Origin of the sequence: Vagococcus martis (assembly GCF_002026305.1) — a bacterium.
GTDB classification, from domain to species: Bacteria; Bacillota; Bacilli; order Lactobacillales; family Vagococcaceae; genus Vagococcus; species Vagococcus martis.
Map to the genome: position 1 here is coordinate 115343 of NZ_MVAB01000001.1, position 57671 is coordinate 173013.

Sequence of the window (57671 nt, forward strand, 5' to 3'; positions counted from 1 at the left end):
TTTCATAAATATCAATATCTTTTTTTTCAATACTTACTATGTATCTAGAATCAAAAGAATATTTATCAATTTTGTCAGAAAATTCAATAATTGAAATTACTTTCATAAATTATCCTCCAATTTATCAAATTTTTCAGGATTTAAAAAATAATAAATAGGAAAAGATTCCCAAAAATTTATTAGACGTTTTTCATCTAACTTAAATAATCCTCGATAAATATATCGTTTTCCGTATCCATTAATCAAACTCATTTCATTTGTTGAAATTTTTATTTGCCTAACATCCTTCAAAGTAAAAACTAATCCCCAACTCAAATCTTTATGATTACTATTATTATTCCAAAAATTTTTATTCAACAGTTCAGCTTCTTCTCTCTCAAATTTATTGGATATTTTTGCCATGTAAACAAAGCCCATTCCATTTTTGGTAAAAAATATCAAATCGTCAGTCTTCATTTCACTCCACACACTTCTCATTCCTTCTGTTGTTCCCCAAAATGATACTTCAGAAACTGATGAAACTTTATACTTATTTATTAATTTTTCTTCATTGTCCTTAAAATAATCTTTTGCTTTTTCAAAAGTTTCATTACTATATTTAATATTAACAGTATCTGTTATCATTTCATTATCTCCCATTGGGCAGAAAAAAACAGATGGATATGTATCGGTAATCATTTTTTCCTCAACTCCTAATTCTTTTTCCCCTTACTCTTCTCAACAGTATACTTCTCACCATTCTTCTTAATTTTATTCCTAATAATAGCCTCAACACTTAATCCTAAGTCATCTGCTAGCATCAATGAATAAATCATCACATCGGCTATTTCATCTTTTATATTTTCTAAATCATCCGCAATTGCTTCTTCGCTTGTTTTCCATTGAAAGTTCTCAAGTAGTTCTGATGCTTCTAAAGAAACTGATAAAGCTAAATCTTTAGCGTTATGGAATTGTCTCCAGTCTCTTTCATCTCTAAACTCATTAATTTCTTTTATTAAATCGTCCATCCTAAATTCCTCCTACAAACCTACTCGTTCTTTGAATAGTTTCTCTACACTTTTATCTTCAAAGTAAACGGCACATCCATCAATTCCTCTTGAGAGTAATACATAATAAATATTTAATATGTACTCTGTTAACTCTGATAGGCTAAATTCCTCTTTCAGCGGAGTTCCACCAATATCTTTATAATTTTCAGGTACAGCTACAATCTGTCCATTCTCTACGGTAATATCGCTACCTATGATAACGCCAGAATAATTTAAATCATAACCTTGAATAGCATGAATCGAGCCTATTTCTTTTTCTGAATTTGGTTTCTTTACCCAATCTTCATAAGTCGAGTTCCATCTCTTTTGAATACCATCTTCATTCCAATCAAATGGTAATTCTTCTGCTTTCTTACCTTTGTTCTCTTTCTTTCCAGTATTGGATGCCCATTCCCTACAATAACCAGCAATCACTCTATTTGTTGTTTTAGGATAAGCATGTGAGTGGTCATCCACATAATCAATTACTTCTTTAAAAGTATCTACGATTTTAAAATAATCATCTTCAAAGACTTTTGAATTGAAATTTTTATCATCACTTAATTGGAAGCCGTATAAAATTCCTTTTAAAAAATCCTCTCCTGAAAAATCTCCATTTCCGCCAATTCTAAATTGTTGCATTAACAATAATTTTTTATAATCTTTTGTAAGTTTTCTGATTTCTGAAGGTCTAATGTTTTGAGGTTTAATTCCTTGATATGGGTCATACAGTAAAACCAAACCATCTGTTAATTCTTCAAGGAGTGTAATTTCTTCATCTCCTTCATTGAGATGCCTTCTTGCATTCGGATGTCCTTTACGATAATGTTGTTTCAATTTATGAGCTTCATCTACAATGATTACATCAAATCTCTTATCATTGTTCCTTGCGTCTACTATAAGTTGTGAACCTGTTTTAACAGTTAATCTACCATTCAATCCGATTGATTTAAATATCAAGTTAAACTGTCTTGTTAGGTTACCAGTAGTTATTAAGCCTATTCTTAAATCAGGGTTTTTCTCAGCTAAAGAAAATGCTAAGTTTGTAAACAGCACAGATTTACCTGAGCCTGCTGGAGCCTCTATTAAATATTTTTTGGCTACATCTTTTTCAATTTCATCACAAATTAGTTTTTGTTTAGGTGATAACTGTTTAAATGGTGAATACTTAAATAGTAAACTCTCTCTTAATTCCTCAATATTAGGATTATGAATTAATCCTAATTGATGTAATTCATTACCCCATAGTTTATAAAATACTTCAGTTAAGATTTCTTCTTTGTTTTTATAGACCAATTCAGTTTGACCATTGTTTCCATTAGCAAATATAAATTTTGTTACATCTGATTCAGCAATCATATAGTTTAATAACAATGACTCCAAATCAAGAATCGATGACTTATCAAATAGATTGGAATAAATAACTAAGCAGTTTGTATACTCTTTGTAATCTACTTTAGGATTTAATTCTCCTAAATGCTCATTATGTCTTCTAGTAAAACCATTTGTTTCACCAACGTATATTTTTTTCTTCTTAAGGTTATAGTAAACATAAGTAACTGGGTTATTCTCCAAAACATTTGTTTGAAGTTTTTCAAATTTATCTACTATTTCTCCATTTTTTAGTGTTAAATTGATAACTCTGTAACTCGACATTTTCTTCACTCCATCTATTAATTTAAAAACTCCATTACTTTTTCTTTTGTTTCATTATCTTTAAACCAAATATAAATTCCTTTTCTTGCTCGTGTCATTAATACTCGATACGTATTTAAAATGAGTTCTTTTACTTCTTCTGGATTTCCAAATTTAGCAATAAAAGTATTTAATTTATATTCTCTACCATTTCGATTAACCACCCAATACTTATTATTTTTATCAAAATATTTCAATTGACCTCCATATTTTTGAACTATTTCTCTAATAAAAATGATATCCTGACTTTTATTCAAATTAACAATCCAATCATTTTTTTCTAACGACCAAGATAAATCTTCCCAAAAAATATACCCAACATAGTCAAAATCCAGTCCTTGGGCTGTGTAGATACAACCAATCCTATCTTTATGGTGTTTCCCTATCTCAGAATACCATTCAAATTGTTCGTTCTTTGGGTTCCAAGGTTTAGTAAAATTTTCTTCTAGAATTTGTACATCATTATTTCTTATATTCCTTGTCCATTCCCAACAAAATGGAGCAAACCATTGAGCCTTTTCGTTATTATTTACATGATTATCTAATAATAAATCAATATCATTTAGTTTATTTATCACTTGTATATCGTAACCATCTATTTTGGTATATTCTTTCATAACTGGACTCAAGGAGAATAAATCATTAATTCTATCTACATAACTACTTTCATACATAGACCTTTTTTGAATGGATAAGTATTCTTGATGTAACTCGATATTTAATGGACTTTTTTCAACATAATCATAAAAATTTTGTCTAAGCCCTTCCTCATTAATTCTAACTCTCTGTCTGTCGTCCTGAAGCACAATGACAAATTTCACTTTATTTTCGTTATAAAGTTTATCTAAAACCTTATTCAATTCTGGAAGTCTATGCGCTTCATCAATAATAACTAAATCAAACTGTCCTCTTAATCCATTAACATAAGGAATATCGTTTTCTGTATGTCCGTTAATAATGGCATTGAGTATTTTACTTGTAACAGTAAAAACTACTTGTTTAGATTTCGTTATATCAATAAAAAGTTTGAGTAAGTATAAACCTAAATAAGTTTTACCTGTTCCACAATCCCCACTAATAATAATTAATTGTTTGTCTTTACTTTCCCTAAATAGTTTTGAAACTCTAACAGAAACATCTCTCTGTTCATCTAATAAAGGACTGATTTCCTGTGAATTTAGAGCTTTAGCTAAGTTTTCGTATCCTTGTTTCTCCATAGAATATTGACCAGTAACAATTAAATTTGTAATTTCACCTGGTTCTCTATTATCAAAAGTAGTACGTAATAACTCGATTAATCTATTTTCTTCTCCTAACACAAAACAATTTTCTCGTTTCGAGTTATAGATATCATATTGATTACTAAATAATTCCTCTTTATTTTTATAATTATGTAAGTATTGAATCTCTAAGATATCTACTTGATTATCACCTAAATTGGAATGGTTACATTTCAAATGGCTTCTATACGTATGTGTTTGTGCTATAGGATGACTGCGATTACTTGATTCTTCCTCAACATTATCTAGCTTTACAAACGTATTAGATTCAGTAAATTCTGTGTTTATTGACTGCCATTGTTTTAGTTCTATAATCATAGCTGTTGGTCTATTAGTGACTTTGTTATAACCAACTAATAACGCATCAATTCTTGAGTTTAAAGGTGTTTCGTACTCCATAATTAAATCCAAATCTGTTAAACCAGATTGATTAATCAACTTAATCAAAATAGGTAAAGAGTTTTTCCAAGATAGAACTTCATTATCATTAAACTCTATCTCGCTATCTTCATCAAATGACTGAAATTTATCTAACATTTTCTCTACTAATTCATCACTAGACATACTAGTTAAATTAGAAACTCTGTCGTAAAAAAACAACACCATAATCACCACTTTTTTATAATTATAATAACAATTGTATCATATTAATATTCAAATATTGGGATAATTTTTAAACGAAAAAATATTGAAAATATCGGATGTTTTATTTTGTTTTTATCTTTAATTTTCTATAAATTATCTTAGACTTTGATATAATAGATAAAAAAGGGGAATGGAGAAAAGAAATTGAGCAATTCGAATACTAAATTAACCAGAAGTTTAAAAAACGATAGGACTAATAAAGATTTACTTCGTACAGAAATAAATAATGCCACTGACCCAAATGTCAGACTGGAATTAACTAAAATGTTGTTAGAAATTGAAAAAGAAGAAAAGAAGAAAAAATTCATTAAATGGCTAAGTATTATTAGTATTTTAGTAATTATTCTTCTAACTCTTTTATATTTAGGGAATAAATCTTCTAAAGAACCAACTATTGAAAAGATAACTGAATCAACATCAACTACAAGTCAGCAAGCCAGTAATAGTGATACATCAACTTCTATTGTAAAAGAAACGAATTTGTCAGAGGAAGAATTAAAAAGATGGGTTATGGCTATCTTAGACTTAACAACTCCACCACCAACTAAATATATTCTAACTGTAAAGATTGATGAAACAGATAATTTAGCTTATATCCATGTTGGAGTAGACCAACTTGATGGTGCTGGAACATTTAGAGTAAATGCAAAAGGACAGTTAGAATATATGCCTTACATGGGTCAGTTCACTGGGGTTGAAGAATGGATTTTAATGTCAGAAAAATTTATGGACACCACAATTGCTGAAGAATACTATAAAGAACAAGCAAAAAAACAAGCTAAAACAAATGATGATTTGAATAAAATAAAGAATCATCTTATTGGAAATAAATATTTTATCAAGCCTATTCTATATGATGGAATGGATTCTGAACAAGCAATGGATGAGAACAAAGCTCCACAAAATTTAATACATGACGGAAGTCTAGCAGTTTCTTTTATAGATGACACTAAAGTTCATATAGAATTAGCGGGAACATATAGACCTGATTATGATGAAACTTACTCATTGTCCCCAGATACTATTAATTTTAAAGACTACTATATCCCTTATAAATATAACGATGGAAATTTGTCATTTGATACATGGACAACTGATATAGATGGACATACTATAACTTGGACTATAACACCACAATAACGCAAAAAAACTCAGTTGACTTAGAAAAATTCTACTGAGTTTTATTTTTTTAAAATCTATTTACTCAAAATTATCTCTCCACTTTGAGCAGTAATTATTATATCTCCATCTTCTCTATCAAAAATACTTACAGGCTTACCACCTGTTAAATTACTTGTTTCAATGGCTTTATTTAGAAATTGTTGATAGTAATCTTCGTTTCCTTGACCAGATATATAAATCTGTAAATTTTGAACTGTCGCAGCCATTAGCGGTATTAGATTAACTGTACTTCCATCATCTACAATATAACATCCTAAGTATTGAGAGTTTGCTTGAATTGGGTCATTAATGTCTAAATCTTGATAATAGATTGTTCCTAAGTTAACCATATCATTTTGTACTGTTGTACTTTCGGATTCTGACTCTAATCTAGACGAACTTGTATCTGTTACAACTGATTCTGTGCTTGAATAATTTATATCAGAACTTGTAATTTCGAATGTACTTGAAGTAATTTGAGTTTCCTTTGATTCCTCTACTCTCTTTTTTGAGTTGCTACTGCATGCTGATAAATTAACAAATAACAAGAAAAATAAGCAAACCTTTATTTTTGCTTTCATAAATCCTCCTTAATCAACTGGCGAATTACGTCATTACCAAGTACCCTAGTTGTTTTTAAATTACCATTTCCATTATTAATATCCACACCTATTTCTTTTGCTATTTCTCTAAGAACAGGTTTAACAATTGGAACTTCATTCCCTTCATGAATAGCTCTAATTGTTCCGCTTTCTAATTTTTGAACTGTATAATTCTTATACTCTGTTTCTTGCATAACAATTGACCTTGTTTCTATTATAGAATTTTTAAGCACTTTACTCTGAGATATAGATTTGTCTCTACCATTTTTAGTATCAACCATTAATTTTTTCGCTTCATTAATAAGTCCATCATAGATAATTTGAACTTCCAAATCTTCAACATTCACATAAACTAATACTATTCTGTCAACTTTTGTTAGAGTTTTACTATTAAATCTAAATTGATGACTTCAACTTTTTCTAGTTGTAGCTTTAACACTAATACGTTCCCCAGACTCAGAAACAACATCATAACCTTCTTGATTTGTTTCCGTAGCCATTTGACCATTCGTCATAATTGCTGTGTATAGCTCTCCAATACGACCAGTAATAAATCTTAACTCCCCAGCATTAGTTCCCCCATTACTTTCTTGTTCTAACCAATCTAATAATTTTGATAGTGAATGAATCATATCTTTTTGTGTTATTGACATTCTATCACTCCTATTTTTTCTAATTTTATAAATTAGTATTTCAATTGTACCATTCTTTAAGCTGGCAAATGATAATAAAAAAACTCTCACAAAAATTAATTGTAAGAGCAATTTGTTATTTACGTAGATTCTGTCTGTATTTAGCAAATACTTGTGGTTAATAATATACTATTTCAACATTTCTATCTGATACATTATTCAAAAAACTTATTTTATTCGAATAGTCCTCTCCACTGTAAACAAATAGTTTAATCTTTTCTAAATTATCTAGTTCATTGATAATATCTACAATCAATTCTTCATCTGCCTCTAAGCTATGACCTAATATAATCAACTCTTTAACATTAGTAAAATCAATATTCATACAAATTGGTGCTGGGAGGAAATTGTTTATTTCACCATAATCATTTATAATTTTTGATATTTGTTGAAGTCTTTCATTCCTTAATTGTTCATCCAACAAGCATGGATATATAATGGGGTCTGCTTTTCTAAATCTATTAAATGTAGACCAGCTTTTTTCTTCATACCATTTAGTATTATAATTTATAAATTCTTCATTTAGTGATGGTGAATAATCAAATAGATATCCTCCTCTACCGCTAAACATACAACTTACATGAGAATTAAATTCAGCAATCTCAGTTTCTATAGCTTTTTCACTTAATCCAATACCAATAAGATATCTCCTAAAATTCAATTGCTCTCTCAGTTTCTTTTTATCAAAAACTGTAGCTTCTGCTAAAATACCTGTGGGATTAGCTTCTCGTTGCTTATATCCTAACACGATATGTTTTTCATCTAAAGAACCATGAATATAATAAACATTATCACTATAATTTTGAGCAAATTTTGTATAATTGAATGATATAACAAAATCTGAAGGTTGGATTGCATTTTTAATATTTTCATTTTCAATAATGCTTAATTCATCTATATTATCCAAATAATTATATAAACAGCTTGTCATTTCTAAGAAAAGTAAATTTATCTTCTGAATCTGTTTATTTAGTATTTCCTCTTTCTTTTTATCATTTTCCACAGAATCAATAAAATATTTAAAATACCACTCTAATGACAGCTTATCAATTAGCTCTTCAAATGAATACCAATTATCTGTATCTATTTTAAAGTTGCATAATAACTCTTCCCAAGATGATTTTACTTCAATAGGTATCTGTTCATAAAAATCTTTATAGCTTGTTTTTAACCCATGAGCTAAATCAAATCCATTCCCTGTTATAATCAATCTTTCAGTCATAAATTTACCCTTTCTTTTTCTATAAAATCAGAATTTTATTCATCTAATTTAATTTCAAAAAACGATGAATAATTACTATCATTATCTACATCATTTTTTTCATTTTCTTCTTTTTCTCTTCCGATATATAAAAATTCCATTATTGAATTAAATTCAAGAACTTCTTCTTCTGCCCCACTGACAAATCCTCTCTCTATGTATAAAGATTTCGCATCTTCAAATGTTGTATATCGTTTTCCTGAATTTTCAATCTGCATGTGTACCTCTTCAATTTTACGACTACACATTTCATAGACACTGATATTAGAATCAATCATATTTTGAGTAATTTCTTCTCCAAACTTGTGAAGATAAACTGGTATTGTATCATCACACATATAAGGAATTTTCATTAAATATTCTTTATTTTTTTCTAACCAAGAAATTGATTCTTCTTTTCCTTTTGTTTTTAATATTGATAGAACTAATTTGTCTATAATATATACGGATTCTTTCGACTCTTTATATAAATTTTCTAAAACAGTCATTCTAATCTCAGGAGGCAATATAGAAAATTTTCCCATTATTTCAATGTTTGAACCAAATCTAAATTTTTTAAAATATGCGAATAATAAATATGAATACATATTATATAATACAGTTTGAGCCTTCTGTAAATGTTCATAATCCATAACCTTATCTTCTTCTGTATGTGAGGCTTGATTACCTAAATCTTTAATATCTTCCAACGAATCCATTAATAAACTATTGTTTGAGCTAATATCTTTTAGCCTTTTTTTAATCTTTGAATTTCCTAACATAACTTTTCCATTTTCATTTAATATCTTTCTTACAATAATTTCGGCCAGTCTCCTTATACTTGCAATTCTAGCATCATTAGGAATTTCATCAATGTAAAAAGCAGTTTTTAAAATATTTTCTATCACTGGCTCTTTTTTATTATAATCAAAATTATTCTCAGTCATCTTTATTGGCTCCTTACTATTTTAGTGTTTATATTTTCTTAAAATTTCTCCATATTCATTATATAATCTGCAATGCTGTCAGCATCTCCAAACATACTTGCTTGATTAATCCCAATTCTATCAAGCTCATCTAAAATATCATTTTTTGATTCACCATCAATAATTATTTTATCTTTGTGATTAGCTTGGCACTTCATTAATTGACGAGGTAATTGATGACTCAACTCCATCGTTTCTCCATCAAAAATATTTAGTTCATGCTTATCAAATAATGTTTGAAAGAAAAAGAAACTTTGCTGACTCAAACCTCTTTTAAAAGTCAAAATAGGTTTATATAAAAAATTTGGTAGAAAGTCCATTGTCAAATCGTTTAGTCGAATCATACTAGCTAAATTTCCAATAGGACTTTTATCATTGATAAATGCAACTAAACATTCTAAGGAAATTAAATACTCTCTGACTTCTACATCAAATGACTTATATTGTTCATTATAATACTCATATCTATCATTTTGATATGGATGTATAAAATCAATACTTGGTGTATTTTCTGTGAAATTAGTTGGTAACAGACTTTTTTGCATATCTTTATTATTTGAACAAATTTGAATTAACTGATTCCTTATATCTGCCAATAGTTTTTTTAACTTATTGTATTTTTCAAGAAATAAACTATCCTCATCTGAAACACCTCTACCAATCGAATGTTTTGAATATCCACCTTGTAAAAAATTATTTCTATACTTCTCAATAGATTCTCCTAATAAATCAAGTTTATCGTTTGGAAAAGAAGTAATTTTATTTTCAAAGATTTGTTTTTTTACCCTTTCAAGATGCAATAATAATTCAGTTTCAATATCAAATTTAGGATATTTTTCAAGAATATCTGTAATATCTGCATAATCATCAAAAATATAAATATATCCATCTTCATTATCATGCGTTTGTTGACATGCAAAATAAAGTGCTACTAGTGGATTTGAAGTTACATCTAACAACTTAGTTGCTAAACCACTATGCTGTGCAAATGGTAGCATTAGCTCTGGTTTATCAAATAGGGCTTGTTCGCGTATACTTCTGTCAAATTGTTCCACTCTGTTTGAATACATATCGTAATTATAGCTATCTCTAATAGCAGTGGCCACGCAAGCCGTGTCTTTATAATTTTTATTTTCACCACGATAAAAGTATGTATTTGGATGCTCTTTAATGAGTTTTAAAAAATCAGATAATTGCTTTATGCTCTCCATTACTTTCCTCCAAAATATTTAGTATTTTTTTATATAATTGGGTACACCTTTCCAGTAAAAAAATCACTTATTCTAAAGCTCTTAATATCTTGTAACTTCATCTCTTTTAATACTTGAGATTGATATTTTTCAGTTATAATAATATCTACATATGGTACAACTGCATTTATTGCAATGTCATTAATATCTGAAATACGTAAATCTCTTCGCAAATTTTTATATCTATGAAAAAATGATTGATACATAATTTTAATAGATTGAAAATCGTTTGATTTATGCAACCTATTAGCATTTATTTCTCTCAATAAAACACTATCTAGTCTATCAATTTTCATTTTTTTATAGAACTCTTTTCTTACTCTAATTTCTGAAAGTTCTCTTCTTGAATTAAAATATTCTATAGTATTTCGAAATAGATTTTGTTCATACATTAATGAGCTTTTAGCTAATTCCAAAACCTCTTCTATCCATTTTTTAAAGTGATAACTCTCATCTTTACCGAGTATACTGAAATGGTTAAATATTGGATAAATGTTACTGGTTTTATTATTAAACATTTCTATTTCATCAAAAGTAATACTCCAAAATGGTTTAAGAATAGCACAAGGATACAAACTAAATATCTCTAAAAAATTATCCCAGCGTTCCTCGTAACCATTCTTAATTTCTAAAACATTGTAAAAAGTAAAGCAAATCACCCCTTGATTTTCAATCACGTAATTAAAAAAAGCAGGTCTGTCAACATTACCATTATAAATAATTTCGCTGATAACGTTACTATCAATTAGTATTAGCTTATATTCATTTTTATTAATTTTTACCACATTTGGTTCTCTCCATCTATTTATTATTCAACGTCATTCCCCAAACTAACATTTTTCCAGTTAGTTCAACCAATTTAGGATGTGTTTCTAAAAAATTTGTGAACTTACTCAATTTCCCTACTTTATTCAGTTCTTGAGAATTAATTACTTCCACTATCTGTGTGGCTTCTTCTTGCTCTTCTTTGGATAGTTTTGCTAAGTATTCGTCCAATTCATTCTTAACATTATCGTAATTGTTATATTGAACATTATTCCCTCCAATCTGAGCTCCCTTAAAATCACCATCATAAATATTAAATACCATACTTGAATTATCTTTTTCTTTATATTCATTATCCATAATTTCATACCCCTCTTCTGTAATTCTTATATTATCTGAAAAATAAAGATGTGGCTTATTTGAAGCATATTTTAGACTTATACCCTTTACTAAATCCTCATCTATCATATTATGTAATAAATCTAAGTGGTCATTTTCTCGAACTCTATAATTTGGTCGTAAAAGATTTCTATCGCCATCTTCAATTCGCTCTAACAATATTTTCATTTGATTATATTTATTTTTTGAAGTCATTCTTATAGGTTTGGAATTACCAATTAATTCTTGTAAAAATAATTCACCTTTCTCTGTTAAAAAAACACTGTTCCCATAAATCATTGCTCCAGACATATATTCCTGAACTTTCGCACCTTGAATATAACCTTGATTGATTAAGTATTTATAAAAGTTACTTTCGATTGAATCAATCTCTTTTTCAAGACTTTGTGGTGAATTTTCTTTTATGAACATTAATAATTCTAAATACTTCGTTTGATTAGACATTTCATTTTTTCCTTCTTTCATTAGTTTTTTTAGATAAATTATTCCAAAATCATGATTCATCTCTAATTCTATAAATCGTGTTCCTTGCCACATCTAACTCTTTCGAAATCTGTGTTATAGGAACATCTTTCTCCAACATCTCAACAATTTTCTCATACGTTACACGTTTCTGTTTATCTGTTGAATCAGCACTATAAGCCAAAGGACGACCTTTATATTTACCTTTTTCTTTCGCTAACTCAATACCTTGTCTTTGCCTTTCGCGTATCTGTTTACGCTCATTCTCAGCTGTATACTTGAACAATTCAATGATTAGATTATTTAGTAATCTTCTCAAGTTATCGTCCTGTATACCGTTCAGAGATGGCAAATTAAGGATTTCAAGTGTAGCTTCTTTATCCTGTATCTGATTCATGATACTAGTTATTTCTTTATTATTTCGTCCTAATCTGTCTAATTCCGACACCACTATTATATCATCTTCTCTAATATAGTTAAGCATCTCTTTTAATTGTGGACGATTATTATCTTTACCACTTAATTTATCTGAAAAAATCTTTTGAACCTCTGCACGCTCTAATAATTCAAATTGTCTTTCTAAATTTTGTTCTCTTGATGAAACTCTTGCATACCCTATTTTTGTCATAGTAAGCCTCCTATTGTGATTTGTATATAATGAACATGTATATTGAACACTTCAAAAGCATTATATATCAATAACTACTCAATGTATAGTTTAGGTGTACTCAAAAAAACAAAAGGTACAATCCACGAACTGTTTACATGGATTGTACATTAAAATTAATTTTCACATAATGCGGATTAATTATTTTGGATTTTTTCACTGATATTTTATAATCTTTTTATTTTCTTATAACTATTTGATTCCTCTATAAAAAAACACAACTTATTTTTTTTCAACAAACCATTCATATAGCTTAAATGATTATTTTTAATTAACATATTAAAATAATTAGCCAAATAATTTGATGCTCTACCATCAATTGAAATTCTCCCTAATGTTGTCTTTTCAACATCTTGATTAGTATCAAAAAAAAGGGTTATTACTTTAACTATTTCTGTCATTTTTTCTTTTTGCTTAATGTTAGGTTCATTCAAATTACTACTTATATTTTTAAACTCTGCTCTTTTTAATATTCTTGTTAATAATCCAATTGATTGACTTGCAATAAAAAAATAAATTTTTTGAACAGATTTTAAGTTTCTTAAGTCCGTTCTGAAAAAAATTTGGACTAGCTCACATAGCAAGTCATTCTCATATATCTCTTCTATCCTTTTATCAGAAAACCAATTTTCTTTTTTATTTTTCTTCTTCATTCTGTAATTTAAAGATTCATTTTTATATAACAGAAAAGCTAGTGCTCTATAATAATTCGGTGGTTTAATAGGTAAAGAACTTAGATACAAAGAAGTTTGCTTATTTAATAAATTCTTTCCTCTAGTATTAAATATATGCAAAAGTAATAAGTCATCTTTATAATTTGTAGGATAGTGAATTTCAGGTATAATTAATGCTTCATCTACTTCTTTATATTTATCTATCTCACCTTTACTACATAAAAAAAATATATTATCATGTTTACTTTTTAATTCTTTAACATCAAAGACAATTTCTTCCTGTGTTGTTTTTTTCTTCTTTGTTTTTTTCTCACTTCTTTTTGCACTTGTTGTGTTAATATTTCTAATACTTATACTGACTCTTTTGTAATTCGTTACATTTTCAATTGAAACTAACTCAAATCCAAAATTTAAGTATTTCATTTCGAAATAAGAACTCGTTCCATCCATTATGAGAATTGAATTACTAATTAAATCATAATTTATTTTTTGAGAGACAACTATTCCTCTTGGATTATTTTTTTGTTCTGGAGTAAAAAATCCAACACCATCTTTATAATATAATTCTCTTAATAATACGAATTTTTTTATAAACTCCATATCTTTAATTCTTTTAGCTTCAATCTTCTCTTTAACTTCTGAAAAAAATAATTCAAATAAAGTTTTACCTCTTTCATTATTATGCCTTTGAATACATTTTGTTTTTGTTGAGGTATTATCTAAGTGCTCTGATGCTATTAGAAATGGAATTATACATCTAAAATACATTTTCGCTTTAGACAGTTTTTCTTTTGAATTTACCAAATTACCTTTAGTTACCTTATCGTATACGTATTTTTTCTTTTCTTCTTTGTAACCAAATTTCGTTTTTTCAATCTCTTCATCCAGCCATGGTAAGTCGTTTACCGTAAAATCATTATATATAAACATACTAGGTTCTTCATCAATGATAATTTTTCTTTCATTTCCCTTATACTCTAAAGTCTTTGATTCATATTTTTCATCAGTCAAATTAATTCCATATTGTTTAAAAATCAATAATTTTTCTAATCTACTATGCGTTATAGATAACACTTGCGATTCATATAGTTCTTCTGTTTCATTATATTGATTACTACTGTTCCAATCAAAATACATTTGATTACAAAAATTTTCTTCATTTAATTTTCTCAAAACTCTTTTTAAATCCTTTTGCTGCTGCTTTTCTTTAAAAACCAATAATAATGGCTCATCTGTATAATTAATAATATAATTTACAAAACAATATAATGCGGTCGTTTTTCCATGACCTGGTTTTGCATCAAGTACTATCTTTTGTCTTTCATTATTCTTAAAAAAAAGCGTATAGTAAAATTCTAGACATTTGTTGAAAGATTTTTCATGTAACTTTATTTTTAATTTTTTTAAATATCTCTCACAGATAATTTTTACTTCCTCTAAATCATTCATCATTTTCCCTTTTCAAACCTCCTATTTTCTCTCTATATAATATAGTAAAAAGTAAGTTAGTAATTATTTATCAAACTAAATAATATTTAATTCCCAACTAGCATGTGTTTAAATTTTTTTGCCTTCATTGTATCCCTATTTTTTTCTCATTTTACCACGTTTAATTTTGTATAAACTAATAAGTATATTCAAATGTTAGCGGTGACTATTTAATAAAGTTATTCATCTTAATGTGTCACATACACCCAAGTATATTTTTGATATTTTTTAAATATAATAGTGGGTAAAAAATATATTTTTCATTACAATAATATAACTCTATAACACATTTAGGCCATATAGAGCAGAGCGACTTCGAGTATCTTTTGTTCTTTATTTACCTTTTCATTATTGTCTCAATACAATAAGAATAAAATCGGAACTTTTTAAATAAAAGATTTATTCATTTCCTTAAACTTGAATGTTTAACTTTGTGGATGGTGGTAAACCACCACCACTTACTGACAAACAAAATTCGCAAGCTCATTTTGTTTGTCACACAGTGAAAGCACTGAGTGCTCTCACCGTGACATGGACATATGTATAAATATTATATAGTAATTAAACACATTATACCAAAAAAACTATACTAAAATAGTAAAAAAGACACGCCTATATCTTAATAGGAGTGTCCTAAATTTTTTTACTGTACACTTAGCACTACACAAGTTGTTTATAGGTCTTTTAATAGGATTATTATAAATATAATTGGGCAAATTTATAAAATAAGTAACTAAAAAACAAGTGTCATTATTTATCGTATATCTTCGAAAGCTATCAGTAATACATTCTTATTGAATTTCAATCTCTTCATTTGAATAGAGAGGGTCAAATACAAAATCCTTTTTTTTATCAGAAAATTTTACTAAATACCTTAATCTATCTTTCTCTCCATCTCTTTGGACTCTAAATCCAACCAAATATAAATTAGTTTCATCATTTACAGTAAGTTCAACATTAATTGCATCATTCACTATTTTAAAAGATACTGTCCTATAGTTAGATAACTCTTCATCAAAAAAAAGATCTTTACCAACAAGTACAATTGTTTGAGTTAATTTTTTAGTCTCAGAATTAAGATGATGTTTAAAATTTAATTTCTCAGTATATATATATGATGCTCTACCTGTACCAAAATGTTCATTATCACGCTCAATAAATGATGCTTCTCGGTCAATAAATGCTTTATATAATTTTTGATTTAAAACTCCTTCATTGTAGTATAAATAAGCTTTCATTAATGTTGGTCTTGTATCAAATCTATTATTAATTGGTCTTGCCAAATCTGTCCAAATATATCCTTTTTCATCAGAACTGTAGTGTTCAAACCCTTTGTAAAGTTCAGATTTATAACTCGTGTCATTAGTGATTAAAAAACCAGATATTCTTGATTCTTGGTTAATTGTTCCACTTTCATCTGATTCTACTTCAATCCATATCTCATCTGTTAAATCTTCTGTAAAATGTTCATAAATTGTTTCACTATTTTCTTCTTCTTTTTCTATCATTTTTGGGCTATTTTTTTCATTATAACTAGAACTATCTTGCTCTTCATTTTTATCATTACTTAAAGTTTTCCCACAGCCACTAACTAGAATTAGTCCTACAATTAAAATATTTAATAGTTTTCTCTTTTTCATTTGCTTCTCCTTACAAATCTTGTTATTGTCGAAAGTTATATGTGGTAATATATTTTCAATAATTTGAACTCTCTATTTTGGTAATAACATACGCCCTTAATAAATCAAACCAACTCCTTTCACTACATAATTTCACTATTACTAACACTGTATTAGACTCTGTCTAAAACGAACGAATTAGATAATAATGAAATATATAGAAAAAGAACCTTACAAAATAACCAAAAGGTTGATTTCATAAGATTCTTAGTGAGTCAGCTTTGTATAATTTTATGTCTGTCAAAAACGTTCGTTTCTGATTATCATTATACGATACTTACTAAAAGTTTATCAACCTTTGTTATTCTTATATTTAAATTTTCTGAGTATCCTATAAATACTACTCTCACTAATGTTAAGCTTGATAGCCATCTGCTTCACTGTATAAACCTGTTTTTGATACATCTCAAGGACTTTAACTTTAGTTGTGTTATCTAGTCTTGGTCTTCCACCTTTGTTCTCAGACACCGCTAAAGCCTGTTTAGTGCGTTCGGATATAAGTGAAGCTTCCATTTCTGCAACAGCTGAAAGGATTGTAAAAATAAGCTTTCCTGTTGCTGTTGAGGTATCTATTCCTTCTGTAACAATGTTTAAATGGATTCCATTGTCCTCTAACTGACTAATGAGATTAACCAATTGTTTCGTGCTTCTCCCTAATCTATCAAGCTTATAGACAATGAGCGTATCTCCTTCTTCTAATATGTCTAAAGCTTTGTTTAATTGCTCTCTGTTCTCCTTGCGACCACTAACCTGTTCAATGAACCAATGAGTAGGTTGATAGGCTTTTAGAGCGTCTTTTTGGACTTCTATGCCTAGTGTTTGTTTGCCTGTTGATGTTCTGATATATGCTACTTTCTTCATTGCTGACTCCTTCTACTTGTTTAATAATAAGTAACGTCAGTAATAGTGTTTATAGTAAGCTTATGAACTATTACTGATATTGTCAATACGACTCTACTTAATTGTTTGCAATGGTGAGTGCTTGACTGCTCTCTCTATTGAATTATCAATATTTAATGACCTTAGATAGACTTCAGTCGTTTTAATTGAGGCATGCCCTAATAATTTTTGAATCATATAAATATCTGCACCATTTCTAACAAGTTTCTGCGTAAAGTAATGTCTAAAAGTATGAGGGCTTATTCTGATGTTTGGATTAACATCACTAGCAACACCAATTTTCTTAATTTCTCTCTCTGCTGAGATGTAACTATATTGTTTACCATTTTTCGTAAGAAATACATATTCATCTCTCGTAATCTCATAGTATTCAAAAAAATTGTTCGCTACTCTGATATACTTTAAATAAGCTTTATAAACTGTTGGCGAACAATGAACTACTCTATCTTTCTTCCCTTTGCCATTCTCCACCTTAATTTGTGATTCTTCAAGATGATAGTGTTTAAGATTCATAACCTCACTTATTCTGAGACCAGTATCAACTAATATCAGTAACAGTAAGTAATTTCTCTCATTTGTAAACTTTGTCTGAAGCCCTAGATGGTATTTATCTTTACGTTTTACATTAGTAAAAGTTCTTTGTTTAGCATACTTTAACATCTGTTTTACCTCATCATCAGAGAATGTATTGATAACAACTTGTCTTTCTTTTACCCACTTTACATACAAACATGGATTTTCTTTTTCTCTCATGTAATTCTCATCTACACAATACCTAAAAAACGCTCTAATGCTACGTAAATGGCTATTTACGTAAGATTCTGCTTTTCCTTCTTCAATATTTTTAATCAAAAAACCGCGTACGTGAGATACGGTGACCATACCTAGTGAGTCAATATTTTTTTCCTCTAAAAATTTCAGAAATAAACTCAAACTTTTCCCATGTTTTTTTATCGTCTTTGGAGCCAATCCTCTTGCCCTATCACTAAATGCCAACTCCTCTACTAAATCCTTTAATAACAATCTTTCCATAACAAAAAAAACTCCTTCGCTAACATATTAGTTAACGAAAGAGCTTATTAATTCTTGTCACTTTAATTTGGGATTCATTCAAAATTTGACTCTTTTAGTCAGTAATCCAAACTATGAGAAATTCATCTTGGACACCATACTAGGTGAGTATTTCACTCATCAAATTCTAATCAAAACACCTACAAACGTTGATATATTGCTATCTAATCCCTAAAGATATTCTGGCATATCTGCTCATACGATCAGTTGTCCACGCAGGATACCAAACTAATTTTACTTCTAATTTTTTGATTTCATCTATATCACTTAATGCATCGTGAATTTGTTCTGTGATAACGTCTGCTAATGGGCATCCCATCGTAGTCAACGTCATTTTAACTTCGCAATAACCTTCTTCATCCAAATTCACTTCGTAGACCAATCCTAAATTAACAATATCGATTCCCAATTCAGGGTCAATGACCGTCTCTAGTGCAGCAAGAATATCTTCTTTTACTTCATTTAGTTCTTCTTCAGTCCATTTTGACTCACTCATTTTCATTCTACCCCCTCAATATAAACTCACTTTTATATTAACTGAGAAATGAGTGTTTGTAAACGACTTAGCTAATGCTCACAAAAATTTAATATTTTCTAAACCGATTATATCGTTGATTTTTCAACTCATCTACCGACATTGTCTGATAATCATTCAACTGCTCAATAATAGTCTTTTTAAGATTCTTGATAATGTCTTTTTTAGATAACGTATCATTGCCACATGTCTCAGGTATGACCTTATCAACAACATGTAATTCTTTTAATTCAAAAGCTGTCAACTTCATAATTTCTGCTGCTTCTGAACTTCTAGCACTATCTTTCCATAAAATTGAAGCAAATCCTTCAGGTGAGAGAATGGAGTAAATACTATGTTCCAATATCCAAACATCATTTGCTACAGCCAATGCAAGTGCACCACCACTTCCCCCTTCACCTGTCAAAATAGAAAGAATTGGGACAGAGAGTTGGCTCATCTCATACAAATTTTTTGCAATCGCCTCACCTTCGCCACGTTCTTCGGCTTCTACACCACAAAACGCTCCTGGTGTATTGACTAAGGTAATAATCGGTCGATGAAACTTCTCCGCCTGTTTCATCAATCTCAACGCTTTTCGATATCCTTCTGGTGTTGGAGAGCCAAATCTCGTTTTAACGTTTTCTTCTAACGTTTGTCCCTTTTGAATTCCAATAATCGTTACAGGTATCGAGTTAATTAGTCCAATCCCACCAACTACAGCTTTATCATCGCCATAATAACGATCGCCATGAAGCTCAATAAACTCTTCCGTTACACCATCGATTATTTCTTTCGTCGTAAGTCGTTTGCTATCTCTAGCTAGTTGCACGATGTCATTTGCCGTATAGTTAGTCATCTCCTTCACCTCCACTATGAAGTAACAGAAGGGTAGACAACGTAGATTTCAGTTCTTTACGTGCCACAATTTTATCAATAAACCCGTGCTCTAATAAAAATTCTGCTCGCTGAAAATCATCTGGTAACGTTTGACGTATGGTTTGCTCAATCACGCGACGTCCGGCAAACCCTATCAATGCTTGTGGCTCTGCTAAAATGATATCTCCTTGCATAGCAAAACTTGCCGTGACACCACCTGTTGTGGGATCGGTCAAAACTGTGATATATAATAAACCACTTTCACTATGTCTTTTTATAGCGCCAGATATTTTAGCCATTTGCATTAAAGAAATAATCCCTTCCTGCATTCTAGCACCACCTGATGCTGTAAACAAAATAACAGGGAGTTTTTTTTCAGTCGCTAGTTCAACGAGTCGAGTAATTTTTTCACCTACAATGTGGCTCATACTCCCCATAATAAATTGACTATCCATCACGCCAATGGCAACTTTATAATTGTTAATACAGCCAATTCCAGTTACTACAGCCTCATCTAATCCAGTCTTTTCTCGGACATCTTTTATTTTTTCATCATAATCCGGAAAATTAATTTGATTCTTAAAGGGTATGTCAGTAAACATCTCTTGAAATGTGCCTTCATCCATCATCATATCAAGACGATCATAAGCACCTAATCTAAAACAGTAACCACAATGCTGACAAGTTCTTTCTTGACCTAATTCTTTTCGGTGCAAAGGCTTTTGACAACTCGGACATTTTTCCCACGCACCATCTGGCACATGAGGTTTGTCACTTTCTTGAACCGATTTATTTAAGGGAGTGATACGTATATAGTCTCTTTTTTTAAACAATCCCATATCTATCCTCCTTTTGACGTATTAGTCTTGTGACCAGTTTGGTAAAAACTCTTTCTGTAAAAATGATGTGTCATAACTTCCCTCAATCACTAATGGATGAGTCAGTAAATCTAGTTGAAACATTTGATTGGTTGTCACTCCTTCGACGACTAACTCAAGTAACGCTCGTTTCATTTTTAGTAAGGCCTCTTCTCGCGTTTGACCGTGAGTAATAATTTTAGCAATCATCGAATCATAAAACGGTGGGATAGTATAATCTTGATACATGGCACTATCCACGCGTAATCCTAACCCTCCTGATGGTAAAATTAACGACGTGATCTTACCTGGAGAGGGCGCAAAGTTAAATGCTGGGTTTTCAGCATTTAATCGACATTCAATGGCATGACCAGAAAATGACACGTCTGATTGGGTTAATGTTAATTTTTGACGGGCCGCTATTTTTATTTGCCATTTTACGATGTCAATTCCCGTAATCATTTCAGTTACCGGGTGCTCGACTTGAATTCGTGTGTTCATTTCCATAAAATAAAAATTATTTGCTTCATCCACTAAAAATTCAATGGTTCCGGCATTTTCATAAGACACAGCCTTTGCCGCCTTAATCGCTGTATCGCCAATGCGAGTTCGTAAATCATCTGACAAAGAAAAACCTGGTGCTTCTTCTAATACTTTTTGATTATTTCGTTGCAGCGAGCAATCTCTTTCACCTAAATGAATGACATGTCCAAACTGATCACCTAATATTTGCACCTCAATGTGTTTAGCTGGGTAAATAATTTTTTCAATATACATTTCACCACTACCAAATGCAGCAAGGGATTCTTGTTGAGCAGAAGAAAAGTGATGTGGCAACTCTTTAGCATTTAGTACTTTTCTAATCCCTTTTCCACCACCACCTGCAGCTGCTTTTAACATTAAAGGGTAACCAATTTTTTTTGCTATCTTCATTGCGTCTTCTATGGAGTCTACCGCACCATCACTACCTGGTATAACAGGAACTTTGGCATCTAACATTATCTTTCGGGCATTGATTTTATTGCCCATCTCTTCAATCGTTTTAGATTTTGGCCCAATAAACGTGATCTGACATTCTTCGCACATTTCAGCAAACAAACTATTTTCCGCTAAAAAACCAAATCCTGGATGAATAGCTTGCGCACCTGTCACGATAGCAGCACTTAACACATTATGCATATTTAAGTATGACTCACTCGCTTTTGACGAGCCAATACATATTGCTTCATCAGCTAATGCAACGTGCAACGCATTTTTATCAGCTTCTGAGTAAACAGCAACGGTTTTAATTTCTAATTCTTGACATGCTCGAATGATTCTAGTTGCTATCTCGCCTCGATTGGCTATTAATATTTTATCAAACATAATACTATGCCCCAATAATAAATGTCATGAGTGCTTGACAAACGACTTTGTCTTCCACTTTAGCTGTTGCTTTTCCAACGCCAATATTTCCTTTTTGTTTAATAATTTCCATCTCCATCACTAGCACGTCACCTGGTACAACTTTTTGGCGAAACTTTACTTTATCAATACCACCTAAATAACCAGTTTTCCCTTTGAATTCTTCACTTTTTAATAGAGGTATAGAACCAGTTTGAGCAAGAGCTTCTAATATTAATACTCCTGGCATAACAGGTTCTCCTGGAAAATGTCCAGGAAAAAAATGCTCATTGTACGTAACATTTTTTATTGCTTTAACATAACTTCCTGGTGTTAATTCCACTACTTTATCAACCATCATAATCGGGTAACGATTTGGAATAATTTCCATAATTTCTTGTACATTTAATTGCATCTTTCTTCCTCCTACGAAATCTTAAATAGTGGCTGTCCAAACTCAACAACCTCTTCATTGGTGACGAAAACTTCCGTTACAACACCAGAAACATCACTAACAACATCATTCATAATTTTCATGGCTTCAATAATACATAACGTATCTCCCACCTGTACACTATCACCAACTGACACAAAATTTGGCTTGCCAGGTTCACTTGCAGTGTAAACAACTCCAACAATTGGTGATTTAATCGTTTGTCCTGAAATATCTTCTACTTTTGGTGAAACGTCTGTTGTTTCAACTTCACTTACACTAACTTCTTTAACCTGATTATCGTGTTCTTTGACAACAATATCATGAGATTTTTTACTATCATTTTTACTTAAATAAAGAGATAACCCTTCAATGGACACGTTCATTTCACGTATATCACTATGTTCAAATCGATCAACTAATTCTTTGATAGACTCATAACTCATTTTACTCACCTCGCCATTTTTTCATCGCAATGACGGCATTATGACCACCAAATCCTAATGAATTACTTAATGTATAATTGACAGTCGCCCCTCTTTTTTCTTTCGCCACATAATCTAAGTCACAAGCTTCATCAGGATTTTCTAAACCGATAGTTGGTGGAATCGTATCAGTCATTAAAGCTCCTAAACACGCTAACGCTTCAACGGCTCCAGCTGCACCTAATAAATGTCCTACCATACTTTTGGTACTTGATACCGGTGTGTTGTAGGCTTCTTCTTTCATAGCATATTTTATGGCCGTTGTCTCCGCACTATCATTTGTCGGTGTACTTGTTCCATGTGCATTAATATAGCTAACTTCTTCAGGCGTAATACCTGCTTCTTCCATTGCTAACATCATACATTTTCCAGCACCAGAGCCATCACTACTTGGGCTTGTTATATGATTTGCATCACAATTAGAACCGTAACCGACGATTTCACCGTAAATTTTAGCACCTCTTTTTTTCGCATGTTCCAATTCTTCAAGAACTAAAATGGCACTACCTTCACCCATGACAAAGCCATTTCTATCTTTATCAAATGGAATCGACGCTTTTTCCGGATTATCAGAATCACTCAAAGCTGTCAAAGCGGCAAAACCTGAAATACCAATTTCACAAATCGTTGCTTCAGCTCCACCAGCTAAAATAATATCTGAATACCCATGTTTGATATTTCGAAACGCTTCACCAATTGCATTGGTTGATGAGGCACATGCTGTTACAACAGACGTACAAATACCTTTTGCTCCGACCTTGATTGCAATGTTTCCAGCTGCCATGTTACTAATGGCCATCGGGACGAAAAATGGTGCGACACGTTTTGGCCCTTTTGTGTGCATACGAATGACTTGATCTTCAATCGTCTTCATTCCACCAATACCAGAGCTGACCATGACACCAAAACGATCCACATTTATCTCGTCGATATTAATCTGACTGTCTGCCACTGCTTGTTTGGCTGCAGAGATGCCATATACAGAAAACATATCCATTCGTTTTGTTTCCTTTTTTTCCATATATAAGGTTGGATCAAATTCTTTCACTTCAGCTGCTACATGAATTCCTGTTTCAGTTGCATCAAACTTTTGAATTGGGGCAATCCCATTTGTTCCATTTAACACATTTTCGATAAATTCTTCTGCTGTATTTCCAATTGGTGTCACTGCTCCAACACCTGTAATTACCACTCGTTTCATGTTTTTCCTCCTAAGCGTTCATCACCATTCCACCATCTACATTGATGACTTGACCTGTAATATATGTTTGACTTGCCAGAAAAATGGCAGTATTTGCAATATCGTCTGTGTTGCCTAGTTTTTTTAATGGAATATGTGCTAAAGTCGCCTCTTTGACTTTTTCAGACAAACTATCTGTCATATCTGTTTCAATAAATCCTGGTGCAATTGCGTTGCATGTGATTCCTCTAGCTGCCAACTCTTTTGCCGCTGATTTAGTTAAACCAATAACACCTGCTTTACTGGCTGCATAATTTGCTTGTCCAATGTTCCCAATTTCCCCAATCACACTCGACATGTTAATGATAGCCCCTGAACGCTGTTTCAACATTACTTTAGAAGCATGATGAATGGTATTAAACGTCCCTTTCAAGTTGACCGAAATAACATCATCAAACATTTCTTCAGACATACGCATTAATAGCATATCTTTTGTAATTCCCGCATTATTTATCAAGACATCGACTGAGCCAAATACTTCTTTGGCTTCCGTGATTAATTGGTTGGCTGATTCAAAATCTTGCACATCACCAATCACACAATGTGTTTTAACACCATATGACTCGATTTCACTTATTAAATCACTATCTATCACTTTTCTAGCATTTAAGACAATATTTGCTCCTTCATTAGCAAAACGAATGGCAAGTTGCCTACCAATACCTCGTGAACTTCCTGTAATAACGACTGTTTTATCTTTAAACATTTACTTCCCCCATTTTATTAACTTTTTTTCTAGTTGACGAAGTGTTTTGATATTCTCTATATTTTGTACGTTTATCGTACTCTCAGTAGCACGAACAAAGTGGGACAATGTTTTTCCTGGTCCTAATTCAATTAAAGTATCAATTGATGCTCTTTTAAATGTATGGACTGTTTCTTCCCAATAAACGGGAGACATCATTTGTTTTTTTAAATTTAATCTAACATCATCTATCTCTTTCAATACGTCTCCAGTGACATTTGTCACGATTGGCAGCTTACTTTGAGAGAACATTGTGTTCAGTAGTTCTTGATAAAATGTTTCTGCTGCCTGTTTTAATAATGGTGTATGAAATGGTCCACTCACGCTTAGCGGCACTACTTTTTTTGCTCCAGCTTCTACTAGCTTTTCTTGTGCAATTAAAACCGCCTCTTTATGTCCAGCAATTGCAATTTGTTGTGGCATATTATAATTCACCGGGATGACAAGAGCATTCTCAGAACTTATTTCCTGACACACCGTTTCCACGATGTCTCTATCTAATCCTATTACCGCACTCATCGCACCTTTTCCTTGTGGGACAGCTGTCTCCATCAGTTCTCCACGTTTGTGTACCAAAGATACCGCATCAGAAAAGGAAAGTACGCCACTTTCTACTAATGCACTATATTCTCCTAAACTTAAGCCGGCTACCATTGTGGGTGATAAATCGTACTCTTGCTTAATCACGGCAGACGTCGCACAACTCATTGTTAAAATAGCAGGTTGTGTGTATTTGGTTTCGTGTAATAATGAATTGTCTTCAAACATCATATTTTTCATATCTAGTCCTAACACATCACTCGCACAGTCAAGATACTCTTTAAAAGTAGGGAATTCTTCGTACAATTCTTGTCCCATTCCATTATATTGACTGCCTTGACCGCTAAAGATAAATCCTAATGTCATTTACTACCTCTTTTCTATGACCCACTCATTGTAACGACTTGTTAGACATTCAGACGTTTCAGCCATTAATTCGATAATTATTTCTTCACAGGTTTGTTGATCAGTTTTAATCATGCCAGCAATTTGTCCAGCCATCATAGAACTATTTTTTATATCGCCATCTATCACTGCACGTTTAAGTGCACCTTTACCCAAATCTTCTAATCGATCAAAATCAGGGTTTTCTTTCCCACCTTCAAATCTCTCTGCTTTTTCAAAGGTTTGTGTTAATTTATTTCGAAGTCCTCTGACAGGATGTCCTGTTAACATACCTGTTACAACCGTATCAATATCTTTTGCCTTAACAACCTTCGTTTTAAAATTATCATGTGCAATCGATTCTTTCGACACTAAAAACCGTGTTCCTAGTTGAACGGCTTTAGCTCCAAGCATTAAAGCTGCAGCTACCCCGCGGCCATCACCAATACCACCCGCAGCAATAACCGGAATACTAACCGCATCAACTACCTGAGGGACTAATGTCATCGTGGTAGATTTACCAATGTGGCCACCACCTTCCATCCCTTCAACAACGACAGCGTCAGCTCCTTCTTTTTCCATTCGCTTCGCTTGTGCGACAGAAGCCACAACTGGTATAACAATAATTCCAGCCTCTTTGAATCGTTTCATGTATTTCCCTGGAGAACCTGCTCCTGTTGTAATAACTTTAACTCTTTCTTCAATCACTAAATCAACAATGTCTTCAACGAAAGGGGACATTAGCATAATGTTGACACCAAATGTTTTATCCGTTAATTTTCTTGCCGCATGTATTTTTTCTTGAATGACTTCTTTTGGTGCATGTCCGGATGCTATCAGTCCTAAACCACCAGCATTTGACACTGCACTGGCTAATTGTTCCTCAGCAACCCAAGCCATCGCACCTTGAATAATCGGGTATTTTATATCTAAAAGTTGACAAATTGTTGATTTTTCCATCGATCCACCTCATTTTTGGTTTAAAAAAATAGCTATCAGCTGTATATCGCTGATGCTATTATCATTTATTTTGCTTGTGCAATTTGCTTGTCGACAAATGTTACTAAATCTTTTACGGTTACAAGGCCTTCATCTGTCTCAATTTTTACGTCGTACTCTTCAAAAGCGTCCTCAATATCGTTTAAAATTTGGAATAAATCTAAACTATCTGCTTCTAATTCTTCTCTAAAATTAGTCGTTAACTGTACTTCTTCTTCATCTTTTCCTAATTGATCCACAATAATTTCCTGTATTTTTTCAAAAGTTGTCATAATGATTTCCTCCAATGATTTTATAATTTAATTAGTAAACTTCCCCAGGTAAGTCCTGCACCATATCCTGTTAACATGCACAAAGACTCTCCTGATAATGGTATAACGCCCGTTTTGACTGCATCATCCAATAACAATGGAATAGATGCAGCAGATGTGTTACCAAATCTATCAACATTTGATAGAAATTTATCACTTGATATTTTGGTTTTTTTTGCCAATGCCTCTAAAATACGAAAATTTGCTTGATGCGCCAACACATAGTCAATTTCTTCAGTAGCAACAGAATGACTGAGTAAGAGCTCCAGCATATTTTTGGACACATCTCTCATAGCAAAATCAAAAATTTGTTTGCCATTCATTACTAGAAAAGGATAGGTATCATCTATTTGCCTAAAGCGATTATCTCTAGCAATCACATGACCAAACAATGCTTGATGTCTTTTACCATCAGAATGAATCGATTCTGCAAGAAAAGATGGTTGTGAAGAGGTTTTCTCAATCAATACACCACCAGAACCATCACCAAACAATACTGCAGTTTGTCGATCACGCCAATCCACAAGATGACTCATCACATCAGTTCCGATCACTAAAGCCGTCTGATATGATGGATGGCTCAAGTATTTTTCTGCAATAGATAATGCATAAACGAATCCAGAACACGCTACATTGACATCAAAGCACATTGCATTCACAGCACCAACAGATTCTTGAACAACACACGCAACAGATGGTGTCGAATAGTCAGCCGACATTGTTGCCACAATGATTAAATCAATCGTTGTAACATCTATATCTTGACTTAATTTTTTAGCTACTTCCACACTAAGTGAAGCCACACTTTCTGTAACAGAAATACGTCGTTCTTTAATTCCTGTTCGTTGTGTAATCCATTCATCACTTGTTTCTAAAAACTGAGCTAAATCATGGTTTGTTACTCTTTTTTTAGGTAGTGCCTTAGCAGTTTTTGTTATCTTAGGGTATAGCATCCCTGACTCCCTCACTACTTAATAGTATTTTTTTAAAAAATGATGCAAGCTACTGAGTCCTTTGACTAAAGCTTTCTTTTCTTCTTCAGACATATCTTCTAAAACAGCTTCGACCATTTTTTTATGGAAATGCTGATGTACTCGGTAAAATAATCGACCACGATTGGTCAGCTTTAACCGAACAATTCGCCGATCACTTTCACTTCTCACACGGTCAACATAACCCTTTTTCACCAAATTATTGATTGCCACAGTCAACGTCCCAACGGTTATTGACAATTCTTTTGCTACTTCACCCGTTGTTTTCTTTCCACTCATACCAATCGCTTCAATCGTGTGCATCTCTTTAATTGACAAATCAGAAAAATCACTTTTTTTAAGCTCTGTTTCTTCAATCGTCAAAATATCATTAAATACTTTAACCAACTGAGAATTGACAATCGTTATTTTCTCATCCATATACTTGCCTCTTCCTTAAATTGTTTGATAATCAAAGTATATGGGTAAAAAAAAGAAAAAGCAATGCGAAATAGTTTGATAATCAAATGATTTGATAATCAAAGTATATGGAATAGTTTTGTAAAAAGCAAGCATTTTTTTATTATTTTTTATTTCAAGTTATAAACAAACCTCTACAAACATTGATATAACAATGTTTGTGGCTACAAAAAAAGAGAGGTTTACAACCCCTCTAATCGTGATGCTCTGATTTTCTTTTGATCATCTTCACTCCAGAACTGACCATAAACAGTTTGTGTTGGAATGATATTGATAAATGCTTTATCATCCGCGTTGTATACTGCCATCTCTAAATCATATAATTCATAGCGAGTCACAACCATCATAATCACAGCTACTTCTTTACGACTAAAAACACCTGTTCCTGGAAGCAATGTCATCCCACGAACAATCGATTTTTGAACTGAAAAAATCACTTCTTCTGGTTTGTTTGTCATAATAAATGCCGTCACTTTTTGATGACTTGTATGAATCTTATCCACTACTTGTGTTGTACAGAAAATAGAAATGATGGTATACAAAGCCGACTCCCAACTAAATAAGAAGCCCGCTGCACCAATGATGAATAAGTTAATAATAAACATTAATGATCCCACCGTTCTACCGGTTGTTTTTGATAGAACGAGTGAGACTATATCCATACCACCAGTACTAAATCCATATTTCATGGTTAATCCAATCGCTAATCCAGTCAAAACACCACCGACAATAGCATTCATTAATGGATTATCTGTCACTTCTACGACTGGAATTAAAATCGTCATGACTGATACAGATACGACCGTTAATAAACTTAAAATTGTTGCTGAGCGTCCCAATTTAATCCAACCTAGTATGGCAATCGGAATATTTAAAATAAAAATCCAAACCCCTGTTCCAATATTTATATTAAATAGATTTGTTAAAACGCCTGAAATTAATTGTGAAATACCATTAACACCAACAGAAAAAACATCTGCTGGAATTAAGAACATATTAAGTCCAACAGCAATGGCCAAACCGGCTAAAATAATGATTACACCTTTTTTAATTGCTTCATTTTTACGATATGCTTCAGTTATGTTTCCCAAACCAACTGCCTCCCTCTACTCACCTTTTATTTAATCAATGATAAACCCTTGTTTTTCAAGGTCTGACTTAATTTTTAACCGTTTTTCTGGTTTGCGATTCATTCCTGCCGTAACCTGGTTAGTAAACGACTCAATCCGTTTATTAGCATCACGCAAATCATAATAAGTCGTCACAACGTCATCATAGTCTTTTAATTCCTCAACATAATTATCAAACGTTTGGTAAGATTCTTCAAAAAACATGATATCTTGTGGTAAGCGTGGTTTAAGTTGTGGCTCTTGGTCTTTATAACCTATTGCCAATCCAAGAACAGCAAATGTTAACTCTGGTAACTCCAATAATTCTGATGTTTTGTCATTATCGTTTAAAATACTACCTAGAAACACTGTACCAAGTCCTAAACTTTCGGCGGCCAAGTTAACATTTTGTGCTGCTAAAACAGCATCTGTCATGGCTACCATAAAACGGTCCATGTTATGTAACACACTAGTTTCTTGACTATTTTCTACAGCAATTTGTCGATTTCGATATTGATCGGCAACAAAAATAAAAACGTGGCTTGCCTCAGCTACGTATGGTTGGTTACAAATTTCAGCCAACTTTTGTTTCTTTTCTTGTGACGATAAACAAACAATACTATATGATTGCATAAAATTACTAGTTGCCGTATGTCGTGCAACATTAACTAATGTCTCAATGACCTCTTTAGGTAGTTGTTCGTCTTTAAATTTTCTAATACTTTTATGGTTTAATTGTAACTTAATCACGTCATTCATAATAAAACCCCTTTTCTCTAAAATTTCATGTAACTATTCGTAGTATAACATTGGATGGTTTAAAAATCATGATGAACGGGTTAAAATATGCAAAATAAAAGCAATAGAGCTTCTTCTCCTTCTGAATTCAACTGTTCATTTAATTTGTATTATAAACACTTAGATAAGTATCTTTAGTACGTTCGTTTTTTTATGATTCAAAACAAAAAATAAGACTACTAAACTCTGACATATCATTGATACATCAAGGTTTAAACAGTCTTATCTTATAATTGGAATGGAGGCGGCGGGAGTCGAACCCGCGTCCAAACATATTGCCACCTAAACATCTACGCTCATAGTTATCCTATTTGAAATTCGCTCAAGTCTCTGCCGAATAACAGGCCGTAACTTTCGCTAGTCTGATCATCTCTTCTAAATTTTACAGACGGAAAAATTTAGCGTATCCCACTTAATTTGAGACCCTTACTTGAGCACATGGGCGATGCCAAGAGGATCTTTACCCGCTGTTTTTAGGCAGCTAAGGCAAAAGTATTGTTTTCGTTTTTAGCAGTTATATTTAACTGTAACGTTTTAACGTAGACGTAACCTACGAAGCGCAATTCAAGCTCAAACTATGCCTGTCGAATCCGTAACGCCCCCTTATTTATTAACTAAGTTATTATATCATAAATATTTACACCTTTCAATTCATACAATACATGAAAAAAACTGGTGTCACTTAAAAAGTAACAACCAGTTAAATATTTATTTATGTTCTTTAATCCAAGGTTCGACTGCATCAATTGCTGATTGTAACCCTTCTGGATTTTTACCACCAGCTTGAGCCATGTCAGGACGACCACCACCGCCACCACCAACAAGTGGCGCGATTGCTTTGATTAAATCACCTGATTTCAATCCTTGCTCATTCATCTCTTTTGTCATACTTACCAGTAAGTTAACTTTCTCACCTTGAACTAACCCTAAAACTAAAATATCAGATAGTGATTTTTGTTTCCATTGGTCAGCTAATTGACGTAATTGATTCATGTCTTTAACCGCTACTTTAGATGCAATATAAGTCACGCCATCCACTTCTTTGATGTCTTTAAACACATCTTCTGCTTCAGCGTTTGCTAATTTGGCACTTAATTGTTCTACTTCTTTTTGTGCTTGTTTTAATTGTTCTTGTAATTGTTCCACACGTTGAACAGTATCTTTTAGTTGAGGTGCTTTAACAAATTTAGATACTTGACGGAGTAATCCTTCTTCTTCTCTAAAGGCTTCATACGCTTCTTTACTTGTCACAGCTTCGATACGTCGAACACCTGCTCCAATTCCTGATTCAGAAACAATTTTGAAAACCCCAATATCAGAAGTGTTGCTTACATGAACCCCACCACATAATTCGATAGAGTAACCATCAACATTTACCACACGAACATTTTTACCATATTTTTCACCAAACAGTGCCATTGCACCCATTTCTTTTGCTGAATCAATGTCTGTTTCAACTGTGACAACTGGTAAGTGAGCCCAAATTTTTTCATTTACGATTTCTTCCATTTGTTTTAACTCTTCAGGTGTCACTTGCTCAAAATGAGTAAAATCAAATCGTAAATAACCTGGTGCTACAAGTGAACCTGCCTGATTAGCATGCTCTCCTAATACATCTTTTAACGCACGATGTAATAAGTGAGTCGCTGTATGATTTTTTGTGATGCGTTGACGCAATTCTTTATCAATCACTAATTGATACGTATCATCTGTTTTTAATTCACCAAATACTTCTACTTGGTGCAATGATTGGCCATTTGGTGCTTTTTTAACGTTGACAACATTAGCCACTAAATCACCTGTTGCATTATAAATTGCCCCTTTATCAGCCACTTGTCCACCCATTTCAGCATAGAATGGTGTTTGACCAAAAATTAATTGTGCATTGCCTTCAGTTGTCGCATCTTTAATTTCATCATCTTGAATAATTACCATTAATTTAGCATCTACAGTGTCTTCTGTGTATCCCACAAATTCACTAACTACTTTGATGTCAGTTAATAGAGAAGATTGAACAGACATTGACTCTTCTTTCGAACGAGCTGCACGAGCACGATCTCTTTGAGCCGTCATTTCTACTTCAAAACCTTCGTGATCCACACTTAATCCTTCATCTTGAGCCATCTCTTCGGTCAACTCAACAGGGAATCCATACGTATCATATAATTTAAAGATATCTTTACCAGATAAGACTGTTTGGTTAGATGCTTTCAGATCTTTAATTAACTCACTAATAATTGATAGACCATCATTAATTGTCTCGTGGAATCTTTCTTCCTCAGTTTTAATCACTTTTTGGATAAAGTCTTGTTTTTCAACAATTTCTGGGTAATAACTTTCCATAATTTGTCCAACGACAGGCACTAAATCCACTAAGAAGGCTTTATCAATTCCTAATTTTTTACCATGCATCACCGCACGACGAATTAAACGACGTAACACATAGCCACGCCCTTCATTTGATGGCAACGCCCCATCACCAATTGCAAATGACACGGCACGAATATGATCAGCAATGACTTTGAAAGACGTATCTGTTGCACTATCTTTTCCATATTCTTTGCCATCAGACATTTTTTGTGTGGCTTCAATAATTGGAATAAATAAATCTGTTTCAAAGTTTGTTGGAGCATCTTGGAAAATAGACACCATACGTTCTAATCCCATCCCCGTATCAATGTTTTTATGTGGTAATGGTAAATACTCATTATTTTCAGTATGGTTAAATTCTGAGAATACTAAGTTCCAAATTTCTAAGTAACGTTCATTTTCGCCACCAGGGAAGTTTTCAGGATCATCTTCTGCGACATCATTGTATTCTTGTCCTCTATCAAAGAAAATCTCAGAGTTTGGACCACATGGACCAGCTCCAATATCCCAAAAGTTTTCTTCTAGTTTAATGATTGACTCTTTTGGTAAACCTACTTCTTCATTCCAAATACGAAATGCTTCTTCATCATCTGGATGAATCGTCACGTATAATTTATCTTTATCAAGACCATACCACTCGTCACTTGTTAATAACTCCCAAGCCCAATGAATCGCATCTTTTTTAAAATAATCACCAACAGAGAAGTTTCCTAACATTTCAAACATTGTGTGGTGACGTGCTGTTTTCCCAACGTTTTCAATGTCATTAGTACGAATACTCTTTTGAGCATTGGTAATTCTTGGGTTTTCAGGTACAACAGACCCATCAAAATATTTTTTTAATGTTGCCACTCCTGAATTAATCCATAATAAGGTTGGGTCGTCAATCGGGATAAGAGAGGCACTTGGTTCAATTTTATGTCCTTTTGTTTCAAAAAAATCTAAAAATAATTGTCTTACTTGACTACTTGATAATTGTTTCATTCATATTCCTCCTAAAATAATAAAAAAGCACCCCTTGCAGCCAAGGACGTTTACCGCGGTACCACCTTGATTGCAATGATGCTCTTAACAGTCATTACCTCTTTTGTTTCTTAACGCGAAAACACGTGATAGCTTTTATCAAAGTCATAAGGGAGCATTTTTAAATTAATTGTACTTTTTCACCATATAAGTACTCTCTGATTGTTTTGTCATTTAAAAATATATCCTTAAGTAGCAAATAAATTATAAAGAAAAAAGCTCTACCTGTCAATGCTTCTTAGCTATTTGGGAAAATACTTAGCTAAAAAGTTTTTGACTGTTTTCTTATATTCTTCGGGATGTTTTTTTAAAGACTCCGCATGTTTAGCTCCTTCAAAAATAACTAATTCCTTAGGTCCCTTTGTTGCACGATAAACTTGATACACCATGTCGGTAGGAACAAAATCATCTTTATCACCATGTATAAATAATACTGGTAACTTATTTTTCTCTAATTGTTTAACAGCACTAGCTTCACCAAATGAGTACCCTGCACGTAGTTTTGTATAAGATGAAGCTAGTGGAATCATTGGAAAAGACGGTAAATTAAACATATCATTTAATTGAAAAGCGAGTTCATTTTTCACAGAATCATAGCCACAATCCTCAATAATAACTTTAACTTGTTGTGGTAAATCTTCACCACTTGTCATCATCACAGTAGCAGCACCCATGCTTAATCCGTAAAGCACAATGTTAACATCAGTGCCATACTCTTTCACCACTTCATCTATCCATCTAACATAATCTTTTCTATCTAACCAACCAAACCCAACGTACTTGCCTTCACTCTTGCCGTGTGCCCGGTTGTCAGGTACTAACACATCAAATCCTTCATCATAAAAAAGCTGTGCATATTGCCCCATATAATCACTTTTCCCCATATAGCCATGAACTACGATAGCAACCTTTTTACTTGGGTTATCGTGCGTTACTTTTTTAGCGACTAAGTTCAATCCATCGTCACTTTTAATCGATTCTTCGCTCAAATGATTTTGAGCAAAGTGCCAATCTTTTTCTATTTGTTCTTGTTTCACATCATTGATAAAATCTTTCTTCCCAGCAACAATGGCATAGTTAAATAGATAATTAACACCTGCACCAAGACCTATCACGATGATCATAACGCCTACAACGATTCCATAAATCAAGACTTTTTTCATACTTACCTCCAAAATAAAGATAGTAGTATGATACACTGAAACTATCTATTTGAAAAGGAGATCGTCACATGATTCAAATTGTCTTTAACAATGCACCTTGGAATAGGGCTGCATCTTTTTTTCTAAGAACACTCGTATTTGTCCAAGAACAAGGTATTTCTTTAAAAGCTGAATTTGATGCATTAGATATTGATAGTACGTTTTACATCGTCATTTATTATGATAATACGCCTGTTGCTACTGCTAGATACCAACAAGACGATGAGAAAACGCTTCGACCTGACAGATTATGCGTGCATAAAAATTGGCGAAAACAAGGGCTAGGACGACGTTTAATATTAGAATTAGAACAGATAGGGCGAAAACAACATTGCACCTTATCTCGTATACATGGTGAAAAACAAGCGGTAGGATTCTACCAAAAGTTAGGTTATAAAGTTGTTTCGGATGAATTTATAGAAGATGGCATTATTTGTGTCTTACTAGAAAAAGAACTACATTAAAAAAGTGAGCAGATACCCGCTCACTTTTTTTATTTGCTTTCTTCGATTACATCATAAAGATCATCTGAAATATCATCAGTGCTTAAAACGATATCATCTTCAACAACAGGTTTTACAGCTGATTTTAATTTTTCGGAATTAGCTTGAAAATCTTGACTAATAGTTTGAGTTTTATCTTTTAGGTTATCAAATAATTCAGCTGAATTATCTTTTACTTGTGATAATTGCTCACCCACCCAAGGGTAATCGGCTGATTTTTCTTTCGCTAATTCACTAAATTCTGATGTTTTTTCTTGTGCTAAATCAACAAACTCACTGGCTTTACCATCAGAAATATCATCTAATTGTTCCATTAAATCTTTTCTCAATTTTTTACCACTTGTCGGTGCAAGGAGCAACGCTGCGGCTGCGGCTGCTGCACCTCCAATTATCGCTCCTGCTAAAAAGCCACTTGATTTCTTCGACATAACTGTTCCTCCTAATGATTTTTACTTAAATATATTACTATTTATGTTTTTTAAATAAATGTGACGCAGTTTGAGCGGTTTTACCAACAACGGTCGCTGTGGCAACTGTTTTACCTGCCTCACCTACTTTAGCAAGCATCGCTTTACTTGAGTCATTCAACTCAGAAACACTCTCACTTAAATCTGCCACCGCATGAAACAAAGGATCAATCGTTTCAACTTTTTGAGTGACATCTGCCAATAAGTCATTGCCAATAACTAATAAGTCTTCACTTTGTTTTAGTAAAATATCAACGTCTTGTGTTAATATAGCGACTGTTTTATCTGTTTCATCTAAAATACCATTGACTTTTTCCATTGACTTCGTTATATTCTTGTTTAATTGTAATAAAAAAATAACTAGCACCACGACTAGTACGGCAAACGCAACAGCAGCAATTATCGCAGCTATTTCTGTACCTGTCATATAAAACATCTCCTACCTTTCCTGTAAATAACTATCATTAGAATACCATTATCTACTTGATTTAACAACAATTTATACATTATGATATAGTAAGAAGAAATAAGAAAGGTGTGTTCATTTTGCAAGAAACTACCACTACTTCCACAACACCTGAAGTAATTACCGAAGCAGCAAAAAACGTGCGAGGTATTAATCGCTTTTTTAACCAGTTAGACTGGAATAAGATTATTGCATCGGTTATTAATAAAGCTATCCTAATCCTTGTCGTCATCATTTTATTAACGATTATCCGCAAAATCTTATTAAAATTAATTGATAAGTCTTTTACAAATAAGAAAAAAGACAACTATAGTGAAAATAGAATGCACACATTAAGAACACTAACAAAAAATGCAGTCCAGTACACACTGTTTTTTATAGGAATTTATTCTATTTTAACGATTTTAGGTGTACCTGTTGGCTCGTTGATTGCCGGTGCCGGAATTGCGGGGATTGCCATTGGTCTTGGTGCTCAAGGCTTTATAAATGATGTTTTAACTGGTTTCTTTATTATTTACGAACGACAGTTAGATGTTGGAGATCATGTTGTTATTGATAGTATTGAAGGTATCGTTAACGATATTGGCTTACGAACAACACAAATTAAAAGTTTTAATGGAACGATGAACTACATCCCAAATCGGCAGATACTGATTGTAAGTAATTTATCGCGAGGCAATCAGTTAGTGGTTGTGGATATTCGAGTTGACCCAACAGATGATATTGATCGCATTATGGATATTATGAAATCCATCAATAAAAAACAAATCATCAATATTACGGATATTCGTTCAGAACCAACAATCGTAGGATTAGTTGATTTAGGAAGCGGTAATTTTGCGATTCGTTCGAATGTTTATGCTATTAGCGGCTCTCAGTTTGGTGTTAAAACTCAAATGATGACGGCATATATAGAAGCTTTGACAAAAGCAGGAATTAAGTTACCGACTACACCGATTAATTTAAAAGTATAAATTAAACCACGCGATATCCTTTCTTACTAGATATCGCGTGGTTTTTTTTACTTAGCCAACGCCACTAAGTAGTCTCCTATAACAGAAACAGCTTTTTGAATAGCTTGTTCATTTGGATTAAATTTCGGATGATGCAGACCATACTCGCTATCAACACCTAACCATATCATGGTACCTGGCATTTGTTTCAGTATATAACCAAAGTCCTCTGCTGTCATTAGCGGCTCAGATGCTACCAGTTCAATGTCAGGACGTAATGATAAAAAGTCGATTAATCGTGTGGTTGTCGCATCATCATTAACCACAGGAACATAACCTAAGTCATCAAACTCGATAGACACATCACACTGAAAACTTACAGCTATTCCGTTTGCTATTTCGTTGATTCTTGAAGTGACTAAGTGTGTCATGTCATGAGTCAACGTTCTAATTGTGCCGCTTAATGTTGCTGTCCCAGGTAAAATATTACTAGCAAAACCTGCGTTCAATTCACCAAATGTTATAACAGCTGACTGCATCGGATTCACATTGCGGCTAATTATGGTCTGTGCTTGTTGAATGAATGAAGCAGTGGCCACTATCATATCATTTCCTTCATGTGGGAGGGCTGCATGACTTTCTTTTCCAGTAAACGTCACTTTAAAACTACTGTCTCCAGCAAACATAGTTCCTACTGCTGTTGCTATCACGCCAACTGGTAAATCAGGATTGACATGTAAACCATACATCTCATCAATCTTAGAAACATCTAAAAATCCATTATCCGTATATCTTTTGGCACCACTTTTATTTTCTTCAGCTGGTTGAAAAAAGAACAAGATATCTTCTTTTAACGGTTGAGCAATCACCTTATCTAGTAAGCCTAATGCAATCGTCATATGAATATCGTGACCACAAGCATGCATCACTCCTTCATGTTGCGAAGAAAAAGGTAAATCCGTCTGTTCAGTAATCGGTAAAGCATCCATATCAGTACGCCACCCAATTACTTTAGTCGGTTGACTTCCTTTTACCACTACAATAATAGCTGTGTCTTGTACCTTTATATCTAGTTTTTCTTGGGGTAACTCTGCTATTTTGTTTAACAAATACTCTGCTGTTTGAAACTCTTCCATTCCAATCTCTGGAATCTGATGTAGCTCTCGCCTAATCGTGATTAGCTCTTCTTCTGTCATTTTTTTCATATTTTCACCTAAGTATTCACTTTTTCAATCACATCGTATTCTATTTCAAGTTCATGAGCCAAATGGTTCACAGCTTTTAGTATCTCTTTTCTTGTGATAATTCCTGTGAATTGTTTTAATTCATTTACAACAGGAATAAAACTATCATTAACTAACAAATGAAGTGTTTTTTCTAAATCTAGTGGTAACGAAATCATTGGAATGTCTGTATCCATGACATCTACCACTTTTTTATTTGCTAAATTTTCAGGTTCTAAATCTTCTATTCCAAACATCTGGTCAACTACTTGAGATAAAGATACTAAGCCAACTAGTTGTTCCTCTTTATTTAACACAGGAACGCGGGAGTAGCCAATTTTAGTTAATACTAAAAGTGCATGTTCAAGTGAATTTGATTCACTTAATGTTGCCACGTTATCAGAAGAGATTAAAAAGTCGTCTTCATTTTCCAGTAACATCTTTCTTACGGTCGTTCCAATCATATTGTCATTTCCTCCATACAAGCTAAAAATTTTAGTTCATTGAAAAAAAGTGAGTCAGTTCTTTTTGTAATTCATGTCGTTCATTATAGTATTCTACTAAATACCCATCTTCTTGGTGTGTGATAATGGCATATGTTTTCAAATAGCTATATTTACCACGTGGTTGAGAAATACTACCTGGATTTAGGAGTAAGATATCATCTACCATTGTCGCAAATAATTGATGCGTGTGCCCATATAAGATTATATTTGCTTTCATCTCCTCAGCTTTATAAAGCAGCTGATCAAACGTCATATTCACATGAAACAAATGCCCATGAGTTAATAATACGTTGTCTTGTGTGGTATCGATTAATTTTACATTGTCATATTCATTATAGTAATCACAATTTCCTCGAACAACATGATAAGTTGACCAAATATCGCTCTCTGGTGATAATTCTGAATCACCACAATGGAAAAAGTAGTCCACGTCATTTAGCCATTTTGCTTTTATGTCTTCTAAATAAGATTCAATTCCATGATTATCGCTCACTACTAAATATTTCATTAGTTTTTCTCTCCCAACCAAGCATCGATTTTTTTATCCAATTCTTTCAGAGCTTTTGCACGATGGCTAATCTGATTTTTTTCTTCAGATGTCATTTCTGCCATTGTTTTATCCGTTTCTGGAATAATAAATAATGGATCATAACCAAACCCATTATCTCCACGTGGAATGCGTCCAATGACTCCTGGTAGCTCTCCGGATACGACTAAACTTTCTTTCCCTGGCTCGCTTAAAACAAGTGTACAGTGGAATTGTGCTGTTCTTTCTTCCATTGGAACGTCCGTTAATTCATGAAGTAGCTTAGCATTATTCGCCGCATCACTTTTTCTCTCACCAGCATATCTTGCTGAATACACTCCTGGTTGACCGCCAAGTGCATCTACTTTCAGCCCTGAATCATCAGCTAATACCAAACAATTCAATTGATTGGCTATTCCTTCAGCTTTTAATCGTGCATTTTCTTCAAACGTCTTACCAGTTTCTTCAATGTCTTCTATTTCTGGAAAATCTAACAATGTTTTGATTTGATAACCTCTTGCCTTAAATAACTCGACAAATTCTTTTGCTTTTCCTTCATTTTTTGTCGCGATTAACAATTGATGTTGCAACACTGGTTCTTCATGTTTTTTTGCAACATTGCGCAAAGCTAGTGCATTTTTTTGTAGAAGAATCAGTTCATTGATACTTGTTTCAGCATAATCAAGTAACTCATTTAACTCGCCTCGTGTAAAGGTCGCTTCTTCACCGGTTCCTTGAATTTCGATTAATTCAAGTTTTTCTGTCATGACCACATTGCAATCAACCTGTGCAGTGGAATCTTCTTGGTAGTCTAGATCAGTAATTACTTCGCCATATGAGTTTAACCCCACACTAATTGCAGCCAAGTGAGACGTAATCGGACTTTCAAGTAACTCGCCTTGTTGGACTAATCGATCAGTCGCTAACTTCAACGCTAAAAACGCACCAGTAATACTTGCTGTTCTAGTTCCACCGTCTGCTTGAATCACATCACAATCAACTACAATCGAACGCTCTCCTAATTTTTTCAAATCAATGACCGAACGCAAACTACGACCAATCAAGCGTTGAATTTCCATTGTTCGACCAGTAAGCTTTCCCTTGCTGCTCTCACGTCTGTTTCGGGTATGTGTTGCTCGTGGTAACATGCTATATTCAGCCGTCACCCAACCAGTCCCACTATCACGTAAAAATGGTGGCACATTGTCTTCAACTGTTGCATTGACAATGACTTTTGTATGACCAAAACTAACTAAAACTGATCCTTCTGGGTAATCTAAGTAATCTAATACAAATGATACTTTTCGCATTTCATTATTTTTTCTGCCGTCATGTCTCATCTTCTAATCTCCTATGTCTGTAATATCTACATGTTCCACTGATATATCTTGAATTGGCAACCAATCAGAACTAATGGTTTCAAAATTTCGTACAGAACCTGTTGTAAAAAAGCGATGTTCTTTTTTGTCTGAATTAGGCAGAGCTGAAATATCATAATAGTCGAGTAATACACTGACTTCTGTAACTGTTTCAGCACCTGAATCAATCAATTTAACTTGTTCTCCCATTGCTTCTTTAATAAATGGTTTTAACAATGGATAGTGAGTACACCCCATAACTAACGTATCAATATTTGATGCATTAAAGTGACTTAATGTTTCATTTACCACTTTTTTAGCAATATCAGATTGATACTCATGACTTTCAACTATCGGGACAAACTTTGGACAAGAAAGACCCAACACATCAACATCCAAAGATTTACGTTTAATTTCTTTTGTGTATTCCTCACTATTTATCGTTCCCACTGTTCCAATAATCCCGATACGCCCATTGTGTGTTTCACGTAACGCCGCTCTTGATCCCGGAACAATCACACCAACAACCGGTATATCTAGTGTTTTTTTTATTTCTTCTAACGCAACAGCTGTCGCCGTATTACAAGCAATCACAATCATTTTGACATCTTGTTTTAATAAAAACCGTACCATATCCCATGTGAATTCTTTAATTTGGTCAACAGGACGTGGCCCATAAGGACATCTTGCTGTATCTCCCACATAATAGACGGTTTCATTCGGCAGTTGTTTTAATGCTTCACGCACAACCGTTAATCCTCCTACACCTGAATCCAAAAAACCGATTGGCTGATTATTCATAACATCTACCTCGTTCTTTATATAGTTCATCTAAATTCTATTTTCCCTTTATTTTGGATATATTTCAAGTTAAAGCATCAAATTTTAATGGTTTATTATGTCTTTTGTAGTATAAAAAAAGTAACAGTTTCCTGTTACTTCTTCTTTTATAATGTTAAAGATGGTTTGGCATTTAAATGCATATCTGAAAAGTGTTGCTTTTGGTACTCTACATACGCAGCTGCACCAATCATTGCGGCGTTATCTCCACACAATTTTATTGGTGGTACAATTAGTTTAACTTGTGGTAACACTTGGTCTAGCTCTTTTTTTAGACGATTTCTTAACCCTTTGTTCGCTGCGACCCCGCCAGCAACGACTAATTGTTTTACGTTGTATTCTTGACAAGCACGGATTGTTTTATCAACTAAAACATCAATCACACTTTCTTGAAAACTTGCGGCTAAATCAACGTCACATAACTCTTCATCTCGTTGCTTCGCATTATGGACAAGATTAATCACAGAGCTTTTTAAGCCACTAAAACTAAAATCATAATGATCTTCTTTTATCATCCCTCTTGGAAAATGATAACTATCCTTGCCTTGATGAGCTAATTCATCAATTTCTTTTCCACTTGGATAAGTTAACCCCAGCACTCGACCAACTTTATCATATGCTTCACCAGCTGCATCATCTCTTGTCTCGCCGATGATGTCAAAATCTCCATGTTCTGTCATATAAACAAGCTCAGTATGCCCACCACTCACTAACAATGCCATTAGTGGAAATTCTAGTTCCTCTATCAACTGAGCTGCATAGATATGCCCTGCCATATGATTAACTGGTATAAGTGGTAACTCATTCGCCCAAGCAAATGATTTTGCCGCTGTAATCCCTATCAATAATGACCCAACTAATCCTGGTCCATATGTGACGGCCACTGCTGATAATTCTTCTATTTTGACACTTGCTTCTTCCATCGCTAAATCAATACACGCGATAATTTGCTCCACATGATGACGGCTTGCCACTTCTGGTACGACTCCGCCAAACCGTTTGTGACTATTTATTTGAGATGCGACAATATTTGATAATACGTCACGACCATTTTTTACAATCGCGACACTCGTTTCATCACAGCTACTCTCAATAGCTAATATATAAATATCCGTTTGTTCCATTTTTTCACATCCTAAATCTCTAACTGCATCATCACAGCATTATCTGTCGGATGATGATAATAATTTTTTCTAACACCTAATTCTTTAAACTGATGCTTTTTGTAAAATCTTATTGCTTCTTCATTTTGACTTCTTACTTCTAAAAATAAATGAGATACGTTGTTTTGTTTTAGCAACTCACATGCTTCAGTTAAAAGTGTACTTGCTATGCCGTTATTTTTATAATCTGGCAGTACCCCAATTAATAATAATTCTGCTTCATCTAATACAAATTGGCAAATAATAAATCCTATTACTTTGTCGTCTTCAATTTTTACATGCGTGATACTATTTTTTTGAGCTAATTGAGCATAAAATTGTGCTTCAGACCATGGACTCCCATACTTAAATATGATGTCACTTGATTCAGATAATCGTTTTGCTAACTGTCTATTATCCATCTAGACTCACTTCCTAGAACTTTAATCGCATTTCAATAGCATCTTCTCTTGAAGAAAGGTAATAACCTTCTTTAATACCTACCTGTTCAAATCCAAATGATTGATATACAGAGATAGCTTGTTGATTAGACGCTCTCACTTCTAAACTCATTGAGTGACACGATAAATTTTTTGCTTCTTCTTTCAACTCGTTTAAAAGCGATGTTCCAATACCTTGGGACTGATATTCCGGTAACACAGCAATATTGGTAATATGTGCATCATCACACTCAATTCTTATCCCACCGAAACCAACTAATTGATGATCTAGACATGCTTTTATGTAACGACCGTATTTCTTCTTACTAAGTTCCATCCATAAAATAGCGGTACTCCAAGGTGATTCACCACCATAAACATGTTTAAGTACTTGTTGAAATGCCATAATATCGGTTACTTTTGCTAACTGAAATTCTAACTTTTTCTCAATCACACTGCCACTCCTCTACTAGTTAACTTAATCGTTCAACGTAAGATTGTGGTTCTACTTCTTTTCCTTGTTGTTTCTTTAGCCATTCTTCTTCTGCTTCTACTTTTTTTAGATAGGTTGGAACAAATCCATTCACATCTTCTATTTTTTCTAATAAACAAGACATATCTAACATGACAGCCGGATTAGATGGTTGAAGGATAACCTCAATATCGGCATTTTCACTTAAATCATTAAATTTTTCTTCTAATTTCCCGTATTCTTCTGCGATAAAGACCAATTTTTGTCCTTGTTTTAATAACACATCTAGCCACTCATCAAATGAAATATATTGATCAGGCAACACATTAATCAATTGGTTATGTTCATATTTATATGCTCCTGTATATAAAAAACCACGACGTGCATCTATAAAAGGCACAATCAGCTTATCTTTTTCCTGACTATTTTTCGCCAAACAAGCTAATGAGGACACAACGTATAAAGACGCCCCTAAAGTCCAACTTAATGTCTTCGCTGTTGTAACCCCAATACGCAATCCAGTATACGATCCTGGGCCTTTTGCCACAATTATCTTATCTATATGTTTAGGTGATAACCGACTTTCTTTCACACAAAAGTCAATTGCTGGCATCAAGGTTTCACTGTGATTTTTGCTAGCTTGACTATAATATGAGGAAATTACCTGATTCTCTTTTCCAATTACGACACCTAGTGTTTTATTTGATGTATCAATACCTAGTATTGTCATAGTTATACCAATCCTTTTTCTATTTTTCTGTTTCATTGTAGCACAAAAGACAATCTTCTTGTGTTATTACAAGCAAAAAAAGAAAAAGAGACTCATTGTTCTCTTTTCCTTTTAGGTATTAATTGACCGGTAAATCAAAAAAATATGATAATAATAACAGTAGAGCACCTAATATATTATTAAAAAAATGCACCATCATCGAATCTACTATTCGACCTCGTGAGCAATACGCCCAATACATTAACGCTCCTAAAGCAGCATACATCGCAAATGAAATAATATTGGACGACAAATGAACAGCTGAAAACGCCAAAGAGGTTAATATCATTGGTACCCAATACGGCATATTTTTAAATAGTAATGTTGTAGGCAATCCTCTAAAAATAAGTTCTTCTAAAATCGGGGCTTTAACTGCAACGATAATTGTCATGATTAACACATAATAAATGGTTTGATTTGGACCAAATAATTGCGCTATCGCATCATCATTTGCACTTTGGGCATCGCCATAGATTAATTGCATTAAACCAGTCCCTATTAAGACAATGACTCGACCAATTAAAAATATTTTAAAAGCTCGCCAAATATCTTTTTTACTTAAACTGATATCAGTATCCTGTGATTTATTTTGATAAAAACGCCAAATAAACCAAATAACCGTACCTAAAATAACCAACCAACATAAGAATAAGATGATACTTACACCATTTGACTTTTTATTGAAAATTGGTTCAAAAAAATTAAGAACTAATGTTGGTACGTCGTTTAATAACAACATCCCCAAAATAATCAATAGTCCAACAATAAACAACCCGACTTTTTTTATAAAGACAACAACTTTTTTCAATATCTAATCTCCAATTCATTTTTTAATAATTCTAACGTAAACAACCAATTATCTCTCGATTTATTAGAAGCATTATCGTGTATACTCACAATCATTTGGTAATCTGTCTCTGTTTTCGATAAGTAATAATCAAAATCCATTGTATACAACCCTCTTTTATGAGAGACTGTTAAAGAAAAAATATAATTAATCATTAGCCAAATATCTTGAGGTCTTTTCGTTTGAATCACAACATCATTTGCTTGTTCCATATCATAAGCAAGTTTAGATTCTTTAAAAAATGGCAAGGTATACTCACATAAAATCTGTCTATCTTTATTCACACGTTTACCAACTAAAAAACTATGACCATAAAAATAATTAAACTGTGAATAGTGTATCTCATAATGCGTATATAAATCAACTAATTGGACCATCTGATCGATGAGAAGATTAGTCATGAATAAGGTTGTATGTTCTTCAGGAAAAAACAATCCGACTTCTTTATCTTTTTCTAATGGTGACAATTGATACCCCCAACTGTCATTATTCAAGTTCAAACGGATGAAACGTCGCGTTTTCTTCAAAAATGCCGAACCAGGCTCATAGGTGCCTTCATTTTCAAAACACAATGGACATTTTCCATGCATTGGAGCATCAAATTCTATTCCATAACTTGTTTCTTTACCTCCTGATAGATACCCATTGATCTGATTAAGCCAATAAAGATAGTTGGTTGCTTCTAATGGTGATCTGTCAAACTTTTTAGCAAACATCGCATTCACTACTGATGGTGGTGGCATTAGTAACTCCATTATACTTTGTTTCAACTGATCAATGTCTTCCTCAGTTTGATACTCATTCGCTTTATTATCCTTCGCCATATCAACTATTATTTGACATAATTCCTCTGCCGTCATATTAGAAACTTGATTGATATTATTAGAAGAGACAATGACCCCTGTCATGTCAGTGAGCTTATTTTGTATATAAGCTCGATCTGTTTTCATCCATCCCCCTGATTCAATAGCTAAACTGACAAAATCATAAATTACTTGAGAGCCTTCCATACTGATTCTCCTTTACTTATTTAACTATTCAATATTATAAACTATTTTTATAAAAAAAACCTGATTTTTTAAAGAATTTTATCCTTTAAAAAAAACAGATTTCTGAAATTATAGTTTACTTCCTGCCTCTTCATCCACAATAATAGTCACATCAGGATGAACTTGTAAAGCACTCGCTGGAACTAACTCTGTAATAGGTCCTTTTATTGTTTGGTAGATGGCTTCAGCCTTTTTAGTTCCGTACGCTAATAAAATGATTTTGTTGGCTTGCATAATCGAACCTATTCCCATTGAGTAAGCCTTAGTTGGCACTTCAGAAATATCAGAAAAATTACGGCTATTCGCCTCAATGGTTGATTCCGTTAAGTTTACTTCGCTTGTTTTTCCATCAAATGACGAGCCAGGTTCATTGAATCCAATATGTCCATTTTCACCAATACCAAGGATTTGAATATCTATAGGGTGTGACTCAAGGATTGCATCGTATCGCTCACATTCTTTTTTAGCATCTGTAGCTAATCCGTTAGGTAAGAACGTTTCTTTAAATGGCTTTTTATTAAATAAATGCTCTCTCATAAAGTAATGGTAACTTTGCGGATCATCTGACCCCAGTCCCACATACTCATCCAAATTCACAGATGTCATATGAGAAAAATCAACATCACTTTCTACCATTTCTTTATATAACGCTTCAGGTGTACTCCCTGTCGCCAGTCCCAATGTTTTAATATTTTGTTTCATTGCTTCTTGAATCATATCAAATGCAACTTTCGCACCTTCGAATTGATCTGTTACTTTAATGACTTTCATGTCTATTCCCTCCAGTAATGGTATAGTCCAATTATACCTTTAAAGAAGTATTTTGACAAGTCTTAAACGAGCGTTGGAAATATTTTTTGATACCTTGTTTTTATAACAATCGATACAAAAAAACCAATAAATGTCACAATCCCATTAAATATAAACACATAATATAAACTAAGTTCACTTAAATAACCCGTTAAAATAGGCGTTACCATAACAGAAAACGAGGTAGCTAATGTGTAATAGCTTGTCATACGCCCCTTATTCTGAGGAAACATCTCTAAAAATAACGACAAGCTTAGTTGCCAAATACCACCTGAAGCAAACACCCCTACACTAAAAGCAACCAGACGAATTACGGGTGGATAAGGAAAAATAAGTAACATCATTAATGAACAAAAAGAGAAAAAACTACACCCTACAATCATATAAATAGGTTTAATATATGTTTTAACTAAATAAGAAGTTAAAAAAACCGACACAATAGATCCAATACTGTAGATACTAATAAGCATTAACGATTGTGTTCGACTCATATCTCCCACCTTCTCACCAAAATCAGGCAACCACATAAGTAAAATATTAAATGTAGAAACAGATGTAAACCCAAACACAATAGAAGAAAGACCTTCAATCATAAATTTAGGCTTTGTAGCCATCAGACTGTCATCAAGTATTTTCTCTTTTTCAAGGACCATTTTAGTGTTTGGAAATACCCGATACCACATATTTAGCCCATTGCACACTAAGATAATGAAACATACTATAAAACTATAACGATAGCTTAAATCCCTCATTGTTAAAAAACTCACAAAAAGTGGTAAACAAAATTGACCAACAGAAATGAAAAATTTATTTAATACACTTAAAAATGCATGTTTATCTGGATACGCTTCAATTAACGTTGGGTATGTCCCTGTGTCTAAAAAAGCATTCGCAAATCCCGCAAACAAAGTGACGAACAACGCACTTAATAAATTTTCACAAAATAACATGCCTCCAAAAAATACAGCATAGCTAAACATCCCAAGCCAAATAGACATCTTTCGACTAAATTTATCAGATAATCTACCAGCCAGTAACAAACTAACGACACGACCCACTCCAATAAACGAGATAACTAATGAAATACCTTTTGTATTTGTATTAAACTGGTTCATCAAGGAAGACATATTTTGTGTAATAATAATAGTCGCCATACCTTGTAGTATATAATTAATATATAACGATAATATTGTCATGTTATAAAGGTTTTGTTTCTTTTGCATTAGTTATCTCCTTAATGTTTATTATTTATTATGAAGAGTTGTTAATATATTCCTTAGCTCAGATACTGGTACTTGTCCTGGTGCAGATGCTGTTTGGGCTGATCCAAATGTCAAGGCTGAACCAAACGTTTCGCCACTGACACGACTTATCATTCCTAATTGACCCATTGACATTGTTACAATTGGGCGATTTGCAAAAGAAATTTGCATCTCATTCGTTGCATCAAGTAGCGTCAATACATCTGTTGTATTGTTTGGCATAACAGCTATTTTACAAATATCTGCACCAAGTTCTTGCATTTTTTTCAAACGATGAACAATTTCCTGTTTTGAAGGCGTTTGATCAAAATCATGGTTACACATTACCACTTTAACTTGTTTGTCATTGGCACAAGAGACTAATTGAGCGACATGCTTATCTCCAATAAACAACTCAATATCATTTAATTCAAATAATGCTTCAGATATTATGACTTGATTTAACTCGACATAGTCTTCTGTAGATAGTTCTGTTTCGCCACCTTCTTCTTTAGTACGAAATGTGAAAAGTATTGGAATATTAGATAATAACTGGCGTATTTTTTTACCCACAGATATCACCGCATCAATTTGTTTAACCTCTTCGAAAAAATCGACACGCCATTCTATAATATCAGCACCACAGTTCGCGACAATTTTAGCTTCTTCTATTAACTCTTGACTTGTTTTACCAACCATTGGAACGACTATTTTAGGAATGCCATCTCCAATAACAGTGTTCATTACTTTAACTGTTTTCATTTACTCTGTCCTTTCAATTATAATGAGCGACGATCTTTTTTAAACCTGATAAAAATAACGATAGCTAATAAAAATCCCAATAACGCAATCCCAACATCCAGTAAGATAATATTTGCCACATTTGTTTTAGATAATTGACCAGTTACTAATGGGATAGTAAAGGAAGCAATACTTCCTGCTGTATAAAATATTCCGGTAACTTTCCCTTTACCTGATGGAAACATGTCAGCCATAACAGTCAACCCTAGTTGCATCACACCACCTGCTGCTGAAAAACCGACAACAAAGGCACCTATAGTACAAACTAAAGCAGTCGGAAATAGCCACATTATTAACAATGCTACAAAAGAAATAAACGTATATCCGACTAAAAATGTCACAGGTTGAAATTTCTTTTTAACTAAAGCTGACGTCACAAAAACACATAGCAGTGATCCAACACTATAATAGCTTATTAAAGCTCTAGACGACGTATCACCCATATTCGCTACATCAGAACCATATTTAGTTAACCACTGACTTACTAAATAAAACGTTGCTTGTGACACATAGCCATATAAAATAAAAGCAACACCTTCAATACTAAAGATTTTTCTAGGCTCTTTCTCTTCAACAATATCATCAACTTGTTCTGCTTGTTGCTTAGGAAAAGGTTTGTTATACAAATAAATCCCGTTAATTATAAATATAGCGATTGAAAGGACAAATGTCCACCCGTACCATAGATTTTGTGACACAATAAACCCTACCATCAACGGTAATGCAAATTGTCCAGCCGAAATAAAGGCTTTAATAATCACATTAGCTGTTCCTGGTGATTCTGGGAATGACTCCATCAGTGCCGGATATGTCCCTGAATCTAAGAAAGAATTCGCTACACCGGCTAATATACCAAAGATATACGCTACGGCAATACTCGGGCTAACTAAGATACCTATAAAGAACAATATATAGGTGAGCATTCCGAGTAAAACAAACGGTCTACGCCCAAATTTATCTGAGAGATAACCTGAAACCATTAATACAATCAAACGTCCAATTCCTAATGACGAAATAACAATCGCAACTCCTGCATTATCTGTTCCCCACTGACTAGCTAACGCATCCATATTTTGAGCTAGAATGATAACACCCATACCATGTACAAAATAATTAATATACAGCCCAATTGCTGTTGGCATATACTTATTTTTCATAATAAACTCCTTTAATTATCCTTGAATAATAAATTTTTAATATAATCTACCGGCATATCCTCACCAGTCCATAACTTAAATGCCGCAGCACCTTGCCAAAGCATCATACCTAACCCATTAACAGTGCGGCATCCATTTGCTTTTGCATCCTTTAATAATTGTGTTTCACTTGGTACATACACAACGTCTGCAACAACTAAATCCGGACGTAACACATCAGTATTTTTTATTAGGCTCTGTCCTTCTAACGGCTTCATTCCAACACCCGTTGCATTGGTAAAAATTTGACTATTGTTTATCTCTGATTCCAACGCTTCATTATCTGCTAAGTCAAATAGCGTTGCTTGACAATCTGTTTTTTCATTAATTAGTTGTACGACTCGCTCTGCATTAGAGTAGTGATCATCTTTACGATTGAAAATGGATAGCTCTTTCACTCCATCTAATGCAGCTTGAATTTCAATAGCTGTTGCAGCACCACCCGCACCGCATATCGTCATTTTTTTTCCAATAATATTGATATCAGATTGTGCTAATCCACTCATAAAACCAGTACCATCAGTAATGTGTCCCATTAACACCCCATCGTCATTTACAATAGTATTGACAGCTCCTACCATCTCAGCAGCTGGTGATAATTTATCCAAATACTGAATCACTTTTTGCTTATTAGGCATTGACACATTGGATCCTCGCATACCTAATGCTCGAATCGCTTCAACCGCTTGTTCTAACTCATTATTACCCACTTCAAACGCTAAGTACACATAATCCAATCCTAACTTAGCAAATGCTTCATTGTGCATAGTTGGTGACAAACTATGTTTAATTGGTGTCGCCATTAACCCGATTAATCCTGTGTATCCTGTAATTCTTTCTGTCATTTCATTCTACTCCTTTAATTTAACTAGTTACTTTTTTTCTAGCTGATTTTTTTAAGTCAATTTTTTCAATATCCTTTAAAATATCTCTACCTTCTCTTGTTCCTTCAATAATTCGTCTTGCTAGTTTACTATCTCCAATATTTTTTACAACGACATCGTTTTGCAAGCTGTACTCTGTTAGCATCTCAACTAATGGTGCTTCTGCTTTCATACCTAAACAAACAAACCCTAAATCAAATGGTAACGTCATTTTTTCTTGATTTGACTCAATAACAAAATGATTGTCACATACCTCAACTAAAGCACTAGATGTAAACTGCTTAACGTGATGTTTTTCCATCATATCAAACATCGATATCTTAGTAATTAAATCAAGATCTTTACCTATTTCAGATTGTAATTCCACGATTGAAACAGAATTAGCCCCTCTTTCAGCATAGTATTCTACAACATCTAATCCAACAGCTCCTCCACCAATCACAACAACATCTTTTCCTTTAGTTTCTTGAAAATCAGACATATTATGAAGTAGGTCAAAAATTGAAAAAACTCGACGATTTGGTTTAGCAAGTTGCTCATGTAATCCTTTAATTGGCGGTAATAGAGGAGTAGCCCCAGTTGCATTAACGATGATATCAATAGACTTATCTTCTAAATCTTCTAATTCAAATCGTTTATTGGTATGAATCACTAGATTATCTAATTCATTTGCTCTAGCTTCTAAATAATCAACAAAATCTTGTATTCTACGTTTATCTGGTAATCTTGCTATTTCACAAGCTAATCCACCAAGATAATTTTTTTCTTCATATAAAGTGACATTAACACCAACTTCGGCAGCCGTTGTAGCAGCCTCTAATCCTGCTGTCCCACCTCCAATGACAATCATGTTGATTGGATTGTTAACTTTATCTTGTTTATAAGCTTCTTCATTAATAACGTCCGGATTAACCGTACATCTTATTGGTCTAGATTTTGCAATACGATGATCCGCACAACCAATATTACAAGATATACATTTTCTCAATAAATACTCTTTGCCATCTTGCACTTTATTCACCCAGTTAGGTTCAGCAATTAACCCTCTACCCATAGCTAATAAATCAGCATCGCCATTTTCTAAAATTTCATTTGCTATTTTAGGACTTCTAATATTCCCTGATGTAACAGTCACTTTTCCAAATTTTTCCTTCACTTTTTTCGCCATATAACTTCTCCAGCCATCAGCTAAATTAATTTGGTCAATTTGAAATTGAATACTATCATTTAAAGCGGCAGAAACATTTAATATATCGACTTCTTCAACAAAATACTCCAGTAACTCTAACGTATCATCTAATGAATTTCCTCCCTCCAAACATTCATCCGCACTAAATCTTAAACTAATAGGGAAAAACGGACCAACTTGTTTCCTAACTTCTTCAACAACTAACTTTGCAAAGCGTGCTCTGTTTTCAGGTGTTCCACCAAACTCATCCGTTCTTTTATTATAAAGAGGAGACAAAAACTGACTGATTAGATACGAATGACCTGCGTGAATTTCTACACAATCAAATCCAGCACGTTGCCCTCTATTTGCCGCTTCGCCATATTTTTTTACAATATGATAAATTTCTTCAGTGGTTAATGATCTAGGTGCAGGGTTTCCTTTTTTAGAAGGAATATCACTTGATGATACAGCCTGCTTTCCTTCTAAACGTAAACCATAAGCTGATGCCCCGGCGTGATTAATTTGAACAGACGTACACGCACCATAACTATGCATTAACTCATTAAAAGTCCATAATCCTGGTACATATTGCTCATTGTCAATTCTTAGTTGTGTGGTTCCATTCGTTCCCATTGGATAATCAACACACACATTTTCCAATGTAATTAATCCTACACCACCCTTTGCACGTTGCTCATAATAAGATAAGTGATCACGATTAAACGTTCCATCCAAATTAGCAAAATTCGTTCCCATTGGAGGCATCACCACTCTGTTTTTTAACGTCATTCTTTTTATTTGTAGCGGCTCAAATATTTTTCTGTATTTCTCCAAAACTATTTCCTCCTATAATAGATTTTATATTGTTAATCTTTTCACATTAGATTATAATACAAATAAATCGATAAAAAAAATACTTTATTTCTATCGATTCCATAGATATAAACTATGAATAAAACGGAGGCTTTATGATGAACCTTAACCAACTATATTATTTTCAAACTTTAGCAAAAACACAACACATGACAAAAGCCGCTCAATTATTGAACATTTCCCAACCAAGTTTGAGTTATGCTATTAAAGAACTGGAAAAAGAGTTAGGAGCACCTCTTTTTGAAAAAAAAGGAAGAAATATTAGTCTAACAAAATATGGTAAGATTTATTTAACATATGTCAACCAATCACTTAACACTCTTGAAAACGGCAATCATTTTGTCAAGAAAATCTATGAACCAAATACTGGACATATTGATTTAGGATTTATCTATACATTAGGTCCTTATATTATTCCAAAAGTCCTGCATGATTTTAAATCTGAACCTAACAATGAATCCATTAGTTTTTCTCTATATCAAAGTAACACGCAAAATATTATCGATAAAATTAAAGATAAAACGATTGATTTAGGTTTATGTTCAAAAACGGTAGAAGATGATGACATTGATTTTCATCCCTTTGTTGAAGAAGACCTTGTTTTAATTGTGCCACTAAACCACCCACTCGCATCAAAAAACGAGGTGTATATTGAAGAAATAGAGCATTTCCCATTCATATCATTTAACAAAGAAAGTGGCTTACGTCCGATTATTGATGAGACGTTACAGCAAGTAAATATTAAACCTAACATCATTTATGAAGTAGAGGAAGACCATACAATGGCAGGATTTGTATCGTTTGGTCATGGAGTTGCATTAATCCCTAATTTATTTGCCTTATCAAGCTATCAAGTTAAGATTCTTAAACTCATTAATCCTATAAGAAAACGGATTATTTATACTGCTAATTTGAAAAATCATGACATGCCTTCTCTATTAAGATTTAAGACCTTTTTAAAGACCTTTTCAGCGTAAAAAACGTGATGTTTGTATTTTTATTAAAACAAACATCACGTTAAGAAACATCAACAATAAGTAGCTGAAATATTGATGGATCTGTTAATATCTCGAATAATCAAAACCATCCACATAGCGCATGGCTTGTTTTTGAACTAGTTCTATATAAATATCTTCAGCTTCTTCTAAACTACTACAATTTATTGTAATCTTTTTTCCTTGTTTTACTAACTTGTCTTGAACTAATTTAATTGCCACTTTACTGTCTAATTTCTTAAATGATGTGGTATGATCTCGTGTCATTATATGCTTTCTCCTATTCCATTTGTTTAAAATTTATCTATCAACTTAATTTTAACATCTCACTACTGAACAATTATTAAACTGTAGAGTGAATAGGTCAATAAAAAAACAAAGCATCTAAAAATAGATACTTTGTCTTAAACTGTTATTTTATGCAATAAACTGAATACTACTTTCAATTGCTGATAGATTTTCTCGATAGACATTCAGCTCTTGACGATTCATCTTACCTTTTTCAAACGCTTGTTGAATATAATCTCGCTCTAATTGAATCGCATAGTCCAGCCATTCATCTAATGTGTCTTCACTTACATCAACCAATGTTTTATCCGTATACTCATACCGAGACAAGTAAAAGTCGACTAATTCAGGGGGAAATTTATGTTTATCCAACTGTGTTAATTCATTGATCACATAGAGTCGATTGCTTTCTTTTAATCGTTTGCGTATCTCAACTTTTCTATCAAAACTCGTCACCCTTATTCCTATAAATTTTAAATGGGTACCTATCACATTTTTATAGAACGCATTTTTACTATACTCAGGTTTACGTGTTAAACGATATAAGCGTCTATCAAGTACTTCTAATCGCCTAAATACCATTTGTAAACTGACTTCACCAGACTCAACTAAATTTAGAGTGTCTTTTAGTTGCCATAGCAACACTTGTTCCATCAATTCTTTATTCTTTTCATTAAATTCATCATCATTTATTAAAGACAAAATTCGTTCATTATACATCTGAATTACTTTATGAATAGCTAAACTATTTTTTTCAGTTTGTTTTCGTTTAAGTTGATCAGTGACTTTTCTTAATATGTGTACTTCAATTTCACTATTTGTTTCAATGGATTCATCTTCTTTTTTATCGGCTAATAAAGGCATCATAAAGTTAGCAAGTAATAAGGTGACGATAATTACCCCTGCTGCGATACTAATCAACAATTCCCTTTCAATAAAAATCTCACCTGTACTTAAAACAGTAGGTAAACTTAATGCACTGACTAGCGTAATCGTCCCCCTAACACCTGATACAGTATACAATAGCGATTTTTTAACATGTCGCTTCTTTTTTAATCCATCAAAGTTATTGCAAATTAGTACACATAGAAAACGAATGCCTAATAGTACAAATGTTACAATCAACACATATCCTAATACAGTCCAATTACTAATTTGATTATTTTTCCAAACATAACTTGCTAATTCTGGAAGCTGCGTTCCTAATAAAACAAACACTAAGCCATTCAAACTAAAACTATAAATAGACCAAGTGTTTTTTGACAACACATTAAGTTGAGCTACTTCTGGATTTATTTGCTTATAATTCCATGAATAGACCAGCCCAGCACTCACAACAGCTAATATACCATTCACATTAATACCTTCAGCTACCAAAAAGACTGTAAATGGTAACAATAACTCAAATAATATATATGAGACATTGTTCTCAATACCAAGTGATTTCATCCAGCGAATAAACCAAAGACCAAATAAAGCACAACCTATACCAACAAGAACACCTCCTAATGAGATTAACACGAAACTAATTTCAGCCTCTACCATTGAAAATACACCTGTTAATAAAGCGGCCGAAGCAAACTGAAAAGATACCAATCCAGACGCATCGTTGATTAAAGACTCTCCTTCTAACGTATGCATCATACGATGAGGAATTTTCACTTTTTCAGCCAATGCACCAACTGCTACCGCATCTGTCGGTGCCAATGCAGCTGATAAAGCGAAACAGGCTGCCCAAGGTGTCTGAGGCACAAGAAGATGTATGACATATCCTAAGATGCCAACAGTAATAAAAACTAATACCACCGATAACGTCAACACTGCCTTTTTTTCTTTCCATAGAGCTCTTTTATCAACTATCTGACCTTCATTAAATAATAAAGGTGCTAGAAAAACCAGCATAAATAACTCTGACTCCAATTCAAATGATTGAACAAAAGATAGTAATCCCACTCCAAAACCTAATATAACTTGTATTAACGGTATGGCGATATTTGGAAAAAATCGACTAATAATGTTTGATAATAACACCATCGCTAACATAATTAAAATACCTTCAAATAATTGCATAATACACCTCGTTACATTCCATCAATTTTACACATAGGTTTATAATATGTTTATAACTAAAATCTGTCAATTATCTAGCAAAAAAAATCATCATTTTAATAATTCGCCGATTGTAAAATTAAGCTAGACAACTAAAAAATCATTTGTGATACACTCAAATTGTATTTCCAACCAAAGAAAACAAGGAGAGTGATCACAAATGACCTATACACATCTTACTACAGACGAGCTAGTTTTGATAGAAGCTTATTACCATCAAAATAAAAAAGGAACATACGTTGCGAAACAATTGAAACGAGCAAAACAGACTATCTATAATGTTTACAAAGCTTTTGATGAGGGATTATCTGCACTAGATTACTATAAAAGATACA

At 32.9% G+C, this 57671-nt stretch carries 61 protein-coding genes and 1 other RNA gene (2 of these 62 running past the window's edge); 5 read left to right on the plus strand and 57 right to left on the minus strand.

Translation table 11 applies throughout. From position 1 onward, the window contains the following. The 5 genes in view from BW731_RS00560 to BW731_RS00580 are tightly spaced (at most 17 nt apart) and all read right to left on the minus strand, a layout consistent with a single transcriptional unit that may run on beyond the window. Positions 1 to 106: the 5' portion of an AAA family ATPase gene (locus tag BW731_RS00560; protein WP_079344796.1), read on the minus strand. 1640 nt of this gene lie to the left of the window's left edge; 106 of the gene's 1746 nt are visible here — the first part of the coding sequence; the start codon lies at positions 104 to 106; its stop codon lies off the left edge, out of view. Continuing rightward, complete coding sequence (locus tag BW731_RS00565; RefSeq protein ID WP_079344798.1) at positions 103 to 678, minus strand: hypothetical protein; 576 nt, start codon at positions 676 to 678, stop codon at positions 103 to 105. Before BW731_RS00565 ends, BW731_RS00560 begins: the two co-directional genes overlap by 4 nt. A gap of 14 nt (positions 679 to 692) precedes the next feature. Then, on the minus strand, positions 693 to 1007 hold the full coding sequence (locus tag BW731_RS00570) for a nucleotide pyrophosphohydrolase (protein ID WP_079344800.1): 315 nt from the start codon (positions 1005 to 1007) through the stop codon (positions 693 to 695). Positions 1008 to 1019: 12 nt separating this feature from the next. Next, positions 1020 to 2684: a DUF2075 domain-containing protein gene (locus BW731_RS00575; protein WP_079344802.1), complete on the minus strand. Its 1665-nt coding sequence runs from the start codon at positions 2682 to 2684 to the stop codon at positions 1020 to 1022. A gap of 17 nt (positions 2685 to 2701) precedes the next feature. Further along, positions 2702 to 4609 carry a DNA/RNA helicase domain-containing protein gene (locus BW731_RS00580; protein WP_079344804.1) on the minus strand — a complete coding sequence of 636 codons (1908 nt, stop codon included), beginning with the start codon at positions 4607 to 4609 and terminating at the stop codon, positions 2702 to 2704. A gap of 183 nt (positions 4610 to 4792) precedes the next feature. Here BW731_RS00580 and BW731_RS00585 point away from each other — a divergent pair, with 183 nt between their 5' ends. Beyond that, positions 4793 to 5788: a hypothetical protein gene (locus tag BW731_RS00585; RefSeq protein ID WP_079344806.1), complete on the plus strand. Its 996-nt coding sequence runs from the start codon at positions 4793 to 4795 to the stop codon at positions 5786 to 5788. A 56-nt stretch (positions 5789 to 5844) separates the two neighbouring features. Here BW731_RS00585 and BW731_RS00590 read toward each other — a convergent pair whose 3' ends face one another. The 31 genes from BW731_RS00590 to BW731_RS00735 all read right to left on the minus strand — a co-directional run bounded on the left by BW731_RS00590 (position 5845) and on the right by BW731_RS00735 (position 35368). Further along, a complete protein-coding gene (locus BW731_RS00590) occupies positions 5845 to 6390 on the minus strand; it encodes a hypothetical protein (RefSeq protein ID WP_079344808.1) in 546 nt (181 codons plus the stop codon). Then, on the minus strand, positions 6387 to 6758 hold the full coding sequence (locus tag BW731_RS12775) for a hypothetical protein (protein ID WP_233120412.1): 372 nt from the start codon (positions 6756 to 6758) through the stop codon (positions 6387 to 6389). The genes BW731_RS00590 and BW731_RS12775 overlap by 4 nt, the downstream gene beginning before the upstream one ends. A gap of 63 nt (positions 6759 to 6821) precedes the next feature. After that, entirely contained in the window at positions 6822 to 7064 is a 243-nt protein-coding gene (locus tag BW731_RS12780; RefSeq protein ID WP_233120413.1) for a DUF6998 domain-containing protein, read from the minus strand. A gap of 157 nt (positions 7065 to 7221) precedes the next feature. Further along, positions 7222 to 8325, minus strand: a complete 1104-nt coding sequence (locus BW731_RS00600) for an AbiH family protein (RefSeq protein ID WP_079344810.1) — start codon at positions 8323 to 8325, stop codon at positions 7222 to 7224. Between the two features lie 35 nt (positions 8326 to 8360). Next, positions 8361 to 9290, minus strand: a complete 930-nt coding sequence (locus BW731_RS00605) for a DUF4145 domain-containing protein (protein ID WP_079344812.1) — start codon at positions 9288 to 9290, stop codon at positions 8361 to 8363. Between the two features lie 38 nt (positions 9291 to 9328). After that, positions 9329 to 10540: an FRG domain-containing protein gene (locus BW731_RS00610; RefSeq protein ID WP_079344814.1), complete on the minus strand. Its 1212-nt coding sequence runs from the start codon at positions 10538 to 10540 to the stop codon at positions 9329 to 9331. Between the two features lie 29 nt (positions 10541 to 10569). Continuing rightward, positions 10570 to 11364, minus strand: a complete 795-nt coding sequence (locus tag BW731_RS00615; RefSeq protein WP_079344816.1) for a hypothetical protein — start codon at positions 11362 to 11364, stop codon at positions 10570 to 10572. 16 nt (positions 11365 to 11380) lie between these two features. Then, positions 11381 to 12280 (minus strand): hypothetical protein, encoded by a 900-nt coding sequence (locus BW731_RS00620; protein ID WP_079344817.1) that lies wholly within the window; start codon positions 12278 to 12280, stop codon positions 11381 to 11383. Next, positions 12237 to 12833 carry a recombinase family protein gene (locus BW731_RS00625; protein WP_079344818.1) on the minus strand — a complete coding sequence of 199 codons (597 nt, stop codon included), beginning with the start codon at positions 12831 to 12833 and terminating at the stop codon, positions 12237 to 12239. Before BW731_RS00625 ends, BW731_RS00620 begins: the two co-directional genes overlap by 44 nt. 206 nt (positions 12834 to 13039) lie before the next feature. Further along, positions 13040 to 14998: a hypothetical protein gene (locus tag BW731_RS00630; RefSeq protein WP_079344819.1), complete on the minus strand. Its 1959-nt coding sequence runs from the start codon at positions 14996 to 14998 to the stop codon at positions 13040 to 13042. 827 nt (positions 14999 to 15825) lie between these two features. Continuing rightward, on the minus strand, positions 15826 to 16674 hold the full coding sequence (locus BW731_RS00635) for a hypothetical protein (RefSeq protein WP_079344820.1): 849 nt from the start codon (positions 16672 to 16674) through the stop codon (positions 15826 to 15828). Between the two features lie 330 nt (positions 16675 to 17004). Next, positions 17005 to 17574 (minus strand): recombinase family protein, encoded by a 570-nt coding sequence (locus BW731_RS00640; RefSeq protein ID WP_079344822.1) that lies wholly within the window; start codon positions 17572 to 17574, stop codon positions 17005 to 17007. Positions 17575 to 17667: 93 nt separating this feature from the next. Continuing rightward, entirely contained in the window at positions 17668 to 18645 is a 978-nt protein-coding gene (locus tag BW731_RS00645) for a tyrosine-type recombinase/integrase (RefSeq protein WP_079344824.1), read from the minus strand. A gap of 199 nt (positions 18646 to 18844) precedes the next feature. Continuing rightward, complete coding sequence (locus tag BW731_RS00650; protein ID WP_071457001.1) at positions 18845 to 19186, minus strand: metal-sulfur cluster assembly factor; 342 nt, start codon at positions 19184 to 19186, stop codon at positions 18845 to 18847. Between the two features lie 82 nt (positions 19187 to 19268). Continuing rightward, entirely contained in the window at positions 19269 to 20057 is a 789-nt protein-coding gene (locus BW731_RS00655) for an acetyl-CoA carboxylase carboxyltransferase subunit alpha (protein ID WP_079344826.1), read from the minus strand. Beyond that, entirely contained in the window at positions 20050 to 20916 is an 867-nt protein-coding gene (gene accD / locus BW731_RS00660; RefSeq protein ID WP_079344828.1) for an acetyl-CoA carboxylase, carboxyltransferase subunit beta, read from the minus strand. The genes BW731_RS00655 and accD overlap by 8 nt, the downstream gene beginning before the upstream one ends. A gap of 21 nt (positions 20917 to 20937) precedes the next feature. Beyond that, the gene (locus BW731_RS00665; protein WP_079344830.1) at positions 20938 to 22299 is read right to left on the minus strand and encodes an acetyl-CoA carboxylase biotin carboxylase subunit; all 1362 of its coding nucleotides are present in this window, start codon (positions 22297 to 22299) and stop codon (positions 20938 to 20940) included. A 4-nt stretch (positions 22300 to 22303) separates the two neighbouring features. Further along, complete coding sequence (fabZ, locus tag BW731_RS00670) at positions 22304 to 22732, minus strand: 3-hydroxyacyl-ACP dehydratase FabZ (RefSeq protein ID WP_071457005.1); 429 nt, start codon at positions 22730 to 22732, stop codon at positions 22304 to 22306. Between the two features lie 11 nt (positions 22733 to 22743). Continuing rightward, a complete protein-coding gene (gene accB / locus BW731_RS00675) occupies positions 22744 to 23196 on the minus strand; it encodes an acetyl-CoA carboxylase biotin carboxyl carrier protein (RefSeq protein WP_079344832.1) in 453 nt (150 codons plus the stop codon). Position 23197: 1 nt separating this feature from the next. After that, a complete protein-coding gene (gene fabF, locus BW731_RS00680) occupies positions 23198 to 24436 on the minus strand; it encodes a beta-ketoacyl-ACP synthase II (protein ID WP_079344834.1) in 1239 nt (412 codons plus the stop codon). 10 nt (positions 24437 to 24446) lie between these two features. Then, positions 24447 to 25181: a 3-oxoacyl-[acyl-carrier-protein] reductase gene (gene fabG / locus BW731_RS00685; protein WP_079344836.1), complete on the minus strand. Its 735-nt coding sequence runs from the start codon at positions 25179 to 25181 to the stop codon at positions 24447 to 24449. Next, positions 25182 to 26126 carry an ACP S-malonyltransferase gene (fabD, locus tag BW731_RS00690; protein WP_079344838.1) on the minus strand — a complete coding sequence of 315 codons (945 nt, stop codon included), beginning with the start codon at positions 26124 to 26126 and terminating at the stop codon, positions 25182 to 25184. It lies immediately after the preceding gene. 3 nt (positions 26127 to 26129) lie between these two features. Further along, positions 26130 to 27104, minus strand: coding sequence for an enoyl-[acyl-carrier-protein] reductase FabK (gene fabK, locus BW731_RS00695; RefSeq protein WP_079344840.1), 975 nt, complete (start codon positions 27102 to 27104; stop codon positions 26130 to 26132). A gap of 65 nt (positions 27105 to 27169) precedes the next feature. Next, the gene (locus BW731_RS00700; protein ID WP_079344842.1) at positions 27170 to 27415 is read right to left on the minus strand and encodes an acyl carrier protein; all 246 of its coding nucleotides are present in this window, start codon (positions 27413 to 27415) and stop codon (positions 27170 to 27172) included. A gap of 20 nt (positions 27416 to 27435) precedes the next feature. After that, positions 27436 to 28407, minus strand: coding sequence for a beta-ketoacyl-ACP synthase III (locus BW731_RS00705; protein WP_079344844.1), 972 nt, complete (start codon positions 28405 to 28407; stop codon positions 27436 to 27438). Between the two features lie 18 nt (positions 28408 to 28425). Further along, a complete protein-coding gene (gene fabT, locus BW731_RS00710; RefSeq protein ID WP_079344846.1) occupies positions 28426 to 28866 on the minus strand; it encodes a fatty acid biosynthesis transcriptional regulator FabT in 441 nt (146 codons plus the stop codon). Between the two features lie 221 nt (positions 28867 to 29087). Then, entirely contained in the window at positions 29088 to 29996 is a 909-nt protein-coding gene (locus BW731_RS00715) for a YitT family protein (protein WP_233120414.1), read from the minus strand. 30 nt (positions 29997 to 30026) lie between these two features. After that, positions 30027 to 30773, minus strand: a complete 747-nt coding sequence (locus tag BW731_RS00720; protein WP_079344848.1) for an NADPH-dependent oxidoreductase — start codon at positions 30771 to 30773, stop codon at positions 30027 to 30029. A 275-nt stretch (positions 30774 to 31048) separates the two neighbouring features. Beyond that, positions 31049 to 31415, minus strand: a transfer-messenger RNA (tmRNA) gene (gene ssrA, locus BW731_RS00725). A 105-nt stretch (positions 31416 to 31520) separates the two neighbouring features. Then, the gene (gene alaS / locus BW731_RS00730; RefSeq protein WP_079344850.1) at positions 31521 to 34166 is read right to left on the minus strand and encodes an alanine--tRNA ligase; all 2646 of its coding nucleotides are present in this window, start codon (positions 34164 to 34166) and stop codon (positions 31521 to 31523) included. Between the two features lie 281 nt (positions 34167 to 34447). Next, positions 34448 to 35368, minus strand: a complete 921-nt coding sequence (locus BW731_RS00735; protein WP_079344852.1) for an alpha/beta hydrolase — start codon at positions 35366 to 35368, stop codon at positions 34448 to 34450. A gap of 68 nt (positions 35369 to 35436) precedes the next feature. Here BW731_RS00735 and BW731_RS00740 point away from each other — a divergent pair, with 68 nt between their 5' ends. Further along, complete coding sequence (locus tag BW731_RS00740) at positions 35437 to 35871, plus strand: GNAT family N-acetyltransferase (RefSeq protein ID WP_079344854.1); 435 nt, start codon at positions 35437 to 35439, stop codon at positions 35869 to 35871. Between the two features lie 29 nt (positions 35872 to 35900). On the opposite strand, the gene BW731_RS00745 is transcribed toward BW731_RS00740, so the two are convergent. Together BW731_RS00745 and BW731_RS00750 are read right to left on the minus strand one after the other, a co-directional pair. Further along, positions 35901 to 36338, minus strand: coding sequence for a YtxH domain-containing protein (locus BW731_RS00745; protein ID WP_079344856.1), 438 nt, complete (start codon positions 36336 to 36338; stop codon positions 35901 to 35903). Positions 36339 to 36375: 37 nt separating this feature from the next. Next, the gene (locus BW731_RS00750; protein WP_079344858.1) at positions 36376 to 36804 is read right to left on the minus strand and encodes a DUF948 domain-containing protein; all 429 of its coding nucleotides are present in this window, start codon (positions 36802 to 36804) and stop codon (positions 36376 to 36378) included. 119 nt (positions 36805 to 36923) lie between these two features. On the opposite strand from BW731_RS00750, the gene BW731_RS00755 reads away from it, so the two are divergent. Continuing rightward, the gene (locus BW731_RS00755) at positions 36924 to 37817 is read left to right on the plus strand and encodes a mechanosensitive ion channel family protein (RefSeq protein ID WP_143592712.1); all 894 of its coding nucleotides are present in this window, start codon (positions 36924 to 36926) and stop codon (positions 37815 to 37817) included. Between the two features lie 47 nt (positions 37818 to 37864). On the opposite strand, the gene BW731_RS00760 is transcribed toward BW731_RS00755, so the two are convergent. The 17 genes from BW731_RS00760 to BW731_RS00840 all read right to left on the minus strand — a co-directional run bounded on the left by BW731_RS00760 (position 37865) and on the right by BW731_RS00840 (position 53905). Next, complete coding sequence (locus BW731_RS00760; RefSeq protein WP_079348510.1) at positions 37865 to 38992, minus strand: N-acetyldiaminopimelate deacetylase; 1128 nt, start codon at positions 38990 to 38992, stop codon at positions 37865 to 37867. A gap of 17 nt (positions 38993 to 39009) precedes the next feature. Further along, on the minus strand, positions 39010 to 39483 hold the full coding sequence (cbpB, locus tag BW731_RS00765) for a cyclic-di-AMP-binding protein CbpB (protein ID WP_079344862.1): 474 nt from the start codon (positions 39481 to 39483) through the stop codon (positions 39010 to 39012). A 31-nt stretch (positions 39484 to 39514) separates the two neighbouring features. Further along, a complete protein-coding gene (locus BW731_RS00770; RefSeq protein WP_079344864.1) occupies positions 39515 to 40033 on the minus strand; it encodes a metallophosphoesterase in 519 nt (172 codons plus the stop codon). Next, complete coding sequence (gene rph, locus BW731_RS00775; RefSeq protein ID WP_079344866.1) at positions 40033 to 41391, minus strand: ribonuclease PH; 1359 nt, start codon at positions 41389 to 41391, stop codon at positions 40033 to 40035. The genes BW731_RS00770 and rph overlap by 1 nt, the downstream gene beginning before the upstream one ends. Before the next feature lie 3 nt (positions 41392 to 41394). Then, positions 41395 to 42210 carry a glutamate racemase gene (gene racE, locus BW731_RS00780; protein ID WP_079344868.1) on the minus strand — a complete coding sequence of 272 codons (816 nt, stop codon included), beginning with the start codon at positions 42208 to 42210 and terminating at the stop codon, positions 41395 to 41397. 146 nt (positions 42211 to 42356) lie between these two features. Beyond that, positions 42357 to 43373, minus strand: a complete 1017-nt coding sequence (tsaD, locus tag BW731_RS00785; RefSeq protein WP_079344870.1) for a tRNA (adenosine(37)-N6)-threonylcarbamoyltransferase complex transferase subunit TsaD — start codon at positions 43371 to 43373, stop codon at positions 42357 to 42359. Positions 43374 to 43384: 11 nt separating this feature from the next. Beyond that, entirely contained in the window at positions 43385 to 43813 is a 429-nt protein-coding gene (rimI, locus tag BW731_RS00790) for a ribosomal protein S18-alanine N-acetyltransferase (RefSeq protein WP_079344872.1), read from the minus strand. 13 nt (positions 43814 to 43826) lie between these two features. Beyond that, positions 43827 to 44285: a ribosomal protein S18-alanine N-acetyltransferase gene (gene rimI / locus BW731_RS00795; RefSeq protein ID WP_079344874.1), complete on the minus strand. Its 459-nt coding sequence runs from the start codon at positions 44283 to 44285 to the stop codon at positions 43827 to 43829. A gap of 19 nt (positions 44286 to 44304) precedes the next feature. Beyond that, positions 44305 to 45033 carry a tRNA (adenosine(37)-N6)-threonylcarbamoyltransferase complex dimerization subunit type 1 TsaB gene (gene tsaB, locus BW731_RS00800; protein ID WP_158080131.1) on the minus strand — a complete coding sequence of 243 codons (729 nt, stop codon included), beginning with the start codon at positions 45031 to 45033 and terminating at the stop codon, positions 44305 to 44307. A gap of 118 nt (positions 45034 to 45151) precedes the next feature. Beyond that, a complete protein-coding gene (locus BW731_RS00805; RefSeq protein ID WP_079344878.1) occupies positions 45152 to 45880 on the minus strand; it encodes a CPBP family intramembrane glutamic endopeptidase in 729 nt (242 codons plus the stop codon). Then, entirely contained in the window at positions 45877 to 46929 is a 1053-nt protein-coding gene (locus BW731_RS00810; protein WP_079344880.1) for a hypothetical protein, read from the minus strand. Before BW731_RS00810 ends, BW731_RS00805 begins: the two co-directional genes overlap by 4 nt. A 108-nt stretch (positions 46930 to 47037) precedes the next feature. Further along, positions 47038 to 47739, minus strand: coding sequence for a glucosamine-6-phosphate deaminase (gene nagB / locus BW731_RS00815; protein WP_079344882.1), 702 nt, complete (start codon positions 47737 to 47739; stop codon positions 47038 to 47040). Between the two features lie 62 nt (positions 47740 to 47801). Then, on the minus strand, positions 47802 to 49001 hold the full coding sequence (locus tag BW731_RS00820; protein WP_079344884.1) for an MFS transporter: 1200 nt from the start codon (positions 48999 to 49001) through the stop codon (positions 47802 to 47804). Between the two features lie 21 nt (positions 49002 to 49022). After that, positions 49023 to 49781, minus strand: coding sequence for a type I 3-dehydroquinate dehydratase (gene aroD, locus BW731_RS00825; RefSeq protein WP_079344886.1), 759 nt, complete (start codon positions 49779 to 49781; stop codon positions 49023 to 49025). Between the two features lie 17 nt (positions 49782 to 49798). Continuing rightward, positions 49799 to 50977, minus strand: a complete 1179-nt coding sequence (locus tag BW731_RS00830) for an MFS transporter (protein ID WP_079344887.1) — start codon at positions 50975 to 50977, stop codon at positions 49799 to 49801. Between the two features lie 11 nt (positions 50978 to 50988). After that, complete coding sequence (locus tag BW731_RS00835) at positions 50989 to 51861, minus strand: shikimate dehydrogenase (protein ID WP_079344889.1); 873 nt, start codon at positions 51859 to 51861, stop codon at positions 50989 to 50991. 19 nt (positions 51862 to 51880) lie between these two features. After that, the gene (locus BW731_RS00840; RefSeq protein ID WP_079344891.1) at positions 51881 to 53905 is read right to left on the minus strand and encodes an oxidoreductase; all 2025 of its coding nucleotides are present in this window, start codon (positions 53903 to 53905) and stop codon (positions 51881 to 51883) included. 137 nt (positions 53906 to 54042) lie between these two features. Between BW731_RS00840 and BW731_RS00845 the strand changes: the two genes are divergently transcribed. Next, a complete protein-coding gene (locus tag BW731_RS00845) occupies positions 54043 to 54921 on the plus strand; it encodes a LysR family transcriptional regulator (RefSeq protein ID WP_079344893.1) in 879 nt (292 codons plus the stop codon). A gap of 84 nt (positions 54922 to 55005) precedes the next feature. On the opposite strand, the gene BW731_RS00850 is transcribed toward BW731_RS00845, so the two are convergent. Together BW731_RS00850 and BW731_RS00855 are read right to left on the minus strand one after the other, a co-directional pair. Beyond that, entirely contained in the window at positions 55006 to 55206 is a 201-nt protein-coding gene (locus BW731_RS00850) for a hypothetical protein (RefSeq protein ID WP_079344895.1), read from the minus strand. A gap of 150 nt (positions 55207 to 55356) precedes the next feature. Further along, positions 55357 to 57297 (minus strand): cation:proton antiporter, encoded by a 1941-nt coding sequence (locus BW731_RS00855; RefSeq protein ID WP_079344897.1) that lies wholly within the window; start codon positions 57295 to 57297, stop codon positions 55357 to 55359. A gap of 199 nt (positions 57298 to 57496) precedes the next feature. On the opposite strand from BW731_RS00855, the gene BW731_RS00860 reads away from it, so the two are divergent. Further along, positions 57497 to 57671, plus strand: the beginning of a protein-coding gene (locus BW731_RS00860; RefSeq protein ID WP_079344899.1) for an IS30 family transposase. It continues 785 nt past the right edge of the window; only the first 175 of its 960 coding nucleotides appear in the window; it begins with the start codon at positions 57497 to 57499; the stop codon falls past the right edge of the window.

Coding starts and splice junctions, on each gene's coding strand:
- BW731_RS00565 (WP_079344798.1), bottom strand. CDS start 678: ATGATTACCGATACATATCCATCTGTTTTTTTCTGCCCAATGGGAGAT.
- BW731_RS00570 (WP_079344800.1), bottom strand. CDS start 1,007: ATGGACGATTTAATAAAAGAAATTAATGAGTTTAGAGATGAAAGAGAC.
- BW731_RS00575 (WP_079344802.1), bottom strand. CDS start 2,684: ATGTCGAGTTACAGAGTTATCAATTTAACACTAAAAAATGGAGAAATA.
- BW731_RS00580 (WP_079344804.1), bottom strand. CDS start 4,609: ATGGTGTTGTTTTTTTACGACAGAGTTTCTAATTTAACTAGTATGTCT.
- BW731_RS00590 (WP_079344808.1), bottom strand. CDS start 6,390: ATGAAAGCAAAAATAAAGGTTTGCTTATTTTTCTTGTTATTTGTTAAT.
- BW731_RS12780 (WP_233120413.1), bottom strand. CDS start 7,064: ATGTCAATAACACAAAAAGATATGATTCATTCACTATCAAAATTATTA.
- BW731_RS00600 (WP_079344810.1), bottom strand. CDS start 8,325: ATGACTGAAAGATTGATTATAACAGGGAATGGATTTGATTTAGCTCAT.
- BW731_RS00605 (WP_079344812.1), bottom strand. CDS start 9,290: ATGACTGAGAATAATTTTGATTATAATAAAAAAGAGCCAGTGATAGAA.
- BW731_RS00610 (WP_079344814.1), bottom strand. CDS start 10,540: ATGGAGAGCATAAAGCAATTATCTGATTTTTTAAAACTCATTAAAGAG.
- BW731_RS00620 (WP_079344817.1), bottom strand. CDS start 12,280: ATGTGGCAAGGAACACGATTTATAGAATTAGAGATGAATCATGATTTT.
- BW731_RS00625 (WP_079344818.1), bottom strand. CDS start 12,833: ATGACAAAAATAGGGTATGCAAGAGTTTCATCAAGAGAACAAAATTTA.
- BW731_RS00630 (WP_079344819.1), bottom strand. CDS start 14,998: ATGATGAATGATTTAGAGGAAGTAAAAATTATCTGTGAGAGATATTTA.
- BW731_RS00635 (WP_079344820.1), bottom strand. CDS start 16,674: ATGAAAAAGAGAAAACTATTAAATATTTTAATTGTAGGACTAATTCTA.
- BW731_RS00640 (WP_079344822.1), bottom strand. CDS start 17,574: ATGAAGAAAGTAGCATATATCAGAACATCAACAGGCAAACAAACACTA.
- BW731_RS00645 (WP_079344824.1), bottom strand. CDS start 18,645: ATGGAAAGATTGTTATTAAAGGATTTAGTAGAGGAGTTGGCATTTAGT.
- BW731_RS00650 (WP_071457001.1), bottom strand. CDS start 19,186: ATGAAAATGAGTGAGTCAAAATGGACTGAAGAAGAACTAAATGAAGTA.
- BW731_RS00655 (WP_079344826.1), bottom strand. CDS start 20,057: ATGACTAACTATACGGCAAATGACATCGTGCAACTAGCTAGAGATAGC.
- accD (WP_079344828.1), bottom strand. CDS start 20,916: ATGGGATTGTTTAAAAAAAGAGACTATATACGTATCACTCCCTTAAAT.
- BW731_RS00665 (WP_079344830.1), bottom strand. CDS start 22,299: ATGTTTGATAAAATATTAATAGCCAATCGAGGCGAGATAGCAACTAGA.
- fabZ (WP_071457005.1), bottom strand. CDS start 22,732: ATGCAATTAAATGTACAAGAAATTATGGAAATTATTCCAAATCGTTAC.
- accB (WP_079344832.1), bottom strand. CDS start 23,196: ATGAGTTATGAGTCTATCAAAGAATTAGTTGATCGATTTGAACATAGT.
- fabF (WP_079344834.1), bottom strand. CDS start 24,436: ATGAAACGAGTGGTAATTACAGGTGTTGGAGCAGTGACACCAATTGGA.
- fabG (WP_079344836.1), bottom strand. CDS start 25,181: ATGTTTAAAGATAAAACAGTCGTTATTACAGGAAGTTCACGAGGTATT.
- fabD (WP_079344838.1), bottom strand. CDS start 26,126: ATGACATTAGGATTTATCTTTAGCGGTCAAGGCAGTCAATATAATGGA.
- fabK (WP_079344840.1), bottom strand. CDS start 27,104: ATGGAAAAATCAACAATTTGTCAACTTTTAGATATAAAATACCCGATT.
- BW731_RS00700 (WP_079344842.1), bottom strand. CDS start 27,415: ATGACAACTTTTGAAAAAATACAGGAAATTATTGTGGATCAATTAGGA.
- BW731_RS00705 (WP_079344844.1), bottom strand. CDS start 28,407: ATGCTATACCCTAAGATAACAAAAACTGCTAAGGCACTACCTAAAAAA.
- fabT (WP_079344846.1), bottom strand. CDS start 28,866: ATGGATGAGAAAATAACGATTGTCAATTCTCAGTTGGTTAAAGTATTT.
- BW731_RS00720 (WP_079344848.1), bottom strand. CDS start 30,773: ATGAATGACGTGATTAAGTTACAATTAAACCATAAAAGTATTAGAAAA.
- alaS (WP_079344850.1), bottom strand. CDS start 34,166: ATGAAACAATTATCAAGTAGTCAAGTAAGACAATTATTTTTAGATTTT.
- BW731_RS00735 (WP_079344852.1), bottom strand. CDS start 35,368: ATGAAAAAAGTCTTGATTTATGGAATCGTTGTAGGCGTTATGATCATC.
- BW731_RS00740 (WP_079344854.1), top strand. CDS start 35,437: ATGATTCAAATTGTCTTTAACAATGCACCTTGGAATAGGGCTGCATCT.
- BW731_RS00745 (WP_079344856.1), bottom strand. CDS start 36,338: ATGTCGAAGAAATCAAGTGGCTTTTTAGCAGGAGCGATAATTGGAGGT.
- BW731_RS00750 (WP_079344858.1), bottom strand. CDS start 36,804: ATGACAGGTACAGAAATAGCTGCGATAATTGCTGCTGTTGCGTTTGCC.
- BW731_RS00760 (WP_079348510.1), bottom strand. CDS start 38,992: ATGACAGAAGAAGAGCTAATCACGATTAGGCGAGAGCTACATCAGATT.
- cbpB (WP_079344862.1), bottom strand. CDS start 39,483: ATGATTGGAACGACCGTAAGAAAGATGTTACTGGAAAATGAAGACGAC.
- BW731_RS00770 (WP_079344864.1), bottom strand. CDS start 40,033: ATGAAATATTTAGTAGTGAGCGATAATCATGGAATTGAATCTTATTTA.
- rph (WP_079344866.1), bottom strand. CDS start 41,391: ATGAGACATGACGGCAGAAAAAATAATGAAATGCGAAAAGTATCATTT.
- racE (WP_079344868.1), bottom strand. CDS start 42,210: ATGAATAATCAGCCAATCGGTTTTTTGGATTCAGGTGTAGGAGGATTA.
- tsaD (WP_079344870.1), bottom strand. CDS start 43,373: ATGGAACAAACGGATATTTATATATTAGCTATTGAGAGTAGCTGTGAT.
- rimI (WP_079344872.1), bottom strand. CDS start 43,813: ATGGATAATAGACAGTTAGCAAAACGATTATCTGAATCAAGTGACATC.
- tsaB (WP_158080131.1), bottom strand. CDS start 45,033: ATGACAATACTAGGTATTGATACATCAAATAAAACACTAGGTGTCGTA.
- BW731_RS00810 (WP_079344880.1), bottom strand. CDS start 46,929: ATGGAAGGCTCTCAAGTAATTTATGATTTTGTCAGTTTAGCTATTGAA.
- nagB (WP_079344882.1), bottom strand. CDS start 47,739: ATGAAAGTCATTAAAGTAACAGATCAATTCGAAGGTGCGAAAGTTGCA.
- BW731_RS00820 (WP_079344884.1), bottom strand. CDS start 49,001: ATGCAAAAGAAACAAAACCTTTATAACATGACAATATTATCGTTATAT.
- aroD (WP_079344886.1), bottom strand. CDS start 49,781: ATGAAAACAGTTAAAGTAATGAACACTGTTATTGGAGATGGCATTCCT.
- BW731_RS00830 (WP_079344887.1), bottom strand. CDS start 50,977: ATGAAAAATAAGTATATGCCAACAGCAATTGGGCTGTATATTAATTAT.
- BW731_RS00835 (WP_079344889.1), bottom strand. CDS start 51,861: ATGACAGAAAGAATTACAGGATACACAGGATTAATCGGGTTAATGGCG.
- BW731_RS00845 (WP_079344893.1), top strand. CDS start 54,043: ATGAACCTTAACCAACTATATTATTTTCAAACTTTAGCAAAAACACAA.
- BW731_RS00850 (WP_079344895.1), bottom strand. CDS start 55,206: ATGACACGAGATCATACCACATCATTTAAGAAATTAGACAGTAAAGTG.
- BW731_RS00855 (WP_079344897.1), bottom strand. CDS start 57,297: ATGCAATTATTTGAAGGTATTTTAATTATGTTAGCGATGGTGTTATTA.